Annotated in this window: 49 protein-coding genes, 1 tRNA gene and 1 pseudogene (2 of these 51 only partly in view); 36 read left to right on the forward strand and 15 right to left on the reverse strand. The window is 53.9% G+C overall.

What is annotated here, in order from left to right; translation table 11 throughout:
- On the reverse strand, window positions 1-3,348 hold the 5' portion of the coding sequence (locus tag JO972_RS08335) for a sulfatase-like hydrolase/transferase (protein ID WP_309489573.1). Its footprint begins 591 nt before the window's first position; only the first 3,348 of its 3,939 coding nucleotides appear in the window; it begins with the start codon at window positions 3,346-3,348; the stop codon falls past the left edge of the window.
- Between the two features lie 150 nt (window positions 3,349-3,498).
- Between JO972_RS08335 and abc-f the strand changes: the two genes are divergently transcribed.
- The 11 genes from abc-f (at window position 3,499) to JO972_RS08390 (ending at window position 19,245) form a co-directional block, all read left to right on the forward strand.
- Complete coding sequence (gene abc-f / locus JO972_RS08340; protein WP_309489574.1) at window positions 3,499-5,103, forward strand: ribosomal protection-like ABC-F family protein; 1,605 nt, start codon at window positions 3,499-3,501, stop codon at window positions 5,101-5,103.
- 177 nt (window positions 5,104-5,280) lie between these two features.
- Window positions 5,281-6,723: a Wadjet anti-phage system protein JetA family protein gene (locus JO972_RS08345; RefSeq protein ID WP_309489575.1), complete on the forward strand. Its 1,443-nt coding sequence runs from the start codon at window positions 5,281-5,283 to the stop codon at window positions 6,721-6,723.
- Window positions 6,720-7,421 (forward strand): DUF4194 domain-containing protein, encoded by a 702-nt coding sequence (locus tag JO972_RS08350; protein ID WP_309489576.1) that lies wholly within the window; start codon window positions 6,720-6,722, stop codon window positions 7,419-7,421. The genes JO972_RS08345 and JO972_RS08350 overlap by 4 nt, the downstream gene beginning before the upstream one ends.
- Entirely contained in the window at window positions 7,418-10,795 is a 3,378-nt protein-coding gene (locus JO972_RS08355; RefSeq protein ID WP_309489577.1) for an SbcC/MukB-like Walker B domain-containing protein, read from the forward strand. Before JO972_RS08350 ends, JO972_RS08355 begins: the two co-directional genes overlap by 4 nt.
- A 231-nt stretch (window positions 10,796-11,026) precedes the next feature.
- Entirely contained in the window at window positions 11,027-11,728 is a 702-nt protein-coding gene (locus JO972_RS08360; protein WP_309489578.1) for a 3-keto-disaccharide hydrolase, read from the forward strand.
- Window positions 11,729-11,753: 25 nt separating this feature from the next.
- Window positions 11,754-12,629, forward strand: a complete 876-nt coding sequence (locus JO972_RS08365; RefSeq protein ID WP_309489579.1) for a c-type cytochrome — start codon at window positions 11,754-11,756, stop codon at window positions 12,627-12,629.
- Window positions 12,630-12,640: 11 nt separating this feature from the next.
- Window positions 12,641-14,182: a DUF7133 domain-containing protein gene (locus tag JO972_RS08370; RefSeq protein ID WP_309489580.1), complete on the forward strand. Its 1,542-nt coding sequence runs from the start codon at window positions 12,641-12,643 to the stop codon at window positions 14,180-14,182.
- Between the two features lie 84 nt (window positions 14,183-14,266).
- The gene (locus tag JO972_RS08375; protein WP_309489581.1) at window positions 14,267-14,710 is read left to right on the forward strand and encodes a hypothetical protein; all 444 of its coding nucleotides are present in this window, start codon (window positions 14,267-14,269) and stop codon (window positions 14,708-14,710) included.
- Between the two features lie 301 nt (window positions 14,711-15,011).
- On the forward strand, window positions 15,012-17,621 hold the full coding sequence (locus tag JO972_RS08380; RefSeq protein WP_309489582.1) for a cytochrome c peroxidase: 2,610 nt from the start codon (window positions 15,012-15,014) through the stop codon (window positions 17,619-17,621).
- A 56-nt stretch (window positions 17,622-17,677) separates the two neighbouring features.
- Window positions 17,678-18,334: a PEP-CTERM sorting domain-containing protein gene (locus tag JO972_RS08385; protein WP_309489583.1), complete on the forward strand. Its 657-nt coding sequence runs from the start codon at window positions 17,678-17,680 to the stop codon at window positions 18,332-18,334.
- A gap of 53 nt (window positions 18,335-18,387) precedes the next feature.
- Window positions 18,388-19,245 carry a hypothetical protein gene (locus JO972_RS08390; protein ID WP_309489584.1) on the forward strand — a complete coding sequence of 286 codons (858 nt, stop codon included), beginning with the start codon at window positions 18,388-18,390 and terminating at the stop codon, window positions 19,243-19,245.
- 60 nt (window positions 19,246-19,305) lie between these two features.
- On the opposite strand, the gene JO972_RS08395 is transcribed toward JO972_RS08390, so the two are convergent.
- From JO972_RS08395 to JO972_RS08415, 5 genes are all read right to left on the reverse strand, one after another.
- A complete protein-coding gene (locus JO972_RS08395) occupies window positions 19,306-20,256 on the reverse strand; it encodes a glycosyltransferase family 2 protein (protein ID WP_309489585.1) in 951 nt (316 codons plus the stop codon).
- A 238-nt stretch (window positions 20,257-20,494) separates the two neighbouring features.
- Complete coding sequence (locus JO972_RS08400) at window positions 20,495-21,403, reverse strand: DMT family transporter (protein WP_309489586.1); 909 nt, start codon at window positions 21,401-21,403, stop codon at window positions 20,495-20,497.
- 7 nt (window positions 21,404-21,410) lie between these two features.
- Entirely contained in the window at window positions 21,411-22,787 is a 1,377-nt protein-coding gene (gene mpl, locus JO972_RS08405; protein WP_309489587.1) for a UDP-N-acetylmuramate:L-alanyl-gamma-D-glutamyl-meso-diaminopimelate ligase, read from the reverse strand.
- A gap of 46 nt (window positions 22,788-22,833) precedes the next feature.
- On the reverse strand, window positions 22,834-23,715 hold the full coding sequence (locus JO972_RS08410; RefSeq protein ID WP_309489588.1) for an HAD family hydrolase: 882 nt from the start codon (window positions 23,713-23,715) through the stop codon (window positions 22,834-22,836).
- Between the two features lie 231 nt (window positions 23,716-23,946).
- Window positions 23,947-24,744, reverse strand: a complete 798-nt coding sequence (locus tag JO972_RS08415) for a PP2C family protein-serine/threonine phosphatase (protein ID WP_309489589.1) — start codon at window positions 24,742-24,744, stop codon at window positions 23,947-23,949.
- A 223-nt stretch (window positions 24,745-24,967) separates the two neighbouring features.
- On the opposite strand from JO972_RS08415, the gene JO972_RS08420 reads away from it, so the two are divergent.
- Together JO972_RS08420 and JO972_RS08425 are read left to right on the forward strand one after the other, a co-directional pair.
- Window positions 24,968-25,456: a hypothetical protein gene (locus tag JO972_RS08420; protein WP_309489590.1), complete on the forward strand. Its 489-nt coding sequence runs from the start codon at window positions 24,968-24,970 to the stop codon at window positions 25,454-25,456.
- 122 nt (window positions 25,457-25,578) lie between these two features.
- The gene (locus JO972_RS08425) at window positions 25,579-26,856 is read left to right on the forward strand and encodes a hypothetical protein (RefSeq protein ID WP_309489591.1); all 1,278 of its coding nucleotides are present in this window, start codon (window positions 25,579-25,581) and stop codon (window positions 26,854-26,856) included.
- Between the two features lie 161 nt (window positions 26,857-27,017).
- Here the strand turns inward: JO972_RS08425 and JO972_RS08430 are convergent, their stop codons facing one another.
- From JO972_RS08430 to JO972_RS08440, 3 genes are all read right to left on the reverse strand, one after another.
- Window positions 27,018-27,344, reverse strand: a complete 327-nt coding sequence (locus tag JO972_RS08430) for a YegP family protein (RefSeq protein ID WP_309489592.1) — start codon at window positions 27,342-27,344, stop codon at window positions 27,018-27,020.
- A gap of 117 nt (window positions 27,345-27,461) precedes the next feature.
- On the reverse strand, window positions 27,462-28,028 hold the full coding sequence (locus JO972_RS08435; protein ID WP_343221561.1) for a peptidylprolyl isomerase: 567 nt from the start codon (window positions 28,026-28,028) through the stop codon (window positions 27,462-27,464).
- Window positions 27,973-28,311, reverse strand: coding sequence for a PT domain-containing protein (locus JO972_RS08440; protein WP_309489594.1), 339 nt, complete (start codon window positions 28,309-28,311; stop codon window positions 27,973-27,975). Before JO972_RS08440 ends, JO972_RS08435 begins: the two co-directional genes overlap by 56 nt.
- Before the next feature lie 226 nt (window positions 28,312-28,537).
- On the opposite strand from JO972_RS08440, the gene JO972_RS08445 reads away from it, so the two are divergent.
- From JO972_RS08445 to JO972_RS08520, 16 genes are all read left to right on the forward strand, one after another.
- The gene (locus JO972_RS08445; RefSeq protein WP_309489595.1) at window positions 28,538-28,852 is read left to right on the forward strand and encodes an ArsR/SmtB family transcription factor; all 315 of its coding nucleotides are present in this window, start codon (window positions 28,538-28,540) and stop codon (window positions 28,850-28,852) included.
- 63 nt (window positions 28,853-28,915) lie between these two features.
- Window positions 28,916-30,085 (forward strand): ACR3 family arsenite efflux transporter, encoded by a 1,170-nt coding sequence (gene arsB / locus JO972_RS08450; protein ID WP_309489596.1) that lies wholly within the window; start codon window positions 28,916-28,918, stop codon window positions 30,083-30,085.
- A gap of 401 nt (window positions 30,086-30,486) precedes the next feature.
- Entirely contained in the window at window positions 30,487-31,716 is a 1,230-nt protein-coding gene (locus JO972_RS08455; protein WP_309489597.1) for a tyrosine-type recombinase/integrase, read from the forward strand.
- 11 nt (window positions 31,717-31,727) lie between these two features.
- The gene (locus JO972_RS08460) at window positions 31,728-32,540 is read left to right on the forward strand and encodes a hypothetical protein (protein ID WP_309489598.1); all 813 of its coding nucleotides are present in this window, start codon (window positions 31,728-31,730) and stop codon (window positions 32,538-32,540) included.
- 88 nt (window positions 32,541-32,628) lie between these two features.
- On the forward strand, window positions 32,629-32,865 hold the full coding sequence (locus JO972_RS08465; RefSeq protein ID WP_309489599.1) for a helix-turn-helix domain-containing protein: 237 nt from the start codon (window positions 32,629-32,631) through the stop codon (window positions 32,863-32,865).
- Between the two features lie 105 nt (window positions 32,866-32,970).
- Window positions 32,971-33,663, forward strand: coding sequence for a hypothetical protein (locus JO972_RS08470; protein ID WP_309489600.1), 693 nt, complete (start codon window positions 32,971-32,973; stop codon window positions 33,661-33,663).
- A 10-nt stretch (window positions 33,664-33,673) separates the two neighbouring features.
- Entirely contained in the window at window positions 33,674-35,032 is a 1,359-nt protein-coding gene (locus tag JO972_RS08475; RefSeq protein ID WP_309489601.1) for a hypothetical protein, read from the forward strand.
- Between the two features lie 328 nt (window positions 35,033-35,360).
- Window positions 35,361-38,792: a type I restriction-modification system endonuclease gene (gene hsdR, locus JO972_RS08480; RefSeq protein WP_309489602.1), complete on the forward strand. Its 3,432-nt coding sequence runs from the start codon at window positions 35,361-35,363 to the stop codon at window positions 38,790-38,792.
- A 24-nt stretch (window positions 38,793-38,816) separates the two neighbouring features.
- Window positions 38,817-40,304, forward strand: coding sequence for a class I SAM-dependent DNA methyltransferase (locus JO972_RS08485; RefSeq protein ID WP_309489603.1), 1,488 nt, complete (start codon window positions 38,817-38,819; stop codon window positions 40,302-40,304).
- Window positions 40,301-41,674, forward strand: coding sequence for a restriction endonuclease subunit S (locus tag JO972_RS08490; RefSeq protein ID WP_309489604.1), 1,374 nt, complete (start codon window positions 40,301-40,303; stop codon window positions 41,672-41,674). The genes JO972_RS08485 and JO972_RS08490 overlap by 4 nt, the downstream gene beginning before the upstream one ends.
- Window positions 41,675-41,684: 10 nt before the next feature.
- Window positions 41,685-43,343: an AAA family ATPase gene (locus JO972_RS08495; protein WP_309489605.1), complete on the forward strand. Its 1,659-nt coding sequence runs from the start codon at window positions 41,685-41,687 to the stop codon at window positions 43,341-43,343.
- The gene (locus JO972_RS08500; RefSeq protein WP_309489606.1) at window positions 43,327-44,412 is read left to right on the forward strand and encodes a hypothetical protein; all 1,086 of its coding nucleotides are present in this window, start codon (window positions 43,327-43,329) and stop codon (window positions 44,410-44,412) included. The genes JO972_RS08495 and JO972_RS08500 overlap by 17 nt, the downstream gene beginning before the upstream one ends.
- Before the next feature lies 1 nt (window position 44,413).
- Window positions 44,414-45,526 (forward strand): PDDEXK-like family protein, encoded by a 1,113-nt coding sequence (locus tag JO972_RS08505; protein WP_309489607.1) that lies wholly within the window; start codon window positions 44,414-44,416, stop codon window positions 45,524-45,526.
- Between the two features lie 18 nt (window positions 45,527-45,544).
- The gene (locus tag JO972_RS08510) at window positions 45,545-46,768 is read left to right on the forward strand and encodes a protein NO VEIN domain-containing protein (protein WP_309489608.1); all 1,224 of its coding nucleotides are present in this window, start codon (window positions 45,545-45,547) and stop codon (window positions 46,766-46,768) included.
- A gap of 18 nt (window positions 46,769-46,786) precedes the next feature.
- On the forward strand, window positions 46,787-47,698 hold the full coding sequence (locus JO972_RS08515) for a restriction endonuclease (protein WP_309489609.1): 912 nt from the start codon (window positions 46,787-46,789) through the stop codon (window positions 47,696-47,698).
- 15 nt (window positions 47,699-47,713) lie between these two features.
- Window positions 47,714-48,439 (forward strand): endonuclease/exonuclease/phosphatase family protein, encoded by a 726-nt coding sequence (locus tag JO972_RS08520; RefSeq protein WP_309489610.1) that lies wholly within the window; start codon window positions 47,714-47,716, stop codon window positions 48,437-48,439.
- A 66-nt stretch (window positions 48,440-48,505) separates the two neighbouring features.
- On the opposite strand, the gene JO972_RS08525 is transcribed toward JO972_RS08520, so the two are convergent.
- On the reverse strand, window positions 48,506-49,102 hold the full coding sequence (locus JO972_RS08525) for an SOS response-associated peptidase (RefSeq protein WP_309489611.1): 597 nt from the start codon (window positions 49,100-49,102) through the stop codon (window positions 48,506-48,508).
- Between the two features lie 332 nt (window positions 49,103-49,434).
- On the opposite strand from JO972_RS08525, the gene JO972_RS08530 reads away from it, so the two are divergent.
- Window positions 49,435-49,980 carry a hypothetical protein gene (locus tag JO972_RS08530; RefSeq protein WP_309489612.1) on the forward strand — a complete coding sequence of 182 codons (546 nt, stop codon included), beginning with the start codon at window positions 49,435-49,437 and terminating at the stop codon, window positions 49,978-49,980.
- Window positions 49,981-50,242: 262 nt separating this feature from the next.
- Here JO972_RS08530 and JO972_RS08535 read toward each other — a convergent pair.
- Window positions 50,243-50,317: transfer RNA gene (locus JO972_RS08535), tRNA-Cys, on the reverse strand.
- Window positions 50,318-50,514: 197 nt separating this feature from the next.
- On the opposite strand from JO972_RS08535, the gene JO972_RS08540 reads away from it, so the two are divergent.
- Window positions 50,515-51,477 (forward strand): 6-phosphofructokinase, encoded by a 963-nt coding sequence (locus tag JO972_RS08540; protein ID WP_309489613.1) that lies wholly within the window; start codon window positions 50,515-50,517, stop codon window positions 51,475-51,477.
- 136 nt (window positions 51,478-51,613) lie between these two features.
- Here JO972_RS08540 and JO972_RS08545 read toward each other — a convergent pair whose 3' ends face one another.
- Window positions 51,614-52,498, reverse strand: a complete 885-nt coding sequence (locus JO972_RS08545; RefSeq protein ID WP_309489614.1) for a polyprenyl synthetase family protein — start codon at window positions 52,496-52,498, stop codon at window positions 51,614-51,616.
- A 33-nt stretch (window positions 52,499-52,531) separates the two neighbouring features.
- Window positions 52,532-53,554 (reverse strand): aspartate-semialdehyde dehydrogenase, encoded by a 1,023-nt coding sequence (locus JO972_RS08550; protein ID WP_309489615.1) that lies wholly within the window; start codon window positions 53,552-53,554, stop codon window positions 52,532-52,534.
- Window positions 53,555-53,701: 147 nt separating this feature from the next.
- On the opposite strand from JO972_RS08550, the gene JO972_RS08555 reads away from it, so the two are divergent.
- The 4 genes from JO972_RS08555 to JO972_RS08570 all read left to right on the forward strand — a co-directional run bounded on the left by JO972_RS08555 (window position 53,702) and on the right by JO972_RS08570 (window position 55,609).
- A complete protein-coding gene (locus JO972_RS08555; protein ID WP_309489616.1) occupies window positions 53,702-54,010 on the forward strand; it encodes a hypothetical protein in 309 nt (102 codons plus the stop codon).
- Between the two features lie 179 nt (window positions 54,011-54,189).
- The gene (locus JO972_RS08560) at window positions 54,190-54,561 is read left to right on the forward strand and encodes an NADH-quinone oxidoreductase subunit A (RefSeq protein ID WP_309489617.1); all 372 of its coding nucleotides are present in this window, start codon (window positions 54,190-54,192) and stop codon (window positions 54,559-54,561) included.
- 5 nt (window positions 54,562-54,566) lie between these two features.
- The gene (locus JO972_RS08565) at window positions 54,567-54,884 is read left to right on the forward strand and encodes a Dabb family protein (RefSeq protein WP_309489618.1); all 318 of its coding nucleotides are present in this window, start codon (window positions 54,567-54,569) and stop codon (window positions 54,882-54,884) included.
- A gap of 164 nt (window positions 54,885-55,048) precedes the next feature.
- Window positions 55,049-55,609, forward strand: a complete 561-nt coding sequence (locus tag JO972_RS08570; protein WP_309489619.1) for a tetratricopeptide repeat protein — start codon at window positions 55,049-55,051, stop codon at window positions 55,607-55,609.
- 39 nt (window positions 55,610-55,648) lie between these two features.
- Here JO972_RS08570 and JO972_RS08575 read toward each other — a convergent pair whose 3' ends face one another.
- The gene (locus JO972_RS08575; protein ID WP_309489620.1) at window positions 55,649-56,749 is read right to left on the reverse strand and encodes a permease; all 1,101 of its coding nucleotides are present in this window, start codon (window positions 56,747-56,749) and stop codon (window positions 55,649-55,651) included.
- Between the two features lie 84 nt (window positions 56,750-56,833).
- On the opposite strand from JO972_RS08575, the gene JO972_RS08580 reads away from it, so the two are divergent.
- Window positions 56,834-57,634 carry a hypothetical protein gene (locus tag JO972_RS08580; protein WP_309489621.1) on the forward strand — a complete coding sequence of 267 codons (801 nt, stop codon included), beginning with the start codon at window positions 56,834-56,836 and terminating at the stop codon, window positions 57,632-57,634.
- Between the two features lies 1 nt (window position 57,635).
- Here the strand turns inward: JO972_RS08580 and JO972_RS08585 are convergent.
- Window positions 57,636-57,671, reverse strand: a pseudogene (locus JO972_RS08585) (molybdopterin dinucleotide binding domain-containing protein); its annotated part runs 93 nt beyond the window's last position; the annotation flags it as partial.

The following is a 57,671-nucleotide window of genomic DNA, read 5'->3' on the forward strand; positions in this document are numbered from 1 at the left end:
TATCACCATGGTATTGTTCGCCAGGCCGCTTTGATCCAAAAACTTCAGGATATTGCCGATGTGGTGATCGGTTTCCATCACAAAATCACCGTAGGCCCCGGCGCCACTGAGACCGAGAAAATCCTCCCTGGGGATGACCGGTTTGTGCGACGATGTCAGTGGCAGGTAGAGGAAGAAGGGCTTGATGCCCTTGGCATTGTTCGCCTGTTTCCCCATCCACTCGATCGCTTTATCGGTGAACCGTGTCAGGCAGAGCACGTCATCGAAATCCGGGGCCACTTCGAGCCCGCTGCTTTGATCATACGGCGGCGTGATGCGGTAATCGTTGAACACACCCGGCAGCGAATTGGCTTTCTTGGATGTGAAAAGCGTCGGGTTGACGGCCGTGAACCGACCCTCGATCCAGGCAAGATACCCGAAGTTCAACGAGGCAGGAATGCCATAGAAGTAATCGAAGCCGACATCGAGCGGCATGTCATCGATCGGTTTGGTAAAGTCGCGGTTGCCATTGGTCCCCGGAATATCCATGCCGAGGTGCCATTTCCCCACCATCGCGGTGGCATAACCATGGTCACGTAACAAAGAGGCCAAGGTCATCCTGTTGTCCGGGATCAATGCCGGCTCGTCAGCTCCTATCACCCCCTCCTTGAGACTGGTGCGCCAGCAGTATCTGCCGGTTAACAGGGCGTATCTGGATGGAGTGCAGACCGAGTCCGCCGAGTGCCCGTCGGTAAAATTCACCCCCTGAGATGCCAGCAGATCTAGCGCCGGAGTCGAAAACTTGCTGTTGGGGTTGTTCGCCCCCATGTCTCCATAGCCCTGGTCATCGGTGTAAATGAGGATGATGTTAGGGCGACTGGTAATCGTAGTGCGTGGCCTCACATGAGTGAACAGCCGGTTAAATCCCGAGTTGATCGAGAAACTGGCAATTTCATAACTCGCACCGTCAGGAGTGGCCGCATTTTCACTCAAATAACTCCAGTAGGACTGCCATGTCTCCAGGTCCTCGGAGACCTGCAGTTCATAGCCAAACCCCGCATTCAGATGCCTCCTGAACGTAATCTCCAATGAGCTGTCGATGTTCAGCGATGGTTTCGAATTGGCGGCATTGAGATCCGTTCCAAATGCCTGCTCCACGATGTTCATGCTGCCGTCCTTGTCGTTGTCGTCCAGGCCGCTGCTGTCGAGATTTCCAAAGCTGCTCATTTCCAGCGCATCCAGCAGACCGTCGTCATCCGTATCCTGACCAGTGGGAGTGACCGCCTGATCGTTCGGGTTCGACAGAGCCGCCAGTTCCACACCGTCGTTGAATGTATCCGCATCACTGTCGGCAAGCTTCGGATCAGTTTTGAAAACCAGCAGCTCATCGCGGTCGTTCAGAAAATCATCGTCGGAGTCCGCATCATTGGCATCGGTGGTGCTGGTGTTGATTTCATACGCGTCGAGCAGTCCGTCACGGTCGGAGTCGGCGTGGTTGGGATCGGTCGCGTGCGTGTTGACTTCCGCACCATCCGTCAGGCCGTCGTCATCGGAGTCCTCATCACGGGGGTTCGTGCCGGCGGTTTGCTCCCCGCTATTGGCGAGCCCATCCATGTCAGGGTCACCGCTGCCGCCATTGGCACCGCTTGAATCGGTGGGGTCGATGCCACCATTCACTTCAAAAGCATCAGAGAGAAGGTCGTTGTCAGTATCTCCCGTGAGAGGATTGGTGACCGAACCATTGGCAGGGTCCAATTCTTCGAAATCCGTCAGTCCGTCCGAATCACTGTCAGCTAGCAATGGATCCGTGGCCAGCCCCGGCGCCGTGGCGGCAGGATCTCCGGAAATGGCCGTTTGGTAGGGGTTGAATGTGCCATGGACCTCCGCGCCATCGGTTAGTCCGTCGTCATCCGAGTCGCTGTCCTGAGGGTCAGTGCCCGCGTTATACTCCTCAAGGTTGGTCAGGCCATCCGCGCCGCCCACGGCATCGTTGTCACCCGCCGCATCGTCGACATTCGGGTTCAGACCGTTTACTGTTTCGTAGTCGTCAGGCATGCCGTCGTTGTCGGAGTCGAGAGTCGTGGCGAGGACCAGTCGGACGTTGCTGAAGCCTGCGCCATTGGATTTGAGTTCGTCAATGAACACCACCAGCCCATAGTTGGAATGACTGCCATTCACCCAGGCTTTGACGATGTCGGTCACATCGGCGGAAACTGAGGACGGGGGCGCAAGTGCCGAGATGTCGGCGATCAAGGTGGTCACGTCCACGGCGTCGTCGATCCCCCAACTGTGCTGGGGCTGGGTGGTCGTCCCGTCCCATGCACCATTGGTCACCCGGCCAACGGACGCTGCCGTGGCATTGACGTTGTTCAGCTGGAATTCGTAATCCGCCGTGAAGGTGGCGGAAAAATTGGGGTCGCTGACATCCGAGACCGTCAAGCCGCTGACATCGAAATTGAGAAAAGAGCTGATCCGTTGGGAGGTTTGTGTCGATGACACTCTCTCGCGGATGTAGATGTCGGAATCAGCTGGCGAGTCACCGCTGGCGACATTGCCCGAGCCGGTGACGGCGGTGGTTTGGGCGTCCGTCGTGAAAATCGTGATCGGACTGAGCGAGCCGGGAGTGGTCGCCTCGGCACTGACCGCCACGGATGTCATATCCACCACAGTGCCCGCCTCGGCCGCCTGCTGGTAGGTCATCGCGGCAAAGACCGAGCTGTCCGCTTGAATCGTTGAAAAATCAAACCCGACAGGCCAAGCGCCCGAGCCACCGGTACTGGAATCGATGCCGCTCAACGTCACCACCCAGCCAAAGGCATCCATAACGATCTCGGCGGTGTATCCATCTTGGATGCTGGCTAGCGTGTAGCTGCCGAGCGACCCAATCGTCACCTCGTTGCCCCCTGCGTTGTCATAGACAAAAGTGACATTGCCTCCCAAAAAGCGCACCCCGACTGACCAGCCATCGGAACCACCCGCCGCCTCCGCATTGTTCCACAGCTGGCTGTTCGTGCCCTGAATGCCCACCCAATGGCCGTTATGGGTCGGGCCGTTATCCGGGTCGGTGATGCCATCGATCACAAACGTCGCCGTGAATTTCCCATACGCGGAGCCATCAAAAGAACCGTCGCTGACACAACCCATCGCCCCACTCGATGCCTCGTCCACAGTCATGGAGGCTTCGCCATTGGCATTGTTCCAGGTCGGGTTACCGACACCATTGTTGAGGCTTGAAAAATTTTCCTGAAGCCCGTCGTTGATATTGTTGAAACTGGCATCAATCAGGCTCACTTGTGACCATGCGTGGCCGGATCCAAAGAGTAGGAGCGGGCAAATCGCCGCGAGGATGGTATTTCTGTGTGTGAGCATATCGTCGTGGGGGGGATTACGATCCCCTGCCCGCTGAAGACGGCGAATAGGGGGATGCACACTCCAATTTAGATGGAAAACGTTCTATTGGAAGGTTAAAACGGTGTCATTTGGGGGTGACAAATGCCTAATTTAGGGTAAGCAACCCGCGTGCTCATCATTCGTAAAATTACCAAGACCGTAGGCGGCCGCACTCTCTTTGAAGATGCGGACATGACCATCAACTGGGGCGAGCGCGTCGCCCTCGTCGGACCCAACGGAGCTGGAAAATCCACTCTGTTCAAGCTCATCCTCGGTGAGGAGGAGTCGGATTCCGGCAGTGTGGAACGCGACGATTACGCCATCACCGGCTACCTCGCCCAGGAAGCAGGTGACCCCGGTGAAGAAACCATTTTGGAAATCGCCATCGGCGTCACAGCCGAGCTGAGTGATGCCATCAAGGTGATCCGCGAAGGTGATGCCGCCGGCAAAACCGACACCCCGGAATACCACGCCGCCCAAGACACCTTCGATGCCGCTAACGGCTACCAGCTGGAACCCAAGGCGAAGAAAATCCTCGCCGGTCTCGGCTTCGATCAAGACGCCTTCGACCAACCGGCGAACAAATTCTCCGGCGGCTGGATCATGCGTGCCCACCTGGCCAAACTGCTGGTCATGGAGCCAGATCTTCTGATGCTGGATGAGCCCACCAACCACCTCGACCTGATGGCACTGGTCTGGCTGCAGCAGTATCTCAAGACCTACCCGGGTGCCCTGCTGATGATTTCCCACGATCGCGACTTCATGGACGGCCTGATCGAGACCGTTTACGAAATCGACGAAGAGAAACTCATTTCCTACACCGGCAACTACACGTCCTACCTCGAGCAGCGCCAAAAACGCTACCAGCAGAAGGTCCAGGCCTACCGCAATCAGCAGAAGGAAATCGATCGCATCCAGGAGTTCATCGACCGTTTCCGCTCGGTCACTTCCAAAGCCGCCCAGGTGCAAAGCCGGGTCAAGCAGCTGGAAAAAATCAAACGCCTGCCAAAACCGATCAAGCCCCGCAAGGTGTTCAAATTCAATTTCCCCCAGCCAAAACGATCCAACCAGAAGGTCATTCAGCTGGAGAAAATCCACAAGGCCTACGGCGACAAAGTGATCTACGAGAGCCTCGATCTCACTATCGAACGAGGCGACCGCATGGTGCTGGTCGGCCCGAACGGTGCCGGTAAGTCCACCCTCTTGAAAATCCTCGCTGGCGAACTTGAGTTCGAAAGCGGCGAGCGCGACTGCGGATACAACACCGATCTGGGATACTTCTCCCAGCACCGCACCCAGACCATGAACGAAGCCAACACCGTGCTGGAAGAAGTGATGTCCTGCGGTGGCGACATGCGCGAGGACGAGGCCCGCTCCATTCTCGGGTCCTTCCTCTTCCGCCGCGCCGATGTGCACAAGAAAATACGCGTGCTCTCCGGGGGTGAAAAATCCCGCCTCAGCCTGGTCAAGTTCCTTGTGAACCCACCGAACCTGCTGCTGATGGATGAGCCCACCACTCACCTCGACATCATCTCCATCGAAGCCCTGCTGCAGGCGTTGAAGCACTACGAGGGCACCCTGGTGTTCATTTCCCACGATGTGCACTTCATCCGCAACCTCGCGGAAACCACCCTGCACATCGATAACGGTAAGCTGACACGCTACGCCGGCGGCTACGATTACTACCTAGAGAAATCCGGTCTCGACGATTCCCGCGGTGCGGTGATCGCCTAAGCCAGCGAAGGCTGGGCCGCCCGGTCCATCGACAAGTCAACCAAGCAGCGGACCACAGGGTCCGCTGTTTTTGCTTCCTCCCTCAGCCTGGGTAAAAACACGTCTGCAAAGAAACTTTTTCTGGAGCTTTACGCGTCTGCTGTCACTCTGCGCCGAGCCAAAATCTCCCACTTTTCCGTGTCGAACGATCGCTTCTCATCCGCCCTTTTCAAAGAAACCAGGGGCCCTGCCTTTTTCCGCATCTTGGCTGGAAAAAACGCACCGTTCTATGTCGATGCCTTGAGCGCTCTGGAACGTGAGGCCACCGATAGCACCGAGGGCATTTCTCGCGAAGTCGCCATCGGCCTGATCGAGGAAACGCTGGAGGCTCACCCTGGTGTGGAGTTTGAGCCGGACGAGCTCGCCGAGTCCCGTGACCTCCGTGAGAAAGCGCGAAACCTGCTCGATGTCTTCATCAAAAGCCACTGGCTGGAGGAACCACCGCGGCGCGACTGGCGCAGGGTGATTTTGTTCGATGCCCACGGCGCCACCATGATCGCCGCGCTGAAAAAAATCGCCTGGCCGGATGCCGCCGTTTTCACCGATAAGATCACCGGCGTCTGCTCGATGCTGGCCGATGACGCCAGCCTCGCCGAGCAACCGTGGCAGACGATCGAGAACTGCCTGGCCAATGTCAGGGACGGGGTCAACGAACTCCGCTCGATGCAAAAATCCGTCCAGCGCCACACCCGCCGGCAGCTGGAGGAGGAGACCATTCAGGGGAACCTCTCGGTGGTTTTCGACGAATACACCGATCAGATTTCCCACTCCTGCTACGCCGCCCTGGTCCGCTCGCGCTTGCCAATCCGGCTACCGGATACCGTCGAGCGCATCGCCGGCCATATTTACAACGACGCCGCGATGATCAATGCCATGCAGGAGGAGGTCATGAAACGCTTCCCTGAGATCACCGCAGACTCGGCACGCAGTCGAGTCCACGCCGCGCTGGACGAGCTGATCGAACTACTCGAGCTGGTGCTGCCAATGGCCGATGAGGTCGACCGCCGGACGGCCGATTTCACCCGTCGCTCACTCGCCCGTTTCCGTTATTTGCAAGACGTCACCGGCGAGCGCCGCACCGAGCTGAAGAGCTTCTTCGAGGTGGTGAACCAATCGCTCTCCGGGCGCAAGCTGCAGCAGTCGAATCCCTCATTGCCGGAGCTCCCTCAGCTCTTGCTGCCCACAGTCAAACTTCCGGCCGGTCTGGACACACTCTATTCCCCGCCAAACCGCCGCCCCCCACTCGAGCAGGGCGCCTTCGAGGACGAAGTCAGCGATGCCGATCGCGAGTCCGGCCTCGATGACATGCAGCGCACCATCCGCGACTCCCTCTCCGTCGCCCGCGCCAACCGCCTCGCTGCTGCGCTGCCGGGAGGCAAAGGAACTCGTATCGAAAGCGATGCCCTGGAGCTGCCGGAAGACGCCGCCGCCGGAGATCTCATCGCCCTGTTGCTGCACGCCGAAGCCCCTGACGCCCGCTACCGGCTGGATGTCAGTCGCGTGGCAGACGAAAACCAATCACCACCCGTCGACACCATTTCCACCACTCACGTCGAGCGGTTCGCCGTCATTAAAAAATGAATACCGAAGAACCAAGCGCCTTTCTCACCGAGGAAGTCCCCTCCCTGCTATCGCTGTCTGAGAACGATCGTGATCGTCTCGCCGAAGTGCTCCAGGAGCTGCTCTCCACAGGATCGATCAATGGCCTGGAAAACAGCCGCTCGAACCTCTATCACTGGGCACGGCAGCACGACGACTGGCTGCGCGAGATCGCCGCGCTCAATGGCTTGGACGTTTCCATTCACCACGAGGAACGCCTGATTCAGGCCACGCCACGCAGCGCCGGTCTGCGTCTTCGGCTAACCCAGGACGCCACCCTTGTTTGGCTCGCACTCTGGTTCGCTGGCGACGTCCGCTGGCGCGATGAGGGCGCCGATCAGGCATTTTTATCAGTCGCGGAGCTGATGGACCTGATCCACGACCAGTTGCTGCCGGACGTGACCGGTCGCTTCCCCCGCGGTCGCCTGCGCGACATCCTCCGCCACGCCTCCCGCCTCAACCTCATCAAGCTCATCCACGCCGAGCCATTTGAAGAAACCGGCATCGAGGTGCTCCCCGCCATCCGCCGGGTGATCCCCTTCCGCGACCTTGCCGATTGGCAGGAAACCGCCGCGCAGTTCCAGCCGGAAAGTGATGCCGAACTCGAGGAGCAGGAAGAAGACGATGAGGACGACGTGAAGGACGAACAAGAATCAGCCCCAGAAAACGACGAAGTATGAGCCGCGCCATTCAACTCACCAAAATCCATGCCCTGAACTGGTATGGCTACCGTGACTCCCTGCCCGTCCAAGGTAACCTGGTTCTGGCCGGGGTGACCGGATCGGGAAAATCCATCCTCATGGACTTGCTGATGCTGGTGCTCGTGGGGCCGGAGCGTGCCCACCACCACTTCAACCGCTCCGCCACCGGCAGCAAGAGTGATCGCACCATCAAGGGCTACTGTTTGTTAGACACCAAACGGGAGGAAAACGGACAGCCGCAGTATTTCCACGATAAGGGCGTCACGACCTACATCGCCGCCGAGTTCACTTGGCCGGACGGCTCACGGGTGGAAACCTGGGGCCTGCGCTTCGAGTTCCGCTCCGCTGGCGAAAACGACGGCTCCACCACCCCCTTCTTCTGCCCCGCCTCATTGGAAAAAACAGATTTCCTGCAGGAGGCCGACGATGGAAAACTGCGCCCCAGCTCGCTGGCCCCCTTCAAGCGCATGATCGAGTCGCACGGTGGTCGCCTGTTCTCCTCGGGCCGCGAATACCTGCGCGACATGGCAAACCCAAGCCACCTGAATTTCAATAAGGACGTGCTGCAGCGACTGCTCCCCAGCGCGATGTCGTTCACCAACTTGAAGTCCTTCGATGATTTTTGTCGCCAATTCGTCCTCCCCGCCGAGGCCGTGCCAGTGGAGGATGTGGTGTCTTCTTTCCGCGATTTTCAGTCGTATGAACGTGAACTCAAGAGCCTGAAGGACCAGCTCGATCGGCTCAGCAAGATTCGGGAAATTCACAACAGCCACCAGAAAGCCACCTGTGACCTGCAGGTTGCCACTTTCCTCGCATCCGAGTTCGCCCACCTCGATGCCAAACAGAAGGCAGAAACCACCCGCGAGCGACTCGATTTGCTCAAGGAGGAAAACCGCAGCGATGAAGAACGCCTGGTCGAGCTCGATCAGCTTTCGCGCGAATGCCGCCAGCGCAAGGAGTCGATCCAGGCGCTGCAAAACGAGTCGTCCGAAGGTCGCTTGTATAAGAAACTCACCGACGACCTGATCGAGCTCGACAAGGAGATCGAGGTGCTGCGGATGAAGGCCACCCGCATCGATCACCAGGTGCAGAAACGCATCGAATCCGCCCGCGCCTGGGTCGCTGAGATCGAGAAGGCCCCGCTGGAGAAAGCCGTCATGACCAGCGAGATCGATCAAGCGATCGAGACCCTGCAAAGCTGCGAAACCCAGGATTCCGCAACCAGCCTGCACCTGCTCGCCAACGCCGCCGACCAGGTGGTGCAATCGCTCAGTCGGTCCTTCGAGCCGGACGCCGCCGAGCTGCGCCGATTGCGCAGTGAGCAATCCGAACTCAACGCCAAAATCAACAAGCTCAAGGACGGAGTCTCCCCTGCCCAACAGCCGCTGCTCAATGCCCTGCAAGCCCAGCTGCCCATCCTCGATCAGCACAAGCCACCACGCGCCCTGCGTGAGGTCTGCGAGGTGACCGATGAAAAATGGCGCGTTGCCGCGGAGATGGTTTTCTCGGAAAAATTCGCCGTCTTGGTCGACCCCGATCACTTCGAGGACGCCCGCAGCATCCTGCAGCGCCTGCCTGAATCCGAGCGCGCCAAGGCAGAGCCACAGCAGCTGGTCGATCTCAGCAGCAAGACCGATCCCCCGTCCGTGCTCAAGGGCTCTCTCTCAGAAACCCTGGAGACCTCGGACCCTGACGCCCGCCGCTATATCGACTCCCTGTTCGGCGAAATGATCCGGGTGGACAGTCCGGACGAGCTCAGCTTCCACCCCACAGCGGTCGCCGCCAATGGCATTCACCGTCGTCACGGCAGCTACATCAGCCCCGCGCCCTATGATGACCAGCCGTTCATTGGCGAAAAAGGCCTCAAGCGTCAGCTGGAAATCAAACGCCAGCGTCTCAGCGAGATCGAAGCCTCACTGCGTCGACTCGAGCCGATCGAACGTGAAGTCGAGCGACTCATCGCCGCCCGCGCCCAGCAAATCCCCCAGCACCACGACATCCTCAACGAGCTGGTGCGGGTGGAGGACCTGCCGGCGAAACTGGCGAAGTATGATCAGGAAATGGAAAAACTCGACGCCATCAAAAACGATGAGTTCGAGCAACTCCGCTTCGAAGCCGAGGACCTTCAGGAGGAAATCGACACCCTCGCGAAGGAGGAACGGTCGATCTTGAAGAAAGGCAAGATTTCCGAAATCCAGCGCACCGAGAAAGAACTTACCGGACTCGAAGAAGTGGCCAGCCGCCGCGAGGATGATTTTTCCAGAGTCCAGCTGCGCATTGATATCCACAAATACCTCACACGCTACAACGAGTGGAAAGAGGAGGCCCTGGAATACACTCCCGCCCTCGACGTGCTCGCAGGTGAGTTCAAGAAATCCGCCGCCAAGGCCGAGATCGATGCCACCAAGGCAGAAGGCGAGCTGAAGCTGGCGATGACCGAGTTCAAAACCACCTTCGCCCCCAAGTTCGACGACCTCCCCGACGACGGAGCCGATGCCGCGCCCTACGTCACTCGCCTCGAGCAGATTGAAAACGCCAACATCCCCGAGTATGAGCAGAAATCCGTCACCGAGCGCAAACGCTGGGAGTCCTTGTTCCGCACCCAGGTGCTCAGCCGGATGCAGCAGGCGCTGAAAAATGTCGAGACCATCATCCGCCTGCTCAACCACCAGCTGCGCAAACCGATTGGTCACGATCGCTATAAAATCGACAAGCATCAGAACCCGGATTTCAAAATCTATCGCCAGCTCATCGATCTCAACTCGCTGCACCACGAGGACGAATTGTTCTTCTCCAGCATGGGCGATGAACTTCGCGAGGCGCTCAGCGAGTTCTTAAATACCCTGGTGGAAAACTCCAACAGCCCGGAGGCTGCGCGATTGTTAGACTACCGACAGTATTTCGACTACGATCTCACCGTGACTGATATCCGCGATGCCGACGGCAAAGCCATCAGCGTGGATAAACAAAGCGGCAAGATGAGTGGTGGCGAAAACCAAAGCCCGTATTTCGTCGCCATCCTCGCCAGTTACCTGCACGCCTACAACCGTCACGAAAGCCGACGCCAGGAGCCGTCACTCGCCCTCGTGCCCATCGATGAAGCCTTCTCCAAGCTTTCCGGCGAGCGGATTCAGAACTGCATCGAAGCCATGTCCGAGCTCGATCTCCAAGGCATGTTCTCCATGTCCAGCGGCAACATCCCCTACGCCTTCAGCCAGTGTGATGAACTCATCGTCATCTCACGCAAAGAGGAACGTCGCGGCACCCGCGTCGGTGTCCGTAACGTCCCCGTCATCCTCTACCGCGACTCCGAGGAGGGCAAAAAGTGGATGCAGGAAGCGGCGACGAGTTAAGGGAACACGAATCGGCACCACTCACTACTCAGCCCCCGCGACGGGGTTTAGTCCACGTGCGCGCATGTCAGAGATGTCATCAACCTGCTGAAAGGTTTCTTGGGATCAGCTCGTTAAGCTGTATCTGACCCACCGGCGAATGCCTGTCATCGTGCAGGTATGGAATCGACGCGACCGCGCCGACATCGCTAGATTGAAGGTCTCTCTTTACAAACCGCCTCTGACCATTCCATGAAAAAGAACTTACTCCTTCTCGCCGGTCTCCTGCTCGGCTCCGCCACCGTCCTTCCTGCCGAACCTGATGCCAAAAAAGCCCAGCCCGGAGCATGGGTGAATTTGCTGGAAGGAGATTCTCTCGAGCTCTGGAGCGGCGGCTCGATCACCAAGCTCAAGGCCATTAAAGAGATCGGCCCTCAGTGGTCAGTAAAAGACGGCGTGCTGAAACTCGATAAGGAGAAAAAAGGTCGCGGTGGACACATCATTACCAAGAAAGACTACTTCAATTTCGAACTCAAATTCGAGTTCAAGATCAGCGAGGGCGGCAACAGCGGGGTGAAATACCGCACGAACAAGGGCATCGGCATGGAATTCCAAATCCTCGACGATCAAAAAGGCAAGGATAACAAGAACCCGAAGAACAGCCTAGCATCGCTCTATCAGCTTGTGGCCGCGCCAGCTGATAAAAAAGCTTTCGCACCGAACACCCAGTGGAACAAAGGTCGCATCGTCGCCAACGGAAACACCATCGAACATTGGCTGAATGGGCAAAAAGTCGTCAGCATTGAAGTCGACTCCGCTGATTGGAAAGAACGCTTCGCCAAGAGCAAGTATAAGAAATACGACGACTTCGCGAGGAACCCCGGCCCGATCCTGCTGCAGGATCACAGCGACACCGTCAGCTACCGTAACCTCATGGTTCGCGAGCTTAAGTAGTCACCTCACCTAACACACCCGGCGCATGAAAGTTCATCCCATTTTCAAATCTCCGGCGCTGCATTGTCTGGTCGCCGCTCTCCTAACAGCCGGAGCCCAGGCGCAGAGCAAGAAGGAGAAAAAACCCGAGCCAGCGGCATTCACCACCAACTGCAAAGCTTGTCACCAGCCGCAGACTGATGTCGTGGGACCATCGCTGGTAGAAATAGCGCGGATTTACCCCAAGGAGAAAAGGGAACAATTCATCCAATGGTGCATCGACCCCGGAAAAAAACGGGCCGACAAGGCGCAGATGCCCTCGATGGCCCACATTCCGAAAAAAGAACTCATCGCCGTGCATCAATACGTGCTGGAGGCCGCCAGAGGCCTGAGACGTATCCGCATGCCGAAGGCTGACCCATTCGAGAAATCAAAGCACTACACCAAACGTCCACGCGTTTTCCGAACCTTCATCCCCGACACCGGACCAGCCTCAGCCATCGTTGCCCTGCCAACTAAGGACCTCCACAACGTCATCTGGGACACCGATCAATGCGCCCTGCGTTACATCACCACCGGTCAGCCAGACGGCTATCCTTACTGGCGCAGCAATGGTAATTCCGAAGCCAAACCGGGCAAGAAAGTGTTCACCGAAAGCCAATCGGTCTTCGATCCAAAAACGACCCAATACCTAGGCTACAAAGTCGACAAGGACGGCTATCCCACTTTTCTCTACACCGTCGGAAACATCCAGATCAGCGAGAGCTACAGCGTCCACGACGGCAAGATTCTCCGCGTGATCCAATCCGCCAGTGAATTGCCCAAACATCAGCTGCATCCATCTGATAAATCAAAACAGCTCAAGCGCAGCATTCGACAGGAGGGCAACACCCTAACGATTGAGTATAGACCAAAATCCTAGCTCCCGATCCGATGAATATTTTCACTCTAACAACCATCGCCGCACTTCTGGCATGCAGTCCGGTGACCCAGGCGTATTTCAACTGGGAAGACTACTACCAGATCGAAACCATCGACGGCCCAGACGGAGTCGACTTTCAAATCGGCGGACTGGATCACGACAAAAACGGCAACCTCATCGCCTGCTTCCACCGCGGCGAGGTGATGAGCTACAACGAGACTTCGAAACAATGGAAACTATTCGCCTCCGGCCTGCACGAACCTCTCGGCATCCATGTCGAAGACGAGGGCACCGTGCTTGTCATCCAGCGAGGTGAGCTGACGCGCTTGCACGATCAGGACGGCGACGGAACGGCCGATTTCTACGAGGTGGTTTGCAACGATTGGGGCCTATCCGGCAACTACCACGAGTTCACCTTCGGCCTAGTCAAGGACTCGAAGAAAAACATCTACATCGCCCTAGGAACCGCCTCTAACGGATCAGGTGTGAGAGAGAACATCCGTGGCGAGTGGAACAACACCGGCGGTCTCACTCAGGACAAGTTTCTCTACGGCGGCGAGCACGGCGCGTGGAATGAGAAGAAAAAAATCATCCCTAGAATGTATGCCCGCGTTCCCTACCGTGGCTGCATTTTGAAAATCACCCCCGGCTCACGCAAGGCCGAGGTTTACGCTACCGGCGTGCGCACTCCCAATGGCCTCTACATGGATAAAAACGATCAACTATGGGTCACCGATAACCAGGGCGACTGGGTAGGTGCCTCGAAGCTGCATCACATCATGCCCGACGGCTTTCACGGTCACGTCGCCTCGCTGCTCTGGTCGAAAAACCCACCCAAAATCACCCCCGCCGAGCTCCCTGTGGATGAGCTCGATGCGCTCCGCGTCCGCGCCCCCGGCCTGTTTCCCCAAGGCGATGCCGGTAACTCAATCACCCAGCCGCTGCCGCTGAAACCCAGCTTCGCCCCACTAAGCAAAAGCAGCCTAACAGAAGAACAAATCATCATCGGTGAGATGAACCACCCACGGGTCGTTCGCTACCTGCCCGACGTCGTCAATGGAGTGCATCAGGGGACCGCCTCGCACATGATCGTTACGGGCCAACTCGATGCGGGCAACAACCGCCTGCTCTACTCTCGTGACGGAAAATCGATCTACTTCGGCAAAACCCACCTCAGCTGGCCAGGCCGTGAAGGCATCAAGAAAGTCACCTACACCGGCAAACCCTACCTCATGGTGGAGGCGGTAAAGCTGACACCGAAGGGGTTCCGCTTCACCTTCAATGCCGAGATCCGCACGGACAAGTCCGCCGCCGATTTCCGCATCGCATCCTATGGCTTCCAATACCACTCCGGCTACGGGTCGAAAAAGATGAAACAGAGCAGCGAGGCCGTTGCTGACATCAACATCGACGGCAACACTCTGGAAATCGAACTGCAGAATAAGCCGGTGAAAAACCGGATGTATGATATCACACTGCCCAGTGCAATCACCTCCAAGCTCAGCGATCTTTCCTACCCACGTTACTGGTACATGGCGCACGAAGTCTATTGATTTCATATCGAGAACTTTTCGTCAAAGAACAGATTGGAATTCGTTGACATTAGTTACCTCCACGTTTATGGGGAGGCACTCGTCATGGTCGCTGTGATTCCATCAATTTTAGCACGCCTAAGCCGCATGGTGGCTGACGTGTTACGTGTTGGATTCATCTTGTTCCTCGCCCTCCTCGTCAGTGGACTTGCCCCCATGGTTATTCAAACCTACGGCTGGTATGACATGGCGAAAAAAGCAGGCGGCGTAGAGAAGATCGTCGAAGTCGTGACCGAGGCACCGCCCTGTGAGTTTTGTAAAGCTGCCCAAGAAATGCAGCAGAAGTCAGAGCCTAACAAAGATAATCCACCGAGCCAAGATCGTGTGGAAATTGTCAAAGTCTACGCGCTTCACAACAACCTTGATTCCTTCAAGGCCAGATCCTTTTCCCCACCATCCTCACAAGCAGGATGGTCGGAAAACAATGAATTAACCCCTGATAGCCTTGTTCAGGCGCCTTCCACTCCTCCTCCGGAGTTCCTTGTCTAATCAGACCTTTCCAGGCGGCACCTTGTAAGCCGCCCACAACATCCGCGAACGTATGCCACACCAGCTGGCAGGACACATCGCGCGTGGCTCCTAAGCCCGCGTATCGAAAGAATGACGGCACACCCGTAGGGTAGGACGATCTCACTTAACTGTTAGATATATCCACTCCCTGGGCACAGGCATCTGTGCGCCCACGTCTCTCGTCTACGTCGGTATCATCAACGCCCATCTCTTCGATGGCAGCTTCATCGTGGCTGCCTCTATGGGAGAGTGCGCACTAACATCTTAACCTAACAATATTATGCTATCTCAATCATTACGCATCATCGCTTTCATCGGTCTGAGCCTCTGCCCTCTGGCAGCGGACAGCACCTTTGAACCCAGGCCTGTGCACCCACTCGCCATCAACTCAAACGGCAGTCGCCTCTTCGCCGTGAACCCTGCCGAAGGTCGACTCTCAGTTTTCGCGGTCGGTCCGATCGAACACACCCAGCCCATTCTCATTGCTGAAATCCCCGTGGGGCTTGTCCCTGTCACCGTGCGTATGCGCAATGATGACGAGGCGTGGGTTGTCAACGAACTCTCCGATACCATTTCCGTGGTCTCCATTTCCTCACGCAGCACCATCGCCACCATTCACACTGGCGACGAGCCTGCCGATCTTGTTTTCCACCAAGGCAAAGCCTACTTGACCTGCTCACGCGATAACAGTGTGGAGGTCTACGACGAAGTCACGCACGACCAGCTCAGCACGATCCCGCTGCAAGGCCTTTTACCAAGAGCCCTCGCCACATCTTCTGATGGCTCGGTCCTGCACGTGGCCTTCCAGCATACCAGCAACGGAACCACCATCTTACCCCGCCAAATTTCTCCAGCACAGACAGTTCCAGCCTACACGAACCCTGATTTACCCTCACCTCCTCTGACGGCAAAAATTGTCTCGGTCGATCATGCCGATATCGGCTACAACGTGCTCGATCACGATATCGCCAACATCGATGTCGCCACCGAATCGGTGACTTACCAGGGGGCGGTCGGCACCAACATTCTGGCCTTGGAGCGCCTCGGTAACGGCTCGCTCGCGGCGGCCAATTCGGAAGCTCGGAACCTCATTAGCTTCGAGACCGAGCTGAAGTCGCGCTTCGCCTACAGCCGGGTGGCCACCGTCACGGGATCTACTGTTTCCCAGATCGACCTCAACGACAACCCGGATCCCAGTTTCCCCACCGTCAACACCGCGTCTGCAGCCACCGCTCTGGCCCAGCCGATGGCTTTACTCGCCAAGGATAGCGACCAGATCTGGGTCGCTGCTTACGGATCGGATCGGATTGCTTTAGCCGACACCACGAACTCCGCGATTCTTCAGCGCGTTGACCTTCGTGGGCTGGATGCACCGGCTGCGGAACGAAGCGCATGGACGGTTCGAGGTCCGCGAGGTTTGGCCAAGCACCCGTCGCTGCCATGGCTCTACAGCTATAACAAACTGTCCCACACCCTATCGGTGATCGATACCCGCAGCTATCTCCCCGTGGCCGAGGTCTCGCTCGCATCCTTTGAAGATCTGGATTCTGATTTGAAAATGGGACGAGCCTTCCTGCAGGACGCCCGACTCTCCGGCAACGGCTCCGTTTCCTGCGCCACCTGTCACATTGATCTCGAGCGCGACGGCATGGCCTGGGACCTCGGTGATCCGACAGGCTCGATGCTCAGTATCGTTGGCTATTTGCGTTCTATTCATGCTTACACCACGCCGATCACGCATGACATTCATCCGATGAAAGGCCCGCTGACGACTCAGACTCTGATCGGCTTGAAAGACCAGACCAAGCTCCACTGGCGAGGTGACAAGCCATCCATCCAATCCTTCAACTCCACCTTCCCCAACCTCATGGGCGGCACGCTGCTGCCGGATGAAGAGATGGATAAAATAGCCAATTACCTGAACAGCCTGAACCATCACCCCAACCCTTATCAAGAACTTGATCGCAATCCTCCGGCCACCCTCAACGGCGGTGATCCCATCGCGGGCGTGGGTGTATTTGCCCTCTTTGACAACCACTGCATCGAGTGCCACAGCCTGCCATCCGGCACCAGCAATAATATCGATCTACCGAGCAACGTCGCATCGACGCAACCGCTCAAGGATCCACCTCTACGGACTCTCTATCAGCGCCAGTATTTCAACCCAACATCAGGCGGGGACAGCATCACCGGCTTTGGTTTACTTCACAATGGCACCGGCAGTGAGTTCCCCATCGTGCACCCCTACACCCTGCACATCCTCGACAATCCAAATCGTGATCAAGCGGTAAGAGATCAGGAAAAACTCGATCTCACGGCCTTCTTACTGTCCTTCGATACCGGAACCGCCCCCTCGGTAGGAGCGCAAGTCACTCTCAACACAATCACCAAAACACAGACAGCCACCTTACAGCGGTTGGAAATTTTGGAAAACCAGACCGCCGGCGAATTCCCCAACTCCGACCTCGTTCTACGCGGCATCTATCAGGGCAACAGACACTCTTTTGTCTATTTACCCGACAGCGAAAGCTATCAAGCAAACTCACCATCGATCCCCAATCAAAGCAGAGCCGATCTCATCGCCAGCATGGAATCCACGGATGTTCTTATCGCCACAGGGGTGCCCCTTGGTAGTGCCCAACGCTACGCCATCGATCGGAATAGCAACGGCATGGTCGATGGTGAGGAACAGCCTCCGCAGCTGACAGTGGATACAGCTCGCCAGATCAGGTGGCCGAACACGCAGTCCGGCTGGCATCTGCTGAAAAGTGGCGACCTCTCGCAATGGTCACCTTTTACCGCGCCCGTGGAAGACACGAGCACTGAATTCTCCACCCAAGACAACAGTTCCGACGGCTCAGCCTTCTTCCGCCTTCTTCGTAACTGGTAACACCTTTCTTCAACAAGAAACTACAACACATAAACAACCAAAATACATATAAACCAATGAAACTAAACATCTTCTTATTCCTCGCTGCAGCTAGCCTCAGCGCGAACGCTGCCACAGTCGACACCACCCTGGGGTCCTATGCGGGAGGCAACTCAAACACGTGGCAAACAACCATGGGAGTCGGCGACGACACCTCGTTTTCCAGTCAGGTGAGCACTTGGGGTTGGGAAGCTCTCGACCTGAACTCATCAGGCGGCACTGGTTGGCGGCACACCTCCCAGTGGCTTGAGCTTACCCTAACGGAAGACGCCATTGTCACGATTAACATTAGCAATGACCCGACAGAAACCATCGCCGTAGGCACCCAGGAACTCTTCCCTTCGTTCACCATCTACAGCGGCTTCAACAACGAGAATGCTACTCAGGCACATACGTATAACAACCGCGCTGACACAACGCTATCAGGCGCCGCCGATCCACTGATCTACCTGAACCACGTGGCTAACTCCACGGAGGATAGCATCAATGTCAGCTACAGCCTCGCAGCGGGAGACTACACCTTCGCCATCGGCGGATTTGCAGAAGAGGTGGAAGGAGTAGATTCGGTCAATCGCACCTACTTTGCCTCTGTCACCACCACCGCAGTTCCAGAGCCGAGCAGCCTGTTACTTCTCGGCCTGTCATCTCTCGGCTTACTTCGCCGTCGTCGTTAGTTCCACTTCAATATCCAGCCCTCAACAGAGGGCTGGATAATTTTTATACGATCATGAAAACTCGTCTCGTCTCACTCGTCAGCCTTGTTCTTGCGTCCAACGCCTTTGCCCACCACGGACAAGATTTTCTCGTCACCCTAGACACCGCCACACCTCACGCAGGTCAGATTTACAGCACCACAGGTTTTGACTACAGCAAGCATGGAGGCGAAGAAGAAACAGCCATCCTGCAGGCCTTTTCCATCGGTCTCCCCGCTGGTTTCACCCTAGGGGCCAGTTACCAAATTTCCAACGAAGGTGATAGCGAATGGGCGGCGCAATCATTCACACCGACGCTCCAATGGAATGCGCCAAGCTACACCTGGGGCCAACATTCCTCACTCTCCTTAGGCATCGCGATTGGCTGGGAAATCCCCACCGAAGGAGAAGACTCCGACCACAGTCACAGCGATAGCCTCGAGCTCACAGACTGCTCCAGCTTGATTGGCATTCCAGCCCTCTATCAGGCCTGCCAGTTAGCCAATGAGCAACGAGCGAACCACACCCACGGCGATGAGCATTCGCACGATGGCATTCACCGCCACGGCGAGAGCCATGGCTTCGTGCGCCTCATCGCGCAGCTTGAACTCGGCCATCATGATCAAATCGCCGCGAACCTCATCGCGGTCTTTCCAGAGGACGACTCACCAGCCTACGGCTATGCCATAGCTTACCGCCACCGCTTCAGCGATTTCCTAGCGGCGGGGATCGAAGCCACAGGTGACTTTGATCGTCACGGTGAGCACCTGCTCTATCTAACGACCACGCTTTATCCGAACGAAAAGGCATCCATCACCTTCGGCGCGGCGGCTGGACTTACTGAAGCCGCGTCAGATTTTGCACTGCAGACCCTCTTCACATGGAGGTTCTAACAGACAAACCAAAGCCTACCACGGCCTACTCGCTCAACGAGGGTCATGGAATTAATCGTTTCATTTCGCCCTCACCCAATGCTTCGTCAAGCTGAGCAGCAACGCATGCTTTCGATACTTCCAGCACCGAGGGTTCCAGCGGATGGCATGTTTCAGGCACGCCCGCGCCGCAACCACATCACCTACTCTCAACCTCATTTTGTAGGCCCTGTGCCAGCGCACTCCGAGCATCATTTTCAACGGTCCGTGATCAACCGCAACTTGTTGATTAAGCACTTCAGCATAGATCGCTTCAAAATCTTTCACCCATTGTTCCTCTCTGTCTGCGTATTTCCTACTCAGATTCCCTTCCTCGCTAGTATCCCCACCATTTCCGATATGAAAAGTAACGGGGGCTCCCTCGGCAAACACCCAGGGTCCTTTGAGAGTCATCGCACCGAAGAATTGAGTATCTTCACCCAGAGTCACTTCAGGCCATGCACCTAGCTCTTGCACAACACTTTTGCGAAGCAGTGAGCAGGAGCTAACACCTGCGCCATATTTAAAGAACCACGTGATGGGGTCCGAGACCATTTCCAGCCCTCCCTTATGCTGCGCTTTAACCCCTGGCGAACAGCGGTAAAAGCGCTCGGTAGTCGCAGCGACCGCATCGGGCTCCGAATCTAACATATTCACACAGCGCTCCAAAAAATCCTCAGGCCAATGGTCGTCAGAGTCTAAAAAAGCGACGTAATCCACACTCTCCACTCTGGAAAGACCTCTATTCCTAGCTCCCGCGACAGTTGACTTCGAAGCACGGATCAACTCCCAGTGGACTCCAGCCGCATGCTGTTCTAACCACTGCTCAACTTCTGCAGCGGTATTATCTGTCGACTCATCATCAACCACAATCAGCGCATCAGGCAGTAATGTCTGCGCTAACACATACGTGAGCGTTTCTTTCAAAATAGCAGCTCGATTGTAAACTGGTATAACAACGGCAACGCTACTCTGGGAAATGGGCGAATTCATGATCACTTTAAATTAACTATGTCGAATGACCCAAGAGGACTAACACTTCTTCTGTTACTTCCACGACTTACCTCAAACTTTTTTCCTTCGTCGAGAAATGACCTCACGGTAAAAATGTGATGACAGAATGCGGTCGAGTCATGGCCATGTAGTAGGCTGAAACTATGAATAAGTCAGCCAATATAATTCAATCGCGAGCCTATATAGTGGTGAAGCAAAGGTCAGACTTTCAATTCCGCTACTGCACTACCTTAACTCTCTGTAGGGCAACGACCGAAAAAATCACCAGCAAGCCGCCGATCCAGATCCCAAGTCCCGGGGTCTCGCCAGCGACTAGCAGCGACGACTCCACCACCGCACACACAGGGACCAGAAAGCGATACCCGGCAAGCAAGTTCACGGGGAACAAGCTGGTGAGATAGTTCCACAAACCAAATCCCACCGCGGAAACCATGGCAAGGTAGCAGGTCAGCAAGATCACCTTCAGGTTGAATAATTGAGTAAAATCCGACCACGCACCGGCGCCAGCCAAGGTTAACATGATGCCGCCTAGCAGAAGTCCGTAACCTGTCGCAGCACGCGCTCCCATGGTTTTCAAAACTCGCTGGAGAATGATCACGCCCAAGGTGCCACTCAATGTGCTGGCACAGAAAAGTATGCCACCGAGCACCGGCTGACCGCTACCAGCCCCCGGCTTGTAGACCGCCAGAAGCACGCCTGCCGCACCAATCCCAATCAGGCTCCACTGCACGCGTGTGGGCCATGGCGTCTTGAGAATCAGCGGCGCCAGCAGCAGCCACCAAAAGCTCCCCGAGGCCACCAGCAAGCCGCCGAGCACCGCGCTCGACACCGCCAAGGCGGTGTAAAACATAGCATACTGAATCCCGGTCTGAGCCGCCGCAAATCCTAACAAGGGCAAGAAAGGCGTGCTTTTCAGCTGCTTGATCGGGCTCTTGGAAATCAGCAGTAGCACGAAGCCGCCAATGATGAAACGCACCCCCGCGAGCAGCAGCCGATTCTGCATGTCGGGGAGCACCTGAATGTTCTCCCACTCGGCATAAATCGCTTTAATCCCAGGGAAGGCACTGCCCCAGAGCAGAGCGCAGAGCAGCACCGCAAAGGGGCACATGCGGGGGGAAACAGTCATCGCAGCATTAGCTTAAACGATCTAACAATTTCTGATGAATCCCCTCGAAGCCACCATTGCTGAGCACGGCAACCGTGTCACCCGACTGAGCCTTATCCCCCACCAATGCGACGATGTCAGTGACCGTTTCGCAGTACCAACATTCGGTGCCGGAGCTCTGCACATCGGCGACGAGTTTTACCGGGTTCAAGCGATCTGCCTCAGGCACTTTTTCCGGATCCGGCACGGCGGGCACGATGGCGAAGTCCGCCTTGCTCAGTGAGCTGGCGAGTTCGTTTTGGAAAATGTTTCGCCGCGTGGTGTTCGAGCGTGGCTCGAAGATCACCCAGAGTCGGGAGTCCGAGTATTGCTGACGCAAGCTATCAACCGCCAGACCAATAGCCGTGGGGTGGTGGGCGAAGTCATCAATCACACGCACACCTCCTGCGATGCCACGCACTTCCTGACGCCGTGCAATGCCTTCGAAGCTCAGCAGCCCATCGCGGATCTGATCCGGGGTGAAGCCGGAGAACTTGGCCGCACAGACTGCCATGGCAGCATTGCGCACATTGAACTCACCGGCCATCGGGATTTGGTAGCGTTCGCCATCGAGATCGAAGCGGGTGCAGTCGGAGGCGTATTCGATCTCGGTCACCTGCAGGTCACAGCTTTCACCCAATCCCACGGTGGTGACCGGGGCCGGTGCACCATCGGCGACATCAAGGCTGTTAGGGCAGTCGCCATTGACAAAGGCCATGCCATTGCGCGGCACGATGTTGAGCAAGCGACGGAAGGTCAGCTTGATTTCATCGAGCGAATCGTAGATGTCGGCGTGATCGTATTCCACGTTGTTCACCACCACCACTTCGGGCAAGTAGTGGAGGAACTTCGAGCGCTTGTCGAAGAAAGCGGTGTCGTATTCATCCCCCTCGAGGACAACAAAATCGGAGTCGGTGAACGCCGCACCTTTTCCCAGGTTGCGTGGAATTCCGCCAATCATGTGGCTCGGATCGACGCCGGCATTTTTCAGCAGCCAGGCGAGCAACGAGCTGGTGGTCGTCTTGCCATGGGTGCCGCTGACCACGAGGTTGCGCTTGCCGCGGAGGAAATGCTCCTTGAGGATTTCCGGCAGGGAAACGTAGAGCAGCTTGCGCTCGAGCGCCGCTTCGGCTTCTTCGTTGCCGCGACTGATCGCATTCCCCACGACGATGACCTCGGCGGTTTCCGGAATGTTCTCGGCTTTAAATCCCGGGAAAATCTGCACCCCCTGATCTTCGAGGAAGGTGGACATCGGAGGGTAGACATTTTCGTCGGAGCCGGTGACGGTGAATCCTTTGGCCTTCATCGCGGCCGCGACGGAACCCATGGCGGTTCCACAAATTCCAATAAAGTGAACGTGTTGCATGAAAATAGTATTCAGATTGAAGTAACCAGGAAGAAGGTGGTGCTTCCTAAAAATGAGGGGCGGAAACGGTGCCGCCTTGGATCTCGTTGGTGCGCCGCAGCAGGATGTTGTCGGCAATTTCGCTGACCATCTGCTCTAACAATAGACGAAGATGACTGCCCTGACGATAATCGGCCGGCGCGATGTGTTTCACGCGGTCTGCCTTGGCACAGAGCTGGTAGCACTTTCGGAAGCTGCGGCGGCTGGGGTCTTCCGGATTATACACCGCGATGGCATTGCCACCATTCTTACGCATCACCGTGAAGCAGGGAACATCCGTCGGGCCATCGCCGACATAAACCATATTCTCGAAAGGGATCGGGCGCAGTTCGGGCGCGAGGTGATCGTTGACGTCTTCGGAGTAGTCTAACAACCCCTTGTTGATTCGGAACAAATATTGGGTTTTTGTGGTGTGGGAAATGGTGCGTTTGGAAAAGCGGATATGGCCCTGCTTGTCTTCGCCAAATTCACAGCCGTAAATTGCACGGAATTGATTGCGAATGCTGCTGCCTTCCAAGAGGGCCTTGAGACCGGACGAGACGATGTAGTATTCCAGTCGGATATCTTGCGCATGATGGTCATCGGTCAGGCACGCATCGCGGATGCCGTCGAACATTTCCGGCACGCCGGGGAAATAGCTCAGGTTGCTACCTAGCTCGGTGAGGCGGGCATTGGATACTTGGTCCATTTCCAGATAATCTAACAAACATTGCATGTAAGCCAGCTCACCATCCCATTGCTGGTCTTGCACCAGCGCGTTGCACTTTTTCCAAAACGACTCCGGATTGATGCCGAATTCAGGGAACACGACATCATCCTGCATGTAGCTCGGACTGAGCGTCTGATCGTAGTCGAAAACGAGCGCGATGGTATTTTGTGCAATGGCCATAGTGATATCTGCCCCGATGACTGGACAAACAAAGAAACCAGCCATGGCCGTGAACAGCAAGTGTGAAAAGGTCGGGCCCGCTTTTTCCGGCCTAGCTCAAATTGTCCAAATCATTGATTACCAACCACCAGAGAACTTCATCCCTCCGATCTTCCTCTGTGACGCTTTGGCCTCGCACCAGCCCAGTTTGAGCCATCGGGAATAGTCACCCGACTAACCCCACCGCCAGGCTCACTCGCCTGATTGACTCGGGATTTTGATGACATTCACCGAGGTGTTGTCCTGTCGCGGCTGCTTGAGCTCACACACCGCCTCCACCAGTCGCTGCGAGATTTCTTCCGCCGAACAGGTCTGAAATTCATCCAGACACTGGGCAATTTCATCAGGAGTCATCGTTTGCAGGCCATCGGAGGCTATGACGACTACATCCCCCGACTGCAGAGGTAATCCGACGGCCGGACAATCGATTAGTTCAACGTCCCTGCCTGTCAGAGCCGATCGCAGCGCATTCCGATCGGGGTGATACTTTAGCAACCGTTCATCAAGATACCCCTGCTCTACCTCCCGAAGCAGCAGTGGCATCATGGAGTGATCTTCATTCAACTGCTCGATGCGACCATCACGATACAGATAGAGCGGAGAGTCGCCTACCGAGATCCAATAAAGTTGATCGCCCTCGACCACAACCGCCAACAAGGTGGTGCCCATGCCTGCGAGCTCAGGGTCCGCTTGGATTGCTAACGAGAGATCCAAGGTCGCCTCCTGCACAGCGGCGGCAAGCATCTCGGGGACTTCCTGCTTTTCCGCCAGGCCGACATATTGACAGTAATCAGCCACGCTGCGCACCACCGAAGCACTGGCGTGCCCACCTGCATTCTCCCCTCCCATGCCATCAGCCAGCACAGTGAGGAGCATCTCTACGCGCCCACCATCAGCTTCTACCAGCAAGGTGAACCCTTGTGCGTCTTCTTGGTAAACTCGGTCGCCTTGAATTTGAACTCCGGCGAAATCTTGATCAGCTTTTAGCATGCAAATGAAATTTTTTTATCAAACAATCATGGATCTATACCCGCGGCTCCTTCATCGGTCGATCATATTCTATCAGCTAACTAGAGAGCCTCTCAATCTTTCGATTAAACCCGCAATTTAAGAAATTGTCGTTCGCAGTCCTTACTCGATTCATCGATCGTCCTCCCATGACTCACTATCTTCGCCCTTGACCCCGGGTTGATCTTCTCGAAGGAATGGAGGCATGAAACACCTAACCTTGCTCTTCATCGCCCTCGTTTTCAGCCCCTTCCTTTCCGCCGAGGAAACTGAGACCCGTCTCACTGAGCTGGACGCCTTTTGGCAGAAGGTATCACTCGCCGTGCAGCAGGGGGATTTCGATTCCTACCAGAGCACATGTCACCCGGATGCTGTGCTGGTCAGCGGGGTGAAGAAGAAAAGTTATCCTCTCGCCGAAGCGCTCAAACGTTGGAAAAAAGAGTTTGACGACACCCGCGACGGCAAGCGCAGGTCACGGGTCGAGTTCCGCTTTTCCCACCGCTACGGCGATGACAAAACCGCACACGAAGAGGGGATGTTCATCTACTCCTACCAAACTCAGGGCGTGGAGTGGCAACACGAATACATCGACCTCGAAGCCCTGCTGGTGAAAAAAGACGGTCAATGGCTGCTGATCATGGAATATCAGAAATCCGTCAGCACCCAGGCCGCGTGGGAAAAGTTGGCCAAGTAAACACCCACTCCTATCCCTGAATTTAGACGCTTGTGCCTAATCCTTAGCCCTCAACTAACAACGCGCAGATCCCAGCATTTCCGCCTTTACGACAATCTTCACAAAGCGCAGAAGATAGAGGCATGATGAAATGTCTCTTCCCCCTGTTCTTTTCACTCAGCCTGAGCCTGACGGCGGCTCCTACGGCCCAGCGTGTTTGGACGTCTACAGCCGGCACCACCGTGGAGGCCTCGGCGGTGAGTTATCAAAAAGGTTCGGTATCGTTCAAGACCAGCGCCGGTCGCGTGATCCGGGTGCCCTTGGAAAAATTAGTCGCCGATGACCAGACGCTGCTGCGTGAGCACTTCGGCATTGTCGAGCCCAAGCCAGGCGAGCCGACCAGCAGCGAGCGCGCATTCATCACCGATGACTTTCCGCACCCCGTGGGCGAAGCGTCCGGACCGATTGAAGCCGGCAATGGCTCCAACTATTACATCTACATCCCCAAAACCCTGCGCAAAGACCGCCCAGTTCCTCTGATGATTTACACCTCGGCCGGTGGCGGCAAGGAGCGGGTGGTGAATCGTTATAAGCTCGGTGCCGAGCTCAATGGCTGGATTATCGCATCCCCAGTAGAATCCAAAAACGGCCCTAGCCACCCGGAGGGTAACTACAAACATAGCAAGCAATGCTTTGAGCATCTCATTGCCACTCTTCCGATCGATCAGGAACGTATCTACTTCTCTGGAGATTCTGGGGGCGGTGCGATGGCTTTTTACAATGCCATGCGCATCCAATCCGCAGGCATCATGCCCTTCGTCGCTTACTCGCCGGAGAATAACTACAAGAAAAAGCACTACTGCTACAGCATCGGAGGGGCCTCTGATTTCAATCGCTATAGCACCGCCAGAGCCGCCGCCCAATATGGCAAACGTGGCATCCACCGCTTTGTCAAAGGTGGCCACACCAATGGACCGGAAGAGGCCGGCGTGGAGGGCATGGTATGGCTCAATGGAATGCACCTCGCCGATACCCGCAAGGACTCGGAGCTGGACGATGATCGACTCGACTTCGAAAGCACACTAATCAACTGGATCAAGGAGCTGACCGAGGAGACACCGCACCGCGCCTACTACTGGTGCGATTTCCTCGTGAACCACTACGAGATCGAAGGAAAAAATGCCTCTCTCGTCGGCCCACTGATGAAAGCTCTGGAAAAGGATCCCAACAACGCTCGCTACGTCGAAGGACTCGAGGCACTGGATGATTTTTCCGATAAATACTTCACCTCAGCCCAAGGCGCCTCCTCGCTGCCTCGCATCAACAAGGCACTGGAGAAGCTCTCAGAGAAATACATCGGTGTGCCTTATATCGAAATGATCTCACTGGAATTGGCCAAACCCATGGCCAAGCCTAAGTAAGGTCGGCGAGTTCCGAGCTGCTCGAGTGTCATCGTTCTGCACAACGGACAACCGCCACCCGACCACAACTTCAGCACTCGTTCCCCGTCCAAACTTGGACAAAAAAACACCCGACTCCACACAGCGGTGAAGTCGGGTGTTAGAAAGTGGTTTCCCAGCCGTTACGCGGTGAGATCCTTGATATCGCCAGCGCAGTTTTTACCGACGGAGGCGATTCCGTTTTTCAAGCCGGATGCTGTTTTGTACATCTGGCTTTGACCGATAATCTGGCCGTTGCCGGACTTCAGCACGAAGTATTGCTTCCCATTGGTGGAGTCCTTGATCTCAAACTTGGACTCATCAGGTCCGTTCTTTTTCACAGAGGCCACGCCGTTTTCACAGCCGCCCTTGTCCTTGTAGGCCTGACCGGTGAGAATGATCTCGCCATTCTTGGCCTTCAGACGGAAATGATACTTCTGGGTTTTTTCGCTTTGATAGATTTCAAACATAATCGTGGGAATAGTTGGTTGTTAGGAGTGGGCCATGATTGCAATCACAGACATTACACGACCCTATCCATAGCTTGAGATGAGGCAAGCTCTCAATTCTGTCACTTCTATCTCCAATTATTTCTTGGGCCCGAGAACGGTATTCCATTGGTCGAGGTTCGCCTTTTGCGCCTTGAACAGAGCATCCGTCGAATCAAGCACCTTGATGCTCTTGATCTTATCGCCTCGTGCGATCTTGTTCACCACGTCCTGTCCCTTGGTCACTTTACCAAAAACGCTGTGCTTCCCGTTCAGGTGAGGCGTGGCATTGTGGGTGATGAAAAACTGCGATCCGTTCGTGCCGGGGCCGGCATTCGCCATGGAGAAGATGCCTGCACTATCGTGCTTCAGTTCAGGGTGAAACTCATCGCCAAAACGATAACCCGGACCACCACGACCCGTGCCGGTAGGATCACCACCCTGGATCATGAAGTTAGGAATCACCCGGTGGAACGTAATGCCATCATAGTAACCCCGCTTGGCAAGGTTGAGGAAATTGGCCACCGTCACCGGGGTCTTGGAAGCTGTCAGAGTGGCTTCGATATCCCCCTTGTCCGTGCTCATCACGATCCGGATATCCTTCACTTCATCACTTTTTTCTTCCTGCGCGTGAACGGAGAAACAACCAGCAACCAGTGCTGTCATCATAGTCAGTAGGTATTTTTTCATCAGGGAATGAAGTAAACCCCATCCCACCCCAGTGCAAGCGGGAATGAGAGATCGCTGGTTGACTGGTTGACTGGTTGACTGGTTGACTGGTTGACTGGTTGATTGGTTGATTGGTTGATTGGTTGATTGGTTGATTGGTTGATTGGTTGATTGGTTGATTGGTTGATTGGTTGATTGGTTGATTGGCTGGTGCTCGGTAGCCGGTAGTCAGTGAGTGTTGGGCATTGACTGGCATGAGGAAGAGGAAGAGCAAGGTCATGGCCGCCCAGACCCGAAGGGTCGACACAAACTAGCGCGGGGTGAAACCCCGGGACCCCGCATCCCCAACACCATCAAGTCCCGGAGGGACGACAGAAGCCCGGCCTCACCAAAACACCCAAACTCTCACCGCATCCCCAAATCGCCTTAACCTTTATTTCCACAACATTCGAAATAATATTTGCCTCACCCCGCCACCATGCGTAGAATCCCGTCACAGATTCGTGATGAACATTGAAGAAACAGCCCTCTGCATGGCCGAACTCGGCCACAAAACCCGCCTCGCGGTCTTCCGCCATCTGGTTCAAGCCGGCAAGACAGGTCTACCCGTTGGCGAGCTCCAGAAGCAGCTTGAAATCCCCGCCTCCACCCTTTCCCACCACATCTCACGCCTGACACGCGCCGGCCTGGTGGTGCAGGAACGTAACGGCACCACCCTCACCTGCCTGCCCCAGTATCAGGTTTTGCAGGAAATGATCGATTTCCTCGTCGATCAATGCTGCTCCGGCGAACCCTGCCTCGACACTCCCTGCGATTGCTAACCGCCCTTTTTTTTCACCTCTTACTTCCATCCTTCCAGAAACAACAAAACAACTACCGTCACCATGAACAACGACCGTAAAATGACCAACATCTTCGAGCGTTACCTGACCGTTTGGGTAGGGCTGTGTATCGTCGCCGGAATTTTGTTAGGAAAAGCGGCACCCGATCTGGCGAAGTCGCTCGACGGCCTCGCCATCCACGTCAACGGCGCCCCGGTGATCTCCATCCCCATCGCCATCTGCCTTTTCCTAATGATGTATCCCATCATGGTGAAAATCGATTTCAACCGCGTGATCAAAGCCGGCAGAAGCGGCAAGCCGGTTTTCCTCACCCTCTTCATCAACTGGTGTGTCAAACCCTTCACCATGTATGCCATCGCCCTGCTGTTCCTCGGTGTCTTGCTGAAAAACATGATCGGCCCCGATGCCATGGATCTGGTGAAAATGCCCTTCGGCCTGGATCTCCCGGTCGGTTCCGAACACGGCGCCGGCACCGTGGTCATGAGCGAGGGCGTGAAAATGCTGCAGATTCCCCTGTGGCGCAGCTACTTCGCCGGCTGTATCCTGTTAGGCATCGCCCCCTGCACCGCCATGGTGCTGGTCTGGGGATATCTCGCCCGAGGTAACGACGGCCTAACACTGGTCATGGTCGCCATCAACTCACTCACCATGCTGGTGCTTTACGGCGTGTTAGGCGGCTTCTTGTTAGGTGTCGGTCAGCTGCCGATTCCTTGGCAGGCCCTGCTCCTCTCCGTCGCCATCTACGTCGCCCTGCCGCTAGTCACCGGCTACTTTTCCAGAAAATGGATCATCTCCGCCAAGGGCGAAACCTGGTTCCAGGAGAAATTCCTCCACCGCCTCACCCCCGTCACCATCGCCGCCCTGTTGTTGACCCTGGTGCTGCTGTTCAGCTTCAAAGGCGAGATCATCCTGGCCAATCCTCTCACCATCGTCTGGATCTCCATCCCCCTAGCCCTGCAGACCCTGCTGATCTTCGCCCTCGGCTACGGTGCGGCCAAGATCATGAAGTTGAAATACGAAGACGCCGCCCCGGTCGCCATGATCGGCGCCTCCAACCACTTCGAGGTCGCCATCGCCACCGCCGTCATGCTCTTCGGCCTCTCCTCAGGCGCCGCCCTCGCCACCGTCGTCGGAGTCCTGATCGAAGTCCCCCTAATGCTCCTCCTCGTCAGCGTCTGCAAAAAGACCCAAGGCTGGTTCGGCGAGCCGTAACACCCGGACACAAAAAAACCACCGATACCGGTGGTTTTTCAGATGGAGGCGGGAGCGGGAATGACCTCGCCCACTCGGTCTGTGCCAGTCTGAAAATTCCCTCCTCCGGGAATTTGTTAATATAAAAGCGTGATACACGCACTGCGTGTGCGCTCAAACCCGGCCTGAGGAAGGGTTCTCATCCCACTCCCGCCTTCGTTGATCAATTTCAAGACCGAGTGAAGCAGGCACAAAAAAACCACCTATACCGGTGGTTTTTCAGATGGAGGCGGGAGCGGGAATCGAACCCGCGATTCGATTCCGTGGATTTTATAGACAAAATAGAACGATTTTATAAGGGTTAGGACGCTATAGGACGCCATAAATATTGACAAATGGCACCACTATGGCACCACCTAATTATGGCCGTTTTAATCAAGAAAGGCACCTCCAAATATTGGCATGCACAGTATCTCGTTCCCACAGATAAAGGGACGTGCGTGAAGGTGAATCGGTCTACAAAAGAAACCTCAAAACGCAAAGCCCTGCTGAAAGCGGTCGAGTTTGAACGCGCTGCGCTGCGAGAAGCAGGGGCAGGCAACGTCAAAGGGAGGAAGATGCTGGCGGTGTTGACCCGAGCGACTGAGCACGCCGAACTAGGCAAGCTGAACGTCACCAAGGCCAGGGAATTCATGGCTGAGATCGTTAAAATAGCCACAGGCGAGGACATGCCTGAATACACGGTTAGAACGTGGACAAAGGAGTGGCTGACTCGGAAATCAGGCAAGGCAGAGTCCTCCCTCAGAGCCTACCGCACAAACGCAAAGCATTTCCTCGAAGGACTCGGCGAGAAGGCCGACCATACATTAGAGAGCATCACCGTTGCGGACATGCGGAAGCTGCGGGACTGGCTCCAGTTCGACGAAAAGGGCGAACGCAAGTCCAGTGTCACTACCGTGAACCAAAAGATGAAAACAGCTTCATCCATTTTCATAACCGCCATGGCTGAAGGTATCACCAACTTCAATCCGGTTGCTGCGCTGGAGAAACTTGAAAACGACGACAAGGTTCAGCGCAAACCTTTCACCAAAAAAGAGGTAGCCGCCTTAGTGAAGCACGCCCCTTCCGAGGAATGGAAAGGTTTGATTCTGTTGGGTGCCTACACAGGTCTGCGCTTGGTGGACTGCGCATCCCTCACGTGGGGAGACATCGACATGACCAACGAAGTGATCGCCACCCTGCCAGCCAAGACCAAGAGAAAGAAAACCGTTGTCCGCATCCCTATCCACCCTGCGCTGGCCAAGTGGCTGAAGACCCGCCCCACGGCAATCAACCCTGCCACACAGGTATTCCCGACGCTTTCCCAATACCTCGGAGCTGGCCGCAACGGTCTCAGCACACAGTTCAACGGAATCATGGAAAAAGCCAAAGTCAGCCGTGGCAAGTCAGTTCAGACAGGCAGTAAAACATTCCACGAGAAAAGCTTCCACAGCCTACGCCACACCCTCACCAGCTGGCTCTCGGACGCTAAGGTTCCGCCTGAAATCCGAATGCAAATCCTCGGTCACAAGTCGGAAGAGGTTCACGCCGGATACACCCATCACCAAGACCACACCCTCAAAACTGCGATGCAGAGCATCCCAAACTTATAACTGATAAACCCATGGCTAAACCTCCTTCACGCGAATTTGTGATCCAACTATTCGGCCAGGAAGCCGATGAAGTGATTCCTGAGAATTTTAAGTTAGAGTGTGTGAAAGCGATTAAAGCCCGATACAGCGCTAATACCAAGCCATCAATTCAGTTCACGTCAGAGGTCGTCTATCCAAAAGAAGCATCTAAAATTGCACTGGAAAAACCAGAATGGTGGTGTCCGTGTTTGCTCCAAGACGGAAGATGGACGCCCGTGGCGATACGCCCAGATTGGCTTGATCTTGAAGAGTGGAAATCAATCGCTCCCGATCCCAACCGTCCACCAAGCACTAATAGCGCGGAGGACGTTATCCACATTTTACTAGAACGGTTATCCGAGCGCAGAGGTCAATACGGCGTAAACCCTGAGACCCTAGAACTGAGCATATCCTCGATTGAGGAAGCGCTCATGTATTTATCGGAAACCAATGATCCTAACGCTTGGGAAGGCGCTTGGAACCTTTTTCTGGCGGGCGTCGCCTGCGCCCAATTATTCACGTCCGAAGAAATCCAAGAACTCACGAAGCTGGGGCAACAATTCAAGTATCATCGAAAAAACACGTCTGACAGGGAATTTGAGGGTCTCAAAAAATGGGAGCAACACGTGGTTACGCTCGCCCGGAACAACCCAGCCATCAAACCCGCCGCCATTATCCAAAGTTTGGTTACAAAGGGATATATCGTTGATGAGGGCGATGACTACCGAGTTAAAAAACATGGAACGCGACCGAATCATCATGCGCTGGTCACTCATATATACAGGCTACGTCGAGATTTCTCATAGACTCAATTGAGCTAAAATCATACATATAGGCCGGTGTATGATTTGAGGTATCGACGCACTGAAATTTCTGCGAATATTGGAGGGCGTCATGAAAACGCCAACCCAAGTAAACGACCCCACGCCACCTTTAAAACCCGAGTGGCTCCGTATCCCTCAGGCCACACAGGTCTTCGGCATCGGCAGGAGCAAGCTCTATGAGCTTATCGCCGAGGGTAAAATCAAATCCGTCTCACTCCGCAAACGCGGCCAAACCAGCGGGACGCGCCTCATCAGCTATGACTCACTGGCCGATTACATCGAGAGCCAGCTAAAACCCCAAATGTAAAAAATCCGCCCTTGCGGGAGCGCAAGAGGCGGATTCTGGAATTGTCTTTGACGGGACACATTCAGACTACTGCATTCATTGCTCCACGCAAGGGCATTTTCAGTTATGAAAATGTCTCTCAAAAAATCCACCGTGCAGGAACACCTGCTCAAAACTCTGCAACCTCATTTGCACCCGCAATGGCGCGGTCAACTTCAGCAGCAATCACCATGGCAAATATACGAGAAACGGGCTGCGAAACACGAGTTTCTTCGCTGCATGTTTCCTATGGATGCTTTGATCTGGCTGGGACGAGTTCACCAATCCGGCCAACAAAAGTATTCTAAGCAATTCCGCCGTGTTTACGATTGGCTTCAACGCCCATTACTCCCGGCTCGATGTGCGGCGGGGATATTCCTACCCGGAGGCTATGCGCGCTCAATAGCCAACATCAAGAGCGCACCATTCATCGTCGTTGAATCGGATGATTTGCTTGGGCGCTCACCACTAACCTCCAGCGAGAGAGAGGCTAATAAAGCGTGGAGCTACGCGCTGATTCAATACCTCGTTGAAGCATGGGGACTGTCTCTAAGGGCAGTAATCGACACAGGCAATAAGAGCCTGCACGCGTGGTTTGATCGCCCCAATCAACACACCTTGAACTGCATCATCCACCTGGCTGAAAGCCATCACATCGACAAACAAATCCTTCTGTATGGACATGCAGCCCCGCTGAGAATGCCAGGCTGCATCCATGAGAAAACCAAACAACCTGCCGAACTATTATACCTAAAATCCTATAGCCAAATAACCCACTAACAACAAAACCATGAAAACAGAAAAAAATTCAGACTCAAAAAACTCCTCCACTACTCCACCTGAGAAGGAACCGGTTGTTTTCAACCCCGCTCACATATACTATTCGACGGAAGGTGGCTGCTACTACATTGATACCGGCGTAATCTTCCGGTCTTACTCACGCAAACCTCCCGTAATAGCTGGCATCACGAGGTTTTTAAAAGCATCAGGCGTTTACAGCGACGACATCAAACCACTACTCGACGAACACATCGACACGATTGAAATTGACCGTGCTGTGGATTGGCAAGGCAAGCTCGCAGGAGCCAAGAGGGGGATCAAAGAATATCGTGGCCGCAGGTTTCTAATCACCGAGGGGCCCAATGTCCCAGTTAGCAAGCCTGGTCAATTCCCTTACATATCGAGCATAATTCGACAAGCATTCCCTGATGAGGATAGTAGGCTCGCATTTTGTGCGTGGCTCAGGGATGGCGTGCGTGCGATCAATACAGGCATCCACCAACCCGCACCAATGGTGGTTCTGGCAGGCAAACGCAAATCAGGCAAATCATTACTCGCCTTCATCACCACCCAGCTCTTCGGCGGCAGGTCAAGCAATCCAATGACTGCATGGTCAGGCAGTCTTCCATGGAATGACAACTTGCTAGCGGCGGAATTACTGCTCATTGATGACGCCGCAGCCAGCACCGATCCCAGGGCGAGGAAAGCTTTTGGCTCCAGATTTAAGGAGTCCATTTACGCAGCAAATGTGGAAATTAATACTCGGCGACAAACCTCCATTTCTATGCGCCCAGTGTGGCGAGTGATGGTGTGCTGTAATGAAACCCCGGAAAACCTATCAGTCATTCCACCATTGGAGGACGGCATTGAGGATAAAATCATGCTGCTCAAAGTATCCACAGTGACCCCGCCAATGCCCGCATGCACCCCCGAAGAGCGAGACGACTTTGCAGCCGCACTTACCGCTGAACTGCCCGCTTTCATGCATTTTTTGGAAAATTTGAAATTGCCTGAGCACCTCATAGATTCACGCTCAGGAGTCATTGCTCTCAAAGACCCAGAGTTGCTCGACGCCGTAACAGATATCTCCCCGGAGAAACGGCTCGAAAATTTACTCCATCTCTCAATCACGCAGGACTTTATGGGGCTCGATGTGGGTGAAAGTCGCTGGATGACTGCCGTAGAGGTTCAGGGCAAGCTACAGGATCGTGATACCCCTACAAGCTACCAAGCAAGCTCACTCCTGAAATTTGATGCCAATGCAGGGAGATACCTCGCCAGCCTCGTCAAGAGTGACAGTCCGTTCGTGACGGCTTCAAAAATCACCAACGGCATTCGCCGCTATCAAATCACACGCCCAGCTGAGTAATCAGGTGGAGAGGTGGAGCAGTCTTTCACCAACATCCCCCCTTCGCTGCAGAGTGCGCTTGAGGGTTTGCCTCGAAGCACGGTAGACCCTCGCAGTGGGGGGGGACACCCTCATTAACACGACTGAATTTCAATAGAAACCCCTCCAGCGATTTTTCCTAACAGGCATCACGACTTACTAACGTGAATCATCAAGTTACGCCTTCCTACCCACTACTGAGGAAACTAACCGATTACGTTCAGCAGGCTCCACAGGCATTCCATATTCTCCGGAAATTGCCTTCCCATCACACGCTAATTCCCGTTAGATTGCGTCTAGATTAGTCGATGTGAAATCCCCTAACTTCCAATACCTTCAGAAACATCATCCACACCTGCATCGTTTGGCGGTCGATGCCGAGGGTTTGTGCATGAGCAGCCCTGATCTCTGCCTCACTCGCCTACGCCAACTCCTGGAGTGCATTCTCACCTCCATATTAGGCAATGATCGTGCTGTCGACAATGCACGCCGCATTTCAGAACTAAAATATCAAGGGACCATTTCAGAGCAGATGTCGGATGCCATGCATCGACTCAGGAAGCTTGGAAACACCGCCACCCATGACGCCGAGGCATCTCCGTCAGAAGCCGTGTTTGGATTGAAATTGGCCCGTGCTATTGCTGTCTGGTTTCACACCCTTCGTAACCCGCAGTTCAAACCCTCCGCGTTTGTGCCGCCTCCTGCCTCCAAAGGTGATTCAGAGGAATTGAAACAGGAACTAGCCAGACTCCGTGAAAAGCTCACCGAGCAGAAACAGGCGACACTGGCCGCGCAGAGCTTAGCCTCTGATTTAGGGCAGGCTAAAAAAGCCGCAGAGGAAGAATCCCGCGCCCAATATGCGGATCTCATGGCAGCCCTAGACCTAGCCACAGAAACCGAAGAAAAACTCAAAAAGGCACAGGACGAGTTCCTTGAAGCTCTCAGCGAAACTGAGAAGGCACCTGAAAAACCGACTCAAAGAGCCATCGATTCTGCTGGCTTGGCATTCGATGAGGAGATGGATGAGGCTACCACTCGGCGAATCATCGACCAGCAGCTCATTGACGCTGGTTGGGAGGCGGATTCCATCAAGCTCCGCCACGCACGGGGAACTCGCCCCAAGCACGGCAGGAATATCGCCATTGCAGAATACCCAACCTCCGGGGGGCCTGCTGACTATGTGCTATTCGCGGGGCTCATTCCCATCGCTGCCGTAGAGGCCAAGCGCGACAACACAGACGTTGCGGGTAAAATTCCTCAGGCTCAGCGCTACTCCCGTGACTTCGTTGCACCCGAAGCAACCACACCCGCCTACGAAGCCGAGGGACGCACCGTGGCATGGGCTGACGATGCCGAAGGGCACTATCACCTGCCATTCGTGTATTCATGCAATGGCAGGCCATTCGTAAAACAGATCAAAGAGAAGTCAGGCACATGGTTCCGTGACGTGCGGAAGCCATCGAATATCAAGCGTCCCCTACACAGCTTCCATAGCCCTGACGGCTTGCTGGACCTGCTGAAAAGGAGCAAAGAAGAAGCTGAGAAAAAGCTCAAAAATGAGGGCTTCACATACCTCAAGCTGCGTGACTACCAGCAGACCGCCATTGAAAAAGTCGAGGCCGCTCTTGAGACAGGCAAAACGGAATGCCTGCTAGCCATGGCTACCGGCACAGGAAAGACACGCACAATCGTTGGCTTGATGTATCGTTTTCTAAAGGCGGAGAGATTCAAGCGCATCCTCTTTTTGGTGGATCGCACCGCTCTGGGGGACCAGGCCTTGGACACTTTCAGAGAAGCCCCGTTAGAGCAGAACCAGACACTCTCCACCATCTACAATGTAGCCGAGCTTGGGGACATGGCAGCTGAGGCTGAGACACGCATCCATGTCTCCACTGTTCAGGCCATGGTTCAGCGTATCTTCAACTCAGACGTTGCACCTAACGTCGACGCCTATGACTGCATCATCGTCGATGAGGCCCACCGTGGATATACGCTCGATCAGGAAATGACCGAGGGCGAACTCAGCAGCCGTGACGCCGCACGCTACCTATCCAGCTATCGTCGGGTCATCGACTACTTTGATGCGGTTAAGATCGGTCTCACCGCCACCCCAGCCAAGCACACCTCGGAAATTTTTGGCAAGCCTGTCTACACCTACTCCTACCGCGAAGCCGTCGCCGACGATTGGTTGATCGATCACGAGCCGCCCATCCGCTACGTCACACTGCTCAGTCAGAATGGCATTAAGTTTGAGAAAGGTGAGAAGGTCACGGCCATCAATACCAAAACCAAGAAAACTGAAACCGCAGAGTTAGAGGACAACATGGATTTCCAAGTCGACGCCTTCAACAAGCGCGTCATCACCAAGAAGTTCAACAAGGTCATCTGCAAGCAGCTCGCCGAGGAAATCGATCCCTTTGGCGATGAGAAGACCCTGATATACTGCGCCACAGACATCCATGCCGACATGGTGAAGAACCTCTTGGACAAAAGGTTCTCGAAAAAATATGACTCGTTATACAACGAGGCGTCCGTCCGCAAAATCACCGGCAAGAGCGATAAGGTAAAGCAGCTCATCAAGCGCTTTAAGAACGAACGTTACCCATCCATTGCCATCACCGTGGATCTTCTCTCCACTGGTATCGACGTGCCTAAGATTTGCCACCTCGTGTTTCTCCGCAGGATCAATTCCCGCATCCTATACGAGCAGATGATAGGCCGCGCCACACGCCGCTGTGATGAGATAGGAAAGACCACCTTTAAGATTTATGACCCCGTGGACATCTATCAGGCGTTAGAGGATGTGAACACCATGAAGCCCTTGGTGAAAGACCCCAAGATCACGCTCTCAGAGCTTATCGAGGAGCTACAAGATCCCAAGACGCACTCCATCCCCAAACCCAAGGACGCACAAACCTCCCATGCCCAAGACGTGCTCGATACCATCAGTCAGAAGCTGATGCGCGTTCTACGCAAAGCCGAGAAAGAATCGGAAAACAAGCCAGACATCAAAAATAAACTCCGTGAGATGGAAGAGCTCCTGGAGGTTCCCCCGAAAAAGCTCCACAGCCATGTTAGGGATCTAGGCCCAGAGGAAGCAGCCCGGTTCTTTAATAAACACACCCAGCTTCTCTCCCACTTGGAGCAGGTCAGAAACCTTCTCGGCAGCAACCTCTACCCAATCATCTCCGACCATGAAGACGCACTGGTCACTCGCGAACAAAGCTACGGCGATCACTCCCGACCAGAAGATTACTTGGAAGACTTCAAGCATTTCATCGAACTGCACGTGAACGATTCTGCTGCTTTGAAGTGTGTGGTCACTCGACCCAAAGACCTTACCCGTGCCCAGCTGAAGGAGGTAAAACTTCTGCTCGATCAGCATGGTTTCAGCCGTGCCAATCTGGATACGGCATGGCGCACCACTACCAATCAGGAAATAGCCGCCAGTATCATTGGCTATATCAGACAGGCCGCACTAGGGGAAAACCTCATCTCCTTCAAGCAGCGCGTTGATTTGGCCATGGGGCACATTTACGCATTACACCCGTGGACCACGATCCAGCGGAAGTGGCTTGAGCGACTTGCCAGACAGTTGACCCACGAGGTTGTCATCGACACCGATTTCATCAATGATGCATTCTCAGCTGACGGTGGCGCTCAGCGTCTCGACGGTCTGCTTGGCAAGCGCCTCGACTCCGTCCTGTCCTCACTCTCCGATAACCTCTGGAAATCGGCCTAACTTCTATTACTTCCACACTCACACATGACCCAAAACGACCTCGTTCAAAAACTCTGGAAAGTCTGCGATATCTTGCGCGACGATGGCATTAATTACTCGGACTATGTCACCGAGCTGGTGCTGCTGCTCTTCATCAAGATGGAGCATGAAAAGGCACGGGTGAACGAGAAATACCAAGAGCGCCTGCCCGAGGGATTCCGCTGGCCAAACCTCGCGGAAACCAGCGGCCTGGAGCAGCTGAACTTCTACAAGCGCCTCCTGCTTGTCCTCTCCACAGGAAAGGATGCCGACGGTAAATCCATCGCTATCGACCCCATGGTCTCCGCCATTTATGCCGAGGCCCAGACCAGCTTGCGAGAGCCGCGCCACCTCTCCGCCCTCGTACGCACCTTTGACACCCTGAACTGGTTTAGTTCTGACAAGGATGACCTCGGTGACGTCTATGAAGGTTTACTGGAGAAAAATGCCACCGAGACGAAGTCCGGAGCTGGCCAGTATTTCACCCCACGCGCATTGATTGATAGCATCGTCCGCTGCGTTAAGCCACAGGCTGGCGAAACTATCCAAGACCCCGCCGCAGGCACCGCAGGCTTCCTCATTGCCGCTGACACCTACATCAAGTCTCAGACCGATGACCTCTACGAGCTCTCTGAAAAAGACCGCAAGCGTCAACGCACCGAGTGTTACACTGGTGTGGAACTTGTCCCGGACACCCGCCGCCTTGCGCTGATGAACTGCCTGCTGCACGGCATGGAAGGAGGTTCTGAAGGCGTAGTCAGGCTGGGCAATACCCTGACCTCCATGGGCAGCTCGTTACCCAAGGTAGATATCATCCTTGCCAATCCTCCCTTCGGCACGGCCAAGGGCGGAACCTCAGGCAAGGACATGCGCGATGACTTCACCTTCACCACATCGAACAAACAGCTCGCCTTCCTCCAGCACATCTATCGTGGACTCAAGCCTGGTGGACGCGCCGCAATCGTGCTACCGGACAACGTACTGTTTGAGGACGGAGTGGGTGCCCAGATCCGTGCCGACCTGATGGAGAAGTGTGATCTGCACACCATATTGCGCCTCCCCACGGGCATCTTCTACGCCCAGGGAGTCAAAACCAACGTGCTCTTCTTCACCAAAGGCACAGCCAAGGACAAACATCAGGAAGAAGGCTGCACTAAGCATGTCTGGTTCTATGACCTGCGCACCAATGCCCCCAGCTACGGCAAGCGCACCCCTTTCACCGCAAAGGAGCTTGAACCCTTTGAAAAAGCTTACGGCAAATCGCCACTCGGTACATCCAAGCGAATCGACGAGGGCGAAGAAGGAAAGTTCCGTAAATTCACCCGTGAGCAAATCAAGGAGCGCAACGAGAATCTTGATATTTCTTGGATACGTGATGGTAACACCACCGATTCTGCCGACCTGCCCCAGCCTGAAGTCATCGCTGACGATATTCTGAAAAACCTGAAAACAGCCCTAGCTGAAATCGAACAATTAAAGGAGGAAATGGCATGAGTGATTTACCGAAAGGGTGGATCGCGCCCACAATAGAAGAAATCGGAATAGCTAAAACCAAATCAGTTAATCCGGCTCTCACGCCAGCCAAACACTTTGAACTTTGGAGCGTCCCTTCTTTTCCGACTAACGAGCCCGAAATCATTACGGGAGGAGAGATCAAATCTAATAAAGCGTCTGTTCAACCTAACGATGTGCTGCTCTGCAAGATCAACCCAAGAATTAATCGTGTTTGGGTAGTCCGACCAACCAAAAAAGAGCTACCACAAATAGCATCGTCAGAATGGATTGTGGTAAGGAACGAGCAAATAGATTCTCATTATTTGAGATATGCTTTCATCGAAGACTCTTTCAGAATCAAGCTATGTTCAAATGTGTCGGGAGTTGGCGGATCATTGACCCGTGCTAGACCTCAAGATGTCAGAAGATACCGAATAAATATTGCTCCACCTGAAGAACAAAAGCGCATCGTCAAAAAGCTGGATACATGTCAGGGACATATCGACCGCTCGAAATCAGCCCTCGATGCCATCCCCCAACTCTTGGAAGACTACCGCGCCAGCCTCCTCGCCAAAGCCTTCAACGGCGAACTAACCGCCGACTGGCGAGCCCAACAAAAAGCCCAAGGCATCAAACACGAATCCGCCGAAGAACTCCTCCAGCGCCTCCGTCAAGAACGCCGCAAACAATGGGAAAAATCCGAACTCGCCAAATACCAAGCCAAAGGCAAAACTCCCCCAAAGAAATGGAAAAATAGGTTTAAGGAATCCATCTCTCCAGACTTCAAAAAGTCCCCTAACAAACTCCCTACAAACTGGCTTTGGACCTCGGTGTCAGACCAAACTTTGTGCTTAGATTCACAAAGAATCCCCATTAGTAAGAATGATAGAGTCACCGGCCCTTACCCATACTACGGTGCCAATGGTCAGGTAGATTTCGTTAGCAAATATTTGTTTGATGAACACCTAACACTCGTGACAGAAGATGAAACATTTTACGGACGAACTGCGCCGATCGCGTATAGCGTCGACCATAAGTGTTGGGTAAATAACCACGCGCATGTCTTGAGACCGCTGCCTCCGATATCGAACTCATATATCACCCATATGCTTATGCATTATGATGTGGAGCCTTGGTTATCAGGAACAACTGGGCGAGCCAAGCTAACCCAAGCAGCTTTGAACTGCCTCCCAATACCTTTAGCCCCCATCCCTGAACAAAAAGAGATAATTAGACTCCTTGAAATGGCCTTCAAGCGTATCAACGCAATCAAAGACCTACATGCCCAACTTAAGTCCCAACACTCTAAATTAACTCAGTCCATTCTCGCCAAAGCCTTCCGTGGTGAGCTAGTTCCGCAAACCTCGTAAAACAAGAAATGTGAAAATATTACGATTAGAACTCACCGAAACATATAAAGGGCTTGAAAATCAGATTTTTGACTTCCGGGATAGTGACTCAGACATTGTATCGTTAGTCGGGCTGAATGGTTCTGGAAAATCAAATTTCTTAGAGCTTACTGCTGAAATATTTTGCTATCTAGAGCGAGATCAGCGCTATGATTTTGAAACAAGGCAACCCCTAAGTTTCAGTTTTTCGGTTACATATAAAATAATAGATCATCGTCGGCATACTCAGACCTATCACATTCAGTATGTCCGCTCTGCAAACCACCTCTTCTATTCACACCTAAAGGACGGGACATTCATACCAACCTCATCGTCTGACGTGGTTCTTCCCAGTGCCATAATTGGTTACTCCTCTGGGATGAACGAAAACCTTCAACGCCCATTTCTGAAAAACATTGTACAACATTACGATATTTTAATGAAGAAACAAAAGGTTTTAAAGCAGTTTAAAACCGCTATCAACCAAGCTGATACATTTGAGTTAAGAGGCGAAATAAGTATTGATTATCGAGAGCGATTTCCCACGGTTTTTGGCGAAAACCGAGACTACACTGACGCCCCCATGGGCACCATTTTAGATTATGACAGCTCACCTCTAGTCGTAGCTTCTCTGGCGTTGTTACCGCATGCGGACATTCAGAAGTTCTGCAAAGAAATCGGTTACAGTGATCTAAAAAAAATATCATTTAGGTATAATCTACGAGGCAAGCCATACACCATTGATGAGTTGCGTGATATTACTTCACTCTTAGAAACGGTTGGGCACGGCCAATATAAAGCCATAGGCGCTCCTCTCAGCAACGATGAGATTGAAAAAATAGCCCCCGATGTAACTCTTGAACTACAGGATCTAGCCTACTTGGAAGGAGACATACACATTAATTTGTTTAATGATAGTCTGCGCTCTTCGCTATGTGAAATTTACTATCACGACCCCGCTACATTCTTCAGAAAACTGCACAAAATTCAACTGTTGGAAGTCAAAAATTGGCAAGCCAAAGATCGAAATTCACTGCGCCGCGACGATTTCATTGGCAATGTAAGAAAGCCTACTCGACTACGAATGCCACTTGAAGTTTCCGACCTAGTCTTCATCAACAACCATGGCCGTGAAGTTTCATATTTCGATTTGAGTGACGGCGAGACACAATTAATTCAAATACTAGCAGCACTAAGGGTATTCGATTCTAGGTCGTCCTTATTTCTCTTAGATGAACCGGACACACATCTAAACCCACACTGGAGGACAGAATTTCACACACACATCAAAAATGTGCGCGATAACAATGCAGAAGACTCAAAAGCAAGCCAGCTTTTCATATCCACACACTCTCCCTTCATCTTATCATCTCTCGATCGTAGCAGCGTCTTCCATTTCAAGAATGTAGATGGAGTGCTATCAGTCGCTCCAGCAGAAGATCAGACCTTCGGGTCATCCTTCGAATACCTCTCTAAACGCCTTTTTAAAATGGAGTCACTTATTGCAAAAACAGCGATCGATAAAATAAATGCAATATTACAGGAAAAGTCACATACCGAAGCTCGTGAATGGATCAAAGACCACGTTGGCCCATCACTCGAAAAAACGTTCTTATTGAAACAGCTCGAAGAAGATGCTCCTCCCAATTAATCCTCAAAACGCCACAGCTAAAATTTTCGAAACTTTAAACCTTGAGCTGCTACATTTTCTTGAAAAGAGCGTAGTCATTGATGTATTCTCGGATGCTCTATTTTCCGATCCCTTTGGGAAGCTTCTAATTCAAGCTAGTGAAGCAACTAAACTGAAATTCTTGGCTTTGCATAAGAAAATACACGCGGAATTACCAGCCACTTCTAGTCGCAGCACCTTCGTTTGCTCAATCATAGACAATCAAGACATCGAACGTTTTTTTCAGAATGCTGGAGAGGTGCCGCCTGACATCCCAGCTACTCTAACGAAAGAACTAGGTGATTTAACAGTGCACCTCTATTCCCAATCCTCCAGTCTCACAGGCGTTAAAACTTCTTGTGCTGAATCAATACACGATCATTACCATAAGTTCACTAGAATTAACAGTTTCACCTGTCCATGCTGCGGGGCATCTGAACTCATCCAGTTTAATGGGGATATTGACGAAACTAATAGGTGGAGAGGTCCCTATGATCATATACTCCCAAAAAGCAAGTATCCCCAGTATGCAGTGCATCCAAATAACCTTCTGCCAACCTGCACCTTCTGCAATACCTACGCCAAGGGCCAGAAAAACCCCGTAACAGAAGGCGACCCTGAAGTGCCCTGCCTAAGCCCATACCCTTTTGATCCTACTTCCTGCGTGCAAGATAGAGTCCGACTTGAATACCCCCCAGAGTTGCGAATCGTAAAACGTGTTCAGCTGTGTGACGACGAGACGCCAGAGTGCAAGACATGGAAACGTCTTTATAACACCACATCTAGAATCGAAGGTAAGTATAACGGTGAAATTCTAAATATCATCATCGGGGAAAACCCCTCACACAACGCGCAGCATCTTAAATCACAAATTCAAGCTAAGGCCTCACAAACTATAGCCCGAACCGCCCTAGGACCATGGAAAATCTGGGAGAAAAAGCTTTATCAGTATATGATCACACAATCAGACAACTTTTTTAACGCCCTATGGTCACAAATACAAGAAGCCCAAGTTACACACTGTCCCTCAGATATTTTTGACGTAACCTAGCATGCCATACCCTTCCCTATTAGATCTTTTCCATGCCCTCCCAAAGGTTAAAAAAAACCGCACCGTGATGCAGGTCTCAGGCTATCCGCATTATGAAAACGTGTGCAGTAACATATTGGCCTTCTACCTCGATCCAGAGGAAGAACACGGCCTAAGCGATCTTCTGCTTCAGTCCCTGTTCAAGGTCACTCACAAGTCATGCTCAGCCTCCTCAGCATTAGAATCCCTCTCCTTTGAAACCATCAACGTAGAACGCGAATACACCACAGACGGGAACAAGCGCATCGACCTTGTTATCACTGGAGAGAATTTCGTGTTTGGCATTGAAAATAAAATCTATCATTGGCTAGCCAACGATCTCAACCACTACGCAAAGGCCCTCAGGCAATGCGCCATCAAGGAGCAGAGAAAGAACGAAGCTGAACAAACCCCTACCATCATCAAAACCGTCCTGGGGCTACACCCTGTTTCACCAGAGAAGCTACAAGGAGGCTTCACTTCGATCACCTACACGGACCTCTGGCAGGTAGTACAGCAGCAACTCGGCCACTACCTACCAAACGCATCCCAGAAATGGGTCATCTACTTACTCGACTTCATCGAGACCACCAAACAACTCACCGGACAAAACATGGAACTCAAAGAAAATGACCAGTTCTTCATCGAAAACGATGATCAGATCAATCAGATGATTCATGCGCGCAATGACTTTCTAAAACGCCTCAGTAATCAAGTCTCACAACTTCACAGCATGATTTCCGATGAGTGGGATACTATAGAACCTTTATCAAGAGCCCCTTGGATAGCCTATAAACGCTGTCTCGTTCTTGATTTCACATTTCAAGGTAACCTCAAGATCGCTTTTGACCTTTGGCTGAACCCTAGAGGCTGGGAGCTTCAGTTATGGTGTCGTCAGTCGGCAAAACACAATTTTGTAATTCGCCTTCTGGATACACCTCAAGTGAAAAGCAAAGCTCCAGATCCAAAACCGCATAACAACCGATTTATTACCCAAACGTGGGACGTGGGCACCCCCCTGGAAGACATCCTGCCACACCTGCTTGAATGGATCAAAATCCTACCGGAAGCAGCTAGCCACCTAGAACAAACTTAAAAACCACACCCCTCCGAGATGATGACCATATCTAGAATAAATTTCCGCACACAACTTGATAAATTCAAGAAGATGGTTAGCAGTATCGACGGTCGCCCATTTCAATCTTTCAGCAAAGGCTACGCCTTTGAAAGGGAAGGTTATAAGGACGAGCTTTATGCCATTGCCCGACGTAGGCTGGCTCCGGGTGATTGGAATGTAGACCTAATAGGTACTGGAACCATTCTCGACAGACTCATTCATGCCATTGAGATATCCGCCAGCGATGAGAACGCTGGGAACAATCTTCTGAAGTGGCAGCAGTATGGAGCCCACAATATTCTCAAAGACATCAAAGCTGATCACCGCTGCAGTGAGCTGGAGGCACTGCTCTTTGATTTTTACACCGATCAAATTGATGGTCAGGATGTCCTCGAACCTTTGACCAAGCTCATCGCACGTAAATACCCGCTTGTAGCCTATATCTTCTTTATCAAAGACTGCGACCGCTACCTGCCTATCGCCCCGGAGGGCTTCGATCGAGCGTTTAAACGGCTGGGCAGTTCACTCAAGACCAACAGGCGCTGCAACTGGGAAAACTACGCCGCATACCTAGATCTGATTGGTCACATACGCGACCTACTGCGCGATGAAGGGTTCTCCAACACGCGGCTATTAGATGCTCACTCTTTCTGCTGGATGCTTACAGAAGTGTCCGAAGACAGCCCAGAAGAGGCCCTCATAGAAGCCACTAAGGCCGCCAACTTCATCGAAGCCCGTGATCTAACCAAATCGCTCCGACTTCCGGCTAGGACAAACGCAACCGATGCCCAACTGAACGCCGCTCGATCAATCGACTATATCAAACGCGCTGAAAACCAAGCTGCCATTGGTACACTCAGTGAGGAAATTGCACTCAAAGCCGAAATCCAACGCCTCCTCGATGCAGGGCAGACAGAGCTTGCTGAGCAAGTCGAACCCGTTTCGGCGAATCACACACTCGGATACGATATTCATTCCTACGAAGTCACAGGAGAGCCACGTCTGATCGAAGTCAAAACTATCTCTAAGAGCGAAGGTCAAAGCGAGTTCTACACCTCTTGGAGGCAGCAAGAGGTAGCCTCAATATCCGATAACTATTTTTACTATCTTGTTCACAATCCACGGTCTTCAAAACCCACCATTGAAGTCATCCGCGCAGAGGATATTCGTGCCGAATTAAAATCACCCATCGTATATAAAATCACACTCCCAGCTCGTTGAAACGAGCACCTCGACACCATGACCATACCCACCTATCAAGAATTCATGCTACCTGTGCTACAGGTGCTCGAAAAAGCCCCTGAGCCACTTCATCATAAGGAATTTTGTGAAGGGGCCTGTGACTTGCTAGGCGTCCCTGATGATGTTCGCAAGGAGATGCTGCCCGCTGGTGGGCAGACCTACGTATACAACCGCACAGGCTGGGCGTCATGGTACATGCAGCAAGCTGGGCTGGTAGAGAAACCCAAGCGTGCATATTTAAAAATTACTGATGCAGGTAGAGAACTACTGAAAACCAAACCTCAATCCATCGATAACAAATTGTTGGCTAACTACCCGTCATTTGTGGAGAAGGTCATCAAGAAAAAGCCGGAAAACAAACCAGTGCCAGATGGCGCAGGCGACACCGAACAAACACCTGATGAGCAAATCATTACTGCCTTCAAAGACCTCAATGATACTTTGGCTGATAATTTGAGGGAAACTATGGCCACGATGAGCCCATACAGGTTCGAGCAGCTTGTGGTCGATTTACTATTTGCCATGGGCTACGGAGGTTCACGCGAGGAAGCCGCCACCGTGACTCAGAAGTCAAATGATGGAGGTATTGACGGAATAATCAATGAAGACCGCTTGGGTCTCGATGTCATCTACATTCAGGCTAAACGCTACCAATCGACAATCGGCAGCAAGGAAATCCAGAGTTTCGTAGGAGCCTTGGCTGGCAAGCAGGCAAACAAAGGGGTATTCATTACCACAAGTGATTACTCTCGGGCTGCATTGAGCTACGCTGAAACCGTGACCCAAAAAGTGATTTTGATTAATGGCTCCCGCCTCGCGGATCTGATGATTGAACACAACATTGGGGTATCGACACAACGCACGATAGCAATAAAACGAATTGATACGGATTACTTCGAAGAGAACTAACTCCCTGGCCAAACTATGCGTATTCTCTCATGGAACCTTCAACACGGCGGAGGAAGCCGTATCGAGCGACTGAGCAAGGCGCTTGTGTCATACGATGCCGACGTCATTCTGCTCAACGAGTATAGGCACAACAAGGCAGGGGCCGACCTTCGCGCCAGGCTAACAGAAGCAGGCTACGCCTACCAGAGCGAACCGCACGCAGAGCCACGCCAAAACATCATCTTTGCTGCTTCACGGCAACCATTCGAGGCTACCACCTTTCCGGGGCAGCTTTCTGACCCTGAACTCGGCGACTATACCGCACGCGTCCTCTTAGTCCGTATCGGAGACCTCAACATCTTCGGGGTTTACATGCCGAGCATGAAATTCAAGCGTCCTGTGTTCGATTTCTTACTGCGGCTCTCTGAGCGTTATCTAACTGAGGACTCCCTAATCATGGGTGACCTCAATACGGGTCGCCACTATGAAGACGAAGCAGGCGCAACTTTCGTTTCCACGTCTCAGTTTGAAGCTTTGCTTGCACAGGGCTGGATCGACACATGGCGAAGTCGCAACCCAGAAGCCAGAGAGTTCACGTGGTTTTCCCGTGGCTACAACAATGGGTTCAGGCTTGACCACGCCTTAGCGAGTCCCTCACTGGACAAGAAAGTAGAAGATGCATTCTACTCCCACAAGGAGCGCGAAGATGGTGTCACCGATCACTCTCTGATGATTTTAGACATCAAGTCACCCATATACTAACAGGGTTACTACCCAGCACAACAGGGCTTATTTCCTCAACTATAGCAAATGCTCTCTCTGAGGCGGCTAAAATAACTCGTCCTGGATATGTGACGGTTTGTTCTTCAGCAGTGGATTGGCGGCATCCGTCACCTCTAGCAAATCTGGTTTGGGGCGAAATGTCTCCATATGCCCTTTGAGGTAATAATCGCACTCGGCTGGAGTGAGGACTGCTGGCATCCGATTATGGATCGGTTCCATCAGTGTGTTGGACTCCGTGGTCAGCATGGAGAAGCACCTGCCAAGCTCCTGTGATTCCTCCCATATGCCAGCCATCCACAACAAGCCTCCATCGGGGCTAGTGAAGCGGTGGGTGCGTTTGTGCCCCTTTGCCCCTGACCACTCGTAGAACGCCAATACGGGGATCAGGCAGCGGCGCTCTGCAAATGCCTCACGCCACATCGGGCTGTCCAGGTTGTCACTTCGGGTATTGTTCACCACACCGAGACCTTTCCGCTCGAAGCCCCAGCGCATCACCTGAGCCTCGTCACCGCCCAGCACGACGGGTGCGGAGTCTGTGCGCCTTACAAGCTTAACCGCGTCCGCAAAGTCATCCAAGCCGCTGACAGGTGCTTTCACTCCCGCCATCTTCTTACCTCTGCCAAATTCATAGACGCTGCACATAGTTAGATTTACTAATTGTCGGTAAAGTTAGAGGCAAATTTCCCACCCCTCTTATAAGGGGGCGGATTGAACCCGTATTTTTTTCTACAGTGCTAGTGTTTCTTTCACTCCGCATTCCACCTCCCTCTGAATCGAAGCGTATTCTGAATCCGCCGATTCCTCGCTTGCCGTTGATTCTGTAGACACCTCATTTTGGTCGGGTTTCATAATGATAAATAAAACTACAGCCCTCCCCGTGTGCAACCGTAAATCGCGCGGCTATAACCCTCAGTTGCCCTAAAAGTAGTGCGTCACAGTCCGCAAGCTATGCCTGACATGTTATGCTTCATTTCATGAAGAACCACAACGAGCACTCAGCCAGCAACCGCCAAAACGGGCATAACCATCACGTCACTCGGTATAGCACTCCTTCCTATGGATTGTCACGAGGGAGACAAACCATGCGAGGCTACGCGGTGAAACAAGCCATTATCAAACTCAAGTGTGAAACCCACATGAGTAATCAGGAAATTGCCAAGGCCATCGGACGCACTCCCCAGTGGGTGAGTAAGGTATGGAGACACGCGGTGAAGGAAGCGGAGCAGGCATCCATCTCCCCTGAACAGCGGGAAGCGCTGAAAGCCTGGCTAATTCATCAGATCAAGATGACCATCATCAAAGCCCAGAGCAAGGTGGACGACCACGCCGCCTATGGCGCACTGGTGTTGAAAGGTGTCGAACAGCTGCACGCCCTTCTCGGGCTGGACTCCCTATCTGACGAGGACAGCAAACGCACTCTGCAAGAAATCACTGACCGCCTCGATATTCGGTCGCCCTTGGTCATGGAAAAGCTCAGAGGGCATGTGCCCAAATCTGAGAACAGGGATCACTCTAAGTAGCCATAGAGGATGACGACCGAGCCGTGCAACAGTTGGCATAACCAGCCAGCATTTCCGATTTCCCCATGTAGGGAGTTTCCCACGGCTGAGACGCAGAAATGATCGACCTGTGATTAACTCCTCCACTCTAAAAAAATAGAGTGCGAAAAACATTATTGGAGGGCATTGGACACCACCGCATGAAACCGGAAACTGCACCACTATAGCACCACTTTGCCCCCTATAAAAAATAAAACCCGTTGAAAATCAACGGGTTATCAGTTGGAGGCGGGAGCGGGAATCGAACCCGCGAATGTCGGTTTTGCAAACCGATGCCTTACCACTTGGCCATCCCGCCTTTCACTGAATCTCGGAGCGGTCATTGCCCCGAGGCGGAGGTTAATTAGTGCGGCAAAGAGGGCTTGTCAATGGCTGTTTTTATCGAATTAGTGGCATTAGTGTTGCTTGCATTCCATGGGGATTCGCTTTATCTGGGATCCACTTGCTCTGACCACCCTCGGTTAGAAGCAGTTCATCATCAAACACACTCTTATTATGGAAGGTATCGCAATCATGACATCCGGTGGAGATGCCGCCGGAATGAATCCAGCCATCAAAGCAGCCGCTGACCACGCAATGCACCTAGGGTATGAGCCTTTCCTCGTCGATGATGGCTTACGCGGTCTGATCGACGATAAGATTGAAAAAGTCAGCGATCACGATGTCTCCGATATCATTCACCGCGGTGGCACGATTCTGCGCTCGTCACGATCGAAGCGCTTCTTTGAATACGAGCACCGCCTGGCAGCTTACGAGAATCTGAAAAAACGCGGGATTGAAAAACTTGTCGTCATCGGCGGCGACGGATCATTCCGCGCTCTGAACCAATTTTACGCCGATTTCCAAGTCCCCTTCGCCGGCATCCCTGCGACCATCGACAACGACATCCCCGGCACCGATTACTGCCTGGGAGTCGACACCGCGCTGAACATGATCCGCCAGTCGGTGGACAGCATTCGCGACACCGCCAACTCATTCCGCCGCGCCTTTGTGGTGGAGACCATGGGGCGTCATTGCGGCTATCTGGCGATGGCTTCAGCCGTCACCAGCGGCGCTGAAATCTGCATGGTGCCTGAGCTGGAGTATGATCTCGATAGCATCGGCGAGCGCCTCCGGGTGAAATACCAAGGCCACCCGAACTTCCTGATCGCCATCGTGGCGGAAGGTTGCAACATGAGCGATTACCTGAACCGCTGGATTGGCGACACCTTGAAAATGGACTCGCGTCTGACCATTCTCGGCCACATTCAGCGTGGGGGATCGCCCACTGTGCGCGATCGCCTCATGGCATCCAAGTTCGCCGTTGGCGCAGTGGAATCTCTGCACCGCGGAGAGACCTGCAACATCATGATCTACAAGTCCGGCCACTTCGGCACCTTACCGATCCACAAAGTCGCCGACTCCCAGTTGGAGATGGACCCGGCACTGGTCGCGATGTGCAAGAAGCTCTGTAAGTAAGGTCTGCGGACTGGGCACCAGTCATCGATCGCTGATGCCAGGGTCGATGACCCCGGTCCTTGGACAGAGCAACTCTGCCATGGCATGGTGTTTCCTCCCTCCTAGATGGGAGAGAGGACATTAGGGTATTCGCCGCTTAATACTCGCGCTCTAGCAGGTAGCGGGCGATTTGTTCGAGGCGTTGGCCTTTTTTACCGAAGACTTCGAGCGATTTCAGGGCTTTTTTCGTCAGGCGGGCTGCCTCTTTGCGCGAGGCCTCCAGGCCGAGGATCGCTGGGTAGGTCGATTTATCCACCGCTTCGTCCTTGCCGGCGGTTTTTCCCAACATCTCGGTCGTCTGGGTGACATCGAGGATGTCATCGATCACTTGGAATGCCAGACCGAGATTGTAACCGAAGGTGGTCAGCGCATCGAGCTTTGCCGGCGTGGCGTTGGCGGTCATTGCGCCAAGACGCACCGAACAGGTGAGCAGGGCGGCGGTTTTATTCTCGTGAATTTTCACCAGCTCTCGTTTGCTGAGCTCCTTGCCCTCGCCTTCAAGATCCAGAACTTGCCCACCGATGAGCTTTTTACTGCCACCGGTGACGGCAATTTCCTCGAGGTAATCCTTCACCGTATAGCGCTTGGTCTCGGGTGTCTGGGCAATGACGATAAAGACCTGAGTGAGCAGTGCATCCCCGGTGAGCACGGCCATGCCTTCGCCGAACACCTTGTGGGAAGTCGGACGGCCACGGCGCAGATCATCATCGTCCATGCAGGGCAAATCATCGTGCACCAGCGAGTAGGTGTGCATGATTTCCGTGGCACAGGCGGGTGCGAGGGCATTTTCCAGCTCACCTCCACAAGCTTCGGCGGCGGCCAGCGTGAGGATGGGGCGCAGGCGCTTGCCACCGGCGAAAATGCTGTAGCGCATCGCCTTGTGGATCGTTTTCGGCGCGGCGGATTCACGCGGGAGGAATCGACCGAGAGCCGAGTCGACTTGTTTCTGAGTGGCCTTGAGCCAAGGTTTGAGATCGTCCATGTTGGTGTCTGGAATTTAAGACTTAAAACTTTCCTATTCCACCAGCTCGGCGATCTGCACGGCGTTGAGTGCGGCTCCCTTGCGGACCTGATCACCCACCACCCAGAGCGTTAGAGCGTTTTCGAGCACCATGTCCTTGCGCATGCGGCCGACCAAGCAGTCGTCCTTCTTGGTGGTATCCAGCGGCACCGGGTAGATGCCATTTTCCGGATCGTCCTTGCTGTTGATGCCCGGGTAATTCGCGTAGACGGCGCGCGCCTCGGCGACATCGACCGGCTTTTCAAACTGCGCGGTGACACTGACCGAGTGGGAACGGTGCACCGGCACACGCACGCAGGTGCAGGTGACTTTCAGATCTGGCAGGGAGAGAATTTTACGACTCTCGTTGAACATTTTCAGCTCCTCCTTGGTGTAGCCGCTTTCGGTAAAGGCATCGACCTGAGGGATGACATTGGAAGCGATCTGGTGCGGGTAGACATTTTTCATCTCATCAGTCACCTCACCTCCGCTGCCGAGCACCTTGATTTGCTCGTCCAGCTCGACAATTCCCTGGGCACCACTGCCGGATACGGCTTGGTAGCTGGAGGCGATGACGGAGGTCAGTCCGTAAAGCTGGTGCAGCGGATAGAGCGCCATCAGGGTGATGATGGATGTGCAGTTGGGGTTCGCGATGATATTTTTCGGACGATCCTTGATGGCCTCCGGGTTGATTTCAGGAACCACCAGCGGGACGCCCTCGTCCATACGGAAACAGGATGAGTTATCGATCACCACACAGCCGGCGGCGGCGGCACTGGGGGCAAATTCCTTGGAAATACCGCCTCCAGCGCTGAACAGAGCGATGTCTACATCGGCAAAGGAGTCGTGTGTTAATTCCTTAACTTTGATTAAGCTTCCACGGAATGGGATCTCTTTTCCAGCGGATCGCGCCGATGCTAATAAAATTAATTCACTGATCGGGAAATTTCGCTCTTCCAAACAATCGAGCATTTCCTGCCCGACGGCACCTGTAGCCCCTACAATTGCTAGACGTTTACCTGTTGCTGCGCTCATCATGTCTGTGCGACAATGGCTGACCTGCGAGCAGTGTCAACCCCGTCATTTTAAGAAAATGACATATTCTGAGGGTCAAAAAAGATTGAAATTTGTGCTTTTTATTATTTTCAGATCGCTTTTAATAGTAGAACGTGCTACATTCAGGCCATGGCTACTACGAAAAGAACTCGTTTCTCTCGCCGCGTCCCAGATCACGTAACAGATGAAATCGTTAATGTGCTGGGTGATGATGACAGCTTCTTCGGATTCAATGATTTATTCGAAGCTGTCTACGCTAGGCTCAAGGAGCGCAACGCCGTGAGTGGTGGGGAAGAAATGCTCCGCCTCCGCGCGTATGAAAAACTCCAAAATCTCGTCACACGTGGCATGATTGAAAAGGAGGGCAAGGAATACAAAGGACTGCCAAAACTGTCCGAAGCTCACAGCGATTTCCTCGCCGCCCAGGAGTCCGCTTAGTGCGAACCGAGTGAAACAACAAATTTCGTGCTGGTTTTACCAACACGAATCGTTTTAAAGAAACCCACCCACCGGTAAGGTGGCGTGGGTTTTCTTTTTAAGAAAATCGATCCTACCACGCCGGCCGCGGCGTTCACCCCTATCCAGTCTCGACCACCTCTTACTTTTTAAAAGTCGCTATGCTTCAGAACTATCTCCCCGTGATCATGCAGTGCACCATCGCTCTTGGCTTTGCCGGTGTGATGTTATTGATGAGCCTCCTTCTGGGAAAAAAAGGCAAACCGAACCCCACCAAGGAAAGCGCTTACGAGTGCGGCATGGTGCCGGTTGGCCAGGGAGCCCCACGATTCAGCGTCAAGTTCTACCTGGTGGCGATGCTCTTTGTGATCTTCGATATTGAAGTGGTCTTCATGTATCCTTGGGCGGTGCAGTTCAAGGATCTGATCCAGGAAAGTGCCATGGCCTTCTGGAGTGTGCTCGGATTTGCCGGCATCCTCGCCGTTGCCTACGTCTACGCGCTGAAAAAAGGTGCCCTCACCTGGAACGCCTAAGCGCCATGATTCACCACGTTGTTTTTTTCAAACTCAAGCCTGAGGTCGATGAGCTCAAGCTGGAGGAAATGATGCGCTCGACCCGCAGCATGCTCCTCAAAATCCCGGAAGTGCTCAGTGTGCGCTCGGGAAAAAATATCGATACCAAGGGCGAGTGGCCATTTTTCCTCACTGTGGAAGTGGAATCTTTGGAAAAGCTGAGAATGTATGTCGATGATCCCGTGCACCTCAAATACGTCGAAACGGTGATCAAACCAAACACCACGGCCCGTTTCGCCATGGACTTCGAGACCGACCCCTCGAAGGACCTGAAGTATTCCTAGGACCTCGCCCTGACCGGCCCGAACGCCTGGTGATGAGTCGCTTAGCGTGCGACCTTTTGATTTTCCCCTTTGCAGCCATCGGCATGGGGCGTATAGTAGTTGAATGTCATTCTGCGGTTTCACACTGCCGTAGCCATGACCTAACACCAACTACGATCCAAACGATGAAACGTAAAACCACCACCATGATAGTAGCTCTGACCCTAGCGGTTGGCGCCCCCGCCTTTGCCCAAAGCAACACAACCAGCAGCCCGCCTGCAGACCGGGCGACCCAGGCGAACACACTCTACCAGCAAGGGGTGATCGCGATGCGCAGTGGCCACTACGATGCCGCGGCCTCCAGTTTCCGCCAGGTGCTCCAGCTCTATCCGAAGCACCTCAAGGCGAAGCAAAACCTGCTCTACATCCTGGAAAACAAAGACGCTCTGGTGCTTAAGAAGCGCAAGGCGGCACTGAAAACAGTCATAATCCCTTCGGTCGATTTCGATAAGGAAACCGTGCAGGAGTCCCTGACCATCCTCGCCTCCCTGATCAGTCGGGAATCGAATAAAAAGGTCGCGCCTAACTTCATCGTGCAGGACCCCAAAGGCCAGTTTGAAAACCGCAGCATCACTCTGCGACTGAACAACATTCCCGCGGAAACCTTGCTGAACTACATCGTTACCCAAGCGGGTGCTCGGGTGCGCTACGATGCCCACGCCATTGTGGTGACGCCGCGCGGTTAGAGCCGGACGACGTTATCGACACGACCACCCACCCAAGCGCTAATTCGCCATGGCGTTGAGGATCCAAGCGACCACTACGACCTGTGGCAGCGTCAGCAAGGGCAACACCATGGTCAGCTTCCACGACTTCGTGGTTTCTCGCAGCGCCATGATCTCGGTGTAGTCGGTGGCCGCACCGGCCATCAGGAAGGCAAAGCCATTGCCTGGCGCAGCCGCACGGGTCACGAGGTCGGCCGCGATCGGGCTGGATCCTTCCGAGCACACTTCGATCACCGTTGCTGCCAGCAGAGTGAGCAGCACGCCGGTCCAAGTGGGGCCAAACCAATCGCCAAAGGCATCTTGCGGCACGAAGGCGCGGATGGCTGCGGCGAGCACGGTGCCAAAGAAAATCCAGCGCAGGATCATGCCGGAGTCGGCAAAGCCGACCTTCACCATCTTGCCAAAGAAGCCGGGGGTGAACTTGGTGCGACGGAAGGCATGACCCATTTCCCGCCACAGATGAAAACCTTTCGGCAGCTCGACGTGGTTGGGGTTCTTGGGCAGGCTGCCTTTTTTCACCAAGAACTCGACGATCACGCCGGTAATCACCGCGATCAGGCCAGAGAGCAACAGAAATGCCAGGGTCCATTTGAAACCGATCAGTGACACCAAGATGAGCGTCAGCGAGAGCGAGTTCCACGGACTGGCGATGATGAATGCGAGCGTCTGCCCCAGCGATGCGCCACGTTCGTAGAGCTTCATCGCCACCAGTAGGATCCCGTGGTTGCACAAATCGAGAATCAAGCCGGCGCTCATGGCGCGCAGCACGCCCTGGAAACTTCCGGGCCGACCCAACACCGCAGCGACCCACTCGCGCGGGACTCCGCCAAGGGCCCCCACGGCCAAGATACCGAATGCCAGCCCCCACCACATCTTATTCAACAGCTCAAAGATCCCGTGGCTGAAATGCGCGAGCTGGGACGGCAGGCCATGACCGACAATCAGGTGCAGACCGTAGCCTAGGATACAAACGACCAGCGAGCCCCACAGCAGCCAATCGATTTTTCCTTTGTGACTGCCACAACACGCGTCCTCCAACTCCTCGTCAGATGATAGATTGTGGTCATCGGGATCAGGAGCAGAGCAGCAGCATTGAGACATAATCGATGGCGGCGAGAGGATTGATAAACTACTCGCCGAACCCTATGTAGTCTGCTTCAGTGATCCTCGCAAGTGCCAGCACCGATGAAAATTTCCAGTCACCCTTCAATCTTCGTTCTCCTTTCCCTCTGCACGCTGGCGCTGAGTTCTTGTAGCTTCTGGAAAAGCGATCGCGATGTCTCCCAACTGGCCAGCCCGTCACGTCTGCCCGCAAAACTCCCGTCCAGCCCGGTAAGCCCAACCACTGAAACAGCGGTGCCGCCACTGCAGCCGAGCGTGACTCAAACTTGGGTGCTGAAAATCGACTCCAACAAGACGCGCGGTGCCATTGATCTCAGCATCGACCCCAAGGGCTCCATGCTCGGCCGCCGCTCCGATCGCGACACTGCCGCCCTGAAAGGCAGCATCACGGTGGTGGTCAAAACAGACTCATCCACTGGAAAGCGGCGGATCTCAGTCAAAGACATCCACCTGACCAACATCCGGGCCTATCACATGGACTACGCCTGGGGTGCCTTGATCGGCCAGATCACCGTGGACATCGCCCCCGGCGTCTTGAAGATCAAGCCGAACGACTTCAGCCAGTCCAGCGTCATTGCCGCCGACGGCAGCTTTGCCATTCCCCAATGTTACTTCACGGTGCGCGGCGACTCGCAGGTGGATGGTCACGGACTGGTGCTGCACAAGGCAGTGCCGAAGCGCAACATGGACCTGACGATGAAGAAAACCCAACAAGTCACCCTGCGTGGTGAGTTTAACAGCGACAAAAAGACCGTCAGCCTGCACATCCCCCGGGCCGTGATGCGGGATGAATTCGATTACGACGGCACCAAGTTAGGCTTGGTCTTCACCGCCGACATCGCCGCCACTGGCTCGCTGCGCTAAGTCAGACCACCACATTCACCGCACAGAATTTATAACT

The organism is Oceaniferula flava (assembly GCF_016811075.1).
Classification (GTDB): domain Bacteria; phylum Verrucomicrobiota; class Verrucomicrobiia; order Verrucomicrobiales; family Akkermansiaceae; genus Oceaniferula; species Oceaniferula flava.

Bases quoted from the DNA above. Each gene is read 5' to 3' on its own strand.
- JO972_RS08520 (WP_309489610.1), top strand. From the start codon at position 47,714: ATGCGTATTCTCTCATGGAACCTTCAACACGGCGGAGGAAGCCGTATC.
- JO972_RS08555 (WP_309489616.1), top strand. From the start codon at position 53,702: ATGGCTACTACGAAAAGAACTCGTTTCTCTCGCCGCGTCCCAGATCAC.
- JO972_RS08550 (WP_309489615.1), bottom strand. From the start codon at position 53,554: ATGATGAGCGCAGCAACAGGTAAACGTCTAGCAATTGTAGGGGCTACA.
- JO972_RS08465 (WP_309489599.1), top strand. From the start codon at position 32,629: ATGAAAACGCCAACCCAAGTAAACGACCCCACGCCACCTTTAAAACCC.
- JO972_RS08530 (WP_309489612.1), top strand. From the start codon at position 49,435: ATGAAGAACCACAACGAGCACTCAGCCAGCAACCGCCAAAACGGGCAT.
- JO972_RS08455 (WP_309489597.1), top strand. From the start codon at position 30,487: ATGGCCGTTTTAATCAAGAAAGGCACCTCCAAATATTGGCATGCACAG.
- JO972_RS08485 (WP_309489603.1), top strand. From the start codon at position 38,817: ATGACCCAAAACGACCTCGTTCAAAAACTCTGGAAAGTCTGCGATATC.
- JO972_RS08505 (WP_309489607.1), top strand. From the start codon at position 44,414: ATGCCATACCCTTCCCTATTAGATCTTTTCCATGCCCTCCCAAAGGTT.
- JO972_RS08430 (WP_309489592.1), bottom strand. From the start codon at position 27,344: ATGTTTGAAATCTATCAAAGCGAAAAAACCCAGAAGTATCATTTCCGT.
- JO972_RS08425 (WP_309489591.1), top strand. From the start codon at position 25,579: ATGATGAAATGTCTCTTCCCCCTGTTCTTTTCACTCAGCCTGAGCCTG.
- JO972_RS08400 (WP_309489586.1), bottom strand. From the start codon at position 21,403: ATGACTGTTTCCCCCCGCATGTGCCCCTTTGCGGTGCTGCTCTGCGCT.
- JO972_RS08390 (WP_309489584.1), top strand. From the start codon at position 18,388: ATGAAAACTCGTCTCGTCTCACTCGTCAGCCTTGTTCTTGCGTCCAAC.
- JO972_RS08525 (WP_309489611.1), bottom strand. From the start codon at position 49,102: ATGTGCAGCGTCTATGAATTTGGCAGAGGTAAGAAGATGGCGGGAGTG.
- JO972_RS08560 (WP_309489617.1), top strand. From the start codon at position 54,190: ATGCTTCAGAACTATCTCCCCGTGATCATGCAGTGCACCATCGCTCTT.
- JO972_RS08570 (WP_309489619.1), top strand. From the start codon at position 55,049: ATGAAACGTAAAACCACCACCATGATAGTAGCTCTGACCCTAGCGGTT.
- JO972_RS08375 (WP_309489581.1), top strand. From the start codon at position 14,267: ATGGTCGCTGTGATTCCATCAATTTTAGCACGCCTAAGCCGCATGGTG.
- JO972_RS08350 (WP_309489576.1), top strand. From the start codon at position 6,720: ATGAATACCGAAGAACCAAGCGCCTTTCTCACCGAGGAAGTCCCCTCC.
- JO972_RS08415 (WP_309489589.1), bottom strand. From the start codon at position 24,744: ATGCTAAAAGCTGATCAAGATTTCGCCGGAGTTCAAATTCAAGGCGAC.
- JO972_RS08510 (WP_309489608.1), top strand. From the start codon at position 45,545: ATGATGACCATATCTAGAATAAATTTCCGCACACAACTTGATAAATTC.
- arsB (WP_309489596.1), top strand. From the start codon at position 28,916: ATGAACAACGACCGTAAAATGACCAACATCTTCGAGCGTTACCTGACC.
- JO972_RS08460 (WP_309489598.1), top strand. From the start codon at position 31,728: ATGGCTAAACCTCCTTCACGCGAATTTGTGATCCAACTATTCGGCCAG.
- JO972_RS08580 (WP_309489621.1), top strand. From the start codon at position 56,834: ATGAAAATTTCCAGTCACCCTTCAATCTTCGTTCTCCTTTCCCTCTGC.
- JO972_RS08470 (WP_309489600.1), top strand. From the start codon at position 32,971: ATGAAAATGTCTCTCAAAAAATCCACCGTGCAGGAACACCTGCTCAAA.
- JO972_RS08440 (WP_309489594.1), bottom strand. From the start codon at position 28,311: ATGACCTTGCTCTTCCTCTTCCTCATGCCAGTCAATGCCCAACACTCA.
- JO972_RS08445 (WP_309489595.1), top strand. From the start codon at position 28,538: ATGAACATTGAAGAAACAGCCCTCTGCATGGCCGAACTCGGCCACAAA.
- JO972_RS08575 (WP_309489620.1), bottom strand. From the start codon at position 56,749: ATGTCTCAATGCTGCTGCTCTGCTCCTGATCCCGATGACCACAATCTA.
- JO972_RS08435 (WP_343221561.1), bottom strand. From the start codon at position 28,028: ATGACAGCACTGGTTGCTGGTTGTTTCTCCGTTCACGCGCAGGAAGAA.
- JO972_RS08490 (WP_309489604.1), top strand. From the start codon at position 40,301: ATGAGTGATTTACCGAAAGGGTGGATCGCGCCCACAATAGAAGAAATC.
- JO972_RS08410 (WP_309489588.1), bottom strand. From the start codon at position 23,715: ATGGCCATTGCACAAAATACCATCGCGCTCGTTTTCGACTACGATCAG.
- JO972_RS08540 (WP_309489613.1), top strand. From the start codon at position 50,515: ATGGAAGGTATCGCAATCATGACATCCGGTGGAGATGCCGCCGGAATG.
- JO972_RS08365 (WP_309489579.1), top strand. From the start codon at position 11,754: ATGAAAGTTCATCCCATTTTCAAATCTCCGGCGCTGCATTGTCTGGTC.
- JO972_RS08420 (WP_309489590.1), top strand. From the start codon at position 24,968: ATGAAACACCTAACCTTGCTCTTCATCGCCCTCGTTTTCAGCCCCTTC.
- JO972_RS08380 (WP_309489582.1), top strand. From the start codon at position 15,012: ATGCTATCTCAATCATTACGCATCATCGCTTTCATCGGTCTGAGCCTC.
- JO972_RS08360 (WP_309489578.1), top strand. From the start codon at position 11,027: ATGAAAAAGAACTTACTCCTTCTCGCCGGTCTCCTGCTCGGCTCCGCC.
- JO972_RS08515 (WP_309489609.1), top strand. From the start codon at position 46,787: ATGACCATACCCACCTATCAAGAATTCATGCTACCTGTGCTACAGGTG.
- JO972_RS08565 (WP_309489618.1), top strand. From the start codon at position 54,567: ATGATTCACCACGTTGTTTTTTTCAAACTCAAGCCTGAGGTCGATGAG.
- JO972_RS08385 (WP_309489583.1), top strand. From the start codon at position 17,678: ATGAAACTAAACATCTTCTTATTCCTCGCTGCAGCTAGCCTCAGCGCG.
- JO972_RS08545 (WP_309489614.1), bottom strand. From the start codon at position 52,498: ATGGACGATCTCAAACCTTGGCTCAAGGCCACTCAGAAACAAGTCGAC.
- JO972_RS08395 (WP_309489585.1), bottom strand. From the start codon at position 20,256: ATGAATTCGCCCATTTCCCAGAGTAGCGTTGCCGTTGTTATACCAGTT.
- JO972_RS08355 (WP_309489577.1), top strand. From the start codon at position 7,418: ATGAGCCGCGCCATTCAACTCACCAAAATCCATGCCCTGAACTGGTAT.
- JO972_RS08475 (WP_309489601.1), top strand. From the start codon at position 33,674: ATGAAAACAGAAAAAAATTCAGACTCAAAAAACTCCTCCACTACTCCA.
- JO972_RS08500 (WP_309489606.1), top strand. From the start codon at position 43,327: ATGCTCCTCCCAATTAATCCTCAAAACGCCACAGCTAAAATTTTCGAA.
- mpl (WP_309489587.1), bottom strand. From the start codon at position 22,787: ATGCAACACGTTCACTTTATTGGAATTTGTGGAACCGCCATGGGTTCC.
- JO972_RS08370 (WP_309489580.1), top strand. From the start codon at position 12,641: ATGAATATTTTCACTCTAACAACCATCGCCGCACTTCTGGCATGCAGT.